At 52.4% G+C, this 57,671-nt stretch carries 47 protein-coding genes, 1 tRNA gene and 1 pseudogene (1 of these 49 running past the window's edge); 17 read left to right on the top strand and 32 right to left on the bottom strand.

Annotation, left to right across the window (positions count from 1 at the left end):
• The 3 genes and pseudogenes from EKM97_RS04355 to EKM97_RS04345 all read right to left on the bottom strand — a co-directional run.
• On the bottom strand, positions 1 to 942 hold the 5' portion of the coding sequence (locus tag EKM97_RS04355) for an ABC transporter substrate-binding protein/permease (RefSeq protein ID WP_318530769.1). It extends 522 nt beyond the left edge of the window; 942 of the gene's 1,464 nt are visible here — the first part of the coding sequence; it begins with the start codon at positions 940 to 942; its stop codon lies off the left edge, out of view.
• 2 nt (positions 943 to 944) lie between these two features.
• Positions 945 to 2,317: pseudogene (gene argH / locus EKM97_RS04350) on the bottom strand (argininosuccinate lyase).
• A 328-nt stretch (positions 2,318 to 2,645) separates the two neighbouring features.
• Positions 2,646 to 3,866 (bottom strand): argininosuccinate synthase, encoded by a 1,221-nt coding sequence (locus tag EKM97_RS04345; RefSeq protein ID WP_125571060.1) that lies wholly within the window; start codon positions 3,864 to 3,866, stop codon positions 2,646 to 2,648.
• 243 nt (positions 3,867 to 4,109) lie between these two features.
• On the opposite strand from EKM97_RS04345, the gene argF reads away from it, so the two are divergent.
• The 3 genes from argF to carB all read left to right on the top strand — a co-directional run bounded on the left by argF (position 4,110) and on the right by carB (position 10,026).
• Positions 4,110 to 5,135 (top strand): ornithine carbamoyltransferase, encoded by a 1,026-nt coding sequence (argF, locus tag EKM97_RS04340; protein ID WP_125571059.1) that lies wholly within the window; start codon positions 4,110 to 4,112, stop codon positions 5,133 to 5,135.
• 675 nt (positions 5,136 to 5,810) lie between these two features.
• Positions 5,811 to 6,893: a carbamoyl phosphate synthase small subunit gene (locus EKM97_RS04335; protein ID WP_125571058.1), complete on the top strand. Its 1,083-nt coding sequence runs from the start codon at positions 5,811 to 5,813 to the stop codon at positions 6,891 to 6,893.
• Positions 6,886 to 10,026: a carbamoyl-phosphate synthase large subunit gene (gene carB / locus EKM97_RS04330; RefSeq protein ID WP_125571057.1), complete on the top strand. Its 3,141-nt coding sequence runs from the start codon at positions 6,886 to 6,888 to the stop codon at positions 10,024 to 10,026. The genes EKM97_RS04335 and carB overlap by 8 nt, the downstream gene beginning before the upstream one ends.
• 642 nt (positions 10,027 to 10,668) lie before the next feature.
• Here carB and EKM97_RS04325 read toward each other — a convergent pair.
• Together EKM97_RS04325 and nrdF are read right to left on the bottom strand one after the other, a co-directional pair.
• Positions 10,669 to 11,163 (bottom strand): class Ib ribonucleoside-diphosphate reductase assembly flavoprotein NrdI, encoded by a 495-nt coding sequence (locus tag EKM97_RS04325; protein ID WP_125571056.1) that lies wholly within the window; start codon positions 11,161 to 11,163, stop codon positions 10,669 to 10,671.
• The gene (gene nrdF / locus EKM97_RS04320; protein WP_125571055.1) at positions 11,163 to 12,170 is read right to left on the bottom strand and encodes a class 1b ribonucleoside-diphosphate reductase subunit beta; all 1,008 of its coding nucleotides are present in this window, start codon (positions 12,168 to 12,170) and stop codon (positions 11,163 to 11,165) included. Before nrdF ends, EKM97_RS04325 begins: the two co-directional genes overlap by 1 nt.
• Before the next feature lie 289 nt (positions 12,171 to 12,459).
• Between nrdF and nrdH the strand changes: the two genes are divergently transcribed.
• Complete coding sequence (gene nrdH, locus EKM97_RS04315; protein WP_125571054.1) at positions 12,460 to 12,687, top strand: glutaredoxin-like protein NrdH; 228 nt, start codon at positions 12,460 to 12,462, stop codon at positions 12,685 to 12,687.
• A gap of 96 nt (positions 12,688 to 12,783) precedes the next feature.
• On the top strand, positions 12,784 to 14,955 hold the full coding sequence (nrdE, locus tag EKM97_RS04310) for a class 1b ribonucleoside-diphosphate reductase subunit alpha (protein WP_125571053.1): 2,172 nt from the start codon (positions 12,784 to 12,786) through the stop codon (positions 14,953 to 14,955).
• Positions 14,956 to 15,081: 126 nt separating this feature from the next.
• Here the strand turns inward: nrdE and EKM97_RS04305 are convergent, their stop codons facing one another.
• From EKM97_RS04305 to EKM97_RS04230, 16 genes are all read right to left on the bottom strand, one after another.
• A complete protein-coding gene (locus EKM97_RS04305; protein ID WP_125571052.1) occupies positions 15,082 to 16,392 on the bottom strand; it encodes a hypothetical protein in 1,311 nt (436 codons plus the stop codon).
• A gap of 106 nt (positions 16,393 to 16,498) precedes the next feature.
• A complete protein-coding gene (locus tag EKM97_RS04300; protein ID WP_125571051.1) occupies positions 16,499 to 17,440 on the bottom strand; it encodes a hypothetical protein in 942 nt (313 codons plus the stop codon).
• A gap of 15 nt (positions 17,441 to 17,455) precedes the next feature.
• On the bottom strand, positions 17,456 to 18,754 hold the full coding sequence (locus EKM97_RS04295) for a hypothetical protein (protein ID WP_125571050.1): 1,299 nt from the start codon (positions 18,752 to 18,754) through the stop codon (positions 17,456 to 17,458).
• Positions 18,755 to 18,785: 31 nt separating this feature from the next.
• Positions 18,786 to 19,349: a hypothetical protein gene (locus tag EKM97_RS04290; RefSeq protein ID WP_125571049.1), complete on the bottom strand. Its 564-nt coding sequence runs from the start codon at positions 19,347 to 19,349 to the stop codon at positions 18,786 to 18,788.
• A gap of 17 nt (positions 19,350 to 19,366) precedes the next feature.
• Entirely contained in the window at positions 19,367 to 19,681 is a 315-nt protein-coding gene (locus EKM97_RS04285; RefSeq protein WP_125571048.1) for a hypothetical protein, read from the bottom strand.
• A 33-nt stretch (positions 19,682 to 19,714) separates the two neighbouring features.
• Positions 19,715 to 20,866 carry a hypothetical protein gene (locus EKM97_RS04280; RefSeq protein WP_125571047.1) on the bottom strand — a complete coding sequence of 384 codons (1,152 nt, stop codon included), beginning with the start codon at positions 20,864 to 20,866 and terminating at the stop codon, positions 19,715 to 19,717.
• Positions 20,867 to 20,878: 12 nt separating this feature from the next.
• Positions 20,879 to 22,054 carry a hypothetical protein gene (locus EKM97_RS04275; protein WP_125571046.1) on the bottom strand — a complete coding sequence of 392 codons (1,176 nt, stop codon included), beginning with the start codon at positions 22,052 to 22,054 and terminating at the stop codon, positions 20,879 to 20,881.
• A 385-nt stretch (positions 22,055 to 22,439) separates the two neighbouring features.
• The gene (locus EKM97_RS04270) at positions 22,440 to 23,336 is read right to left on the bottom strand and encodes a helix-turn-helix domain-containing protein (protein WP_125571045.1); all 897 of its coding nucleotides are present in this window, start codon (positions 23,334 to 23,336) and stop codon (positions 22,440 to 22,442) included.
• Positions 23,333 to 24,205 carry a helix-turn-helix domain-containing protein gene (locus EKM97_RS04265; RefSeq protein WP_125571044.1) on the bottom strand — a complete coding sequence of 291 codons (873 nt, stop codon included), beginning with the start codon at positions 24,203 to 24,205 and terminating at the stop codon, positions 23,333 to 23,335. Before EKM97_RS04265 ends, EKM97_RS04270 begins: the two co-directional genes overlap by 4 nt.
• 527 nt (positions 24,206 to 24,732) lie before the next feature.
• Positions 24,733 to 25,191: a hypothetical protein gene (locus tag EKM97_RS04260; RefSeq protein WP_125571043.1), complete on the bottom strand. Its 459-nt coding sequence runs from the start codon at positions 25,189 to 25,191 to the stop codon at positions 24,733 to 24,735.
• Positions 25,192 to 25,385: 194 nt separating this feature from the next.
• Positions 25,386 to 31,145 (bottom strand): mucin-binding protein, encoded by a 5,760-nt coding sequence (locus EKM97_RS04255; protein WP_125571062.1) that lies wholly within the window; start codon positions 31,143 to 31,145, stop codon positions 25,386 to 25,388.
• A 420-nt stretch (positions 31,146 to 31,565) separates the two neighbouring features.
• Entirely contained in the window at positions 31,566 to 32,453 is an 888-nt protein-coding gene (locus tag EKM97_RS04250) for a helix-turn-helix domain-containing protein (protein WP_125571042.1), read from the bottom strand.
• A gap of 11 nt (positions 32,454 to 32,464) precedes the next feature.
• Positions 32,465 to 33,316, bottom strand: coding sequence for a helix-turn-helix domain-containing protein (locus EKM97_RS04245; RefSeq protein WP_125571041.1), 852 nt, complete (start codon positions 33,314 to 33,316; stop codon positions 32,465 to 32,467).
• 418 nt (positions 33,317 to 33,734) lie between these two features.
• Entirely contained in the window at positions 33,735 to 34,928 is a 1,194-nt protein-coding gene (locus EKM97_RS04240) for an SAM-dependent methyltransferase (RefSeq protein ID WP_125571040.1), read from the bottom strand.
• 224 nt (positions 34,929 to 35,152) lie between these two features.
• Entirely contained in the window at positions 35,153 to 35,629 is a 477-nt protein-coding gene (locus tag EKM97_RS04235; RefSeq protein WP_125571039.1) for a GNAT family N-acetyltransferase, read from the bottom strand.
• Between the two features lie 5 nt (positions 35,630 to 35,634).
• Positions 35,635 to 36,126 (bottom strand): GNAT family N-acetyltransferase, encoded by a 492-nt coding sequence (locus EKM97_RS04230; protein ID WP_125571038.1) that lies wholly within the window; start codon positions 36,124 to 36,126, stop codon positions 35,635 to 35,637.
• Between the two features lie 493 nt (positions 36,127 to 36,619).
• Between EKM97_RS04230 and EKM97_RS04225 the strand changes: the two genes are divergently transcribed.
• From EKM97_RS04225 to EKM97_RS04210, 4 genes are all read left to right on the top strand, one after another.
• Positions 36,620 to 37,369, top strand: a complete 750-nt coding sequence (locus tag EKM97_RS04225; protein WP_125571037.1) for a DeoR/GlpR family DNA-binding transcription regulator — start codon at positions 36,620 to 36,622, stop codon at positions 37,367 to 37,369.
• Complete coding sequence (pfkB, locus tag EKM97_RS04220; protein ID WP_125571036.1) at positions 37,366 to 38,280, top strand: 1-phosphofructokinase; 915 nt, start codon at positions 37,366 to 37,368, stop codon at positions 38,278 to 38,280. The genes EKM97_RS04225 and pfkB overlap by 4 nt, the downstream gene beginning before the upstream one ends.
• 11 nt (positions 38,281 to 38,291) lie before the next feature.
• The gene (locus EKM97_RS04215; RefSeq protein WP_125571035.1) at positions 38,292 to 40,241 is read left to right on the top strand and encodes a PTS fructose transporter subunit IIABC; all 1,950 of its coding nucleotides are present in this window, start codon (positions 38,292 to 38,294) and stop codon (positions 40,239 to 40,241) included.
• Positions 40,242 to 40,908: 667 nt separating this feature from the next.
• Positions 40,909 to 41,454: a DUF1697 domain-containing protein gene (locus tag EKM97_RS04210; RefSeq protein WP_125571034.1), complete on the top strand. Its 546-nt coding sequence runs from the start codon at positions 40,909 to 40,911 to the stop codon at positions 41,452 to 41,454.
• A gap of 66 nt (positions 41,455 to 41,520) precedes the next feature.
• On the opposite strand, the gene EKM97_RS04205 is transcribed toward EKM97_RS04210, so the two are convergent.
• From EKM97_RS04205 to EKM97_RS04185, 6 genes are all read right to left on the bottom strand, one after another.
• Positions 41,521 to 41,889: a hypothetical protein gene (locus tag EKM97_RS04205; RefSeq protein WP_125571033.1), complete on the bottom strand. Its 369-nt coding sequence runs from the start codon at positions 41,887 to 41,889 to the stop codon at positions 41,521 to 41,523.
• Positions 41,890 to 41,891: 2 nt separating this feature from the next.
• On the bottom strand, positions 41,892 to 42,164 hold the full coding sequence (locus EKM97_RS04200) for a type II toxin-antitoxin system RelB/DinJ family antitoxin (protein WP_125571032.1): 273 nt from the start codon (positions 42,162 to 42,164) through the stop codon (positions 41,892 to 41,894).
• Positions 42,165 to 42,276: 112 nt separating this feature from the next.
• Positions 42,277 to 43,641 (bottom strand): amino acid permease, encoded by a 1,365-nt coding sequence (locus EKM97_RS04195; RefSeq protein ID WP_125571031.1) that lies wholly within the window; start codon positions 43,639 to 43,641, stop codon positions 42,277 to 42,279.
• 169 nt (positions 43,642 to 43,810) lie between these two features.
• Entirely contained in the window at positions 43,811 to 44,971 is a 1,161-nt protein-coding gene (locus tag EKM97_RS04190; protein WP_125571030.1) for an MFS transporter, read from the bottom strand.
• A 243-nt stretch (positions 44,972 to 45,214) separates the two neighbouring features.
• Positions 45,215 to 45,361, bottom strand: a complete 147-nt coding sequence (locus tag EKM97_RS11920) for a hypothetical protein (protein WP_164507430.1) — start codon at positions 45,359 to 45,361, stop codon at positions 45,215 to 45,217.
• Positions 45,362 to 45,621: 260 nt separating this feature from the next.
• Positions 45,622 to 45,707 (bottom strand) — tRNA-Leu (locus EKM97_RS04185).
• Positions 45,708 to 45,903: 196 nt separating this feature from the next.
• Between EKM97_RS04185 and EKM97_RS04180 the strand changes: the two genes are divergently transcribed.
• From EKM97_RS04180 to EKM97_RS04165, 4 genes are all read left to right on the top strand, one after another.
• The gene (locus tag EKM97_RS04180) at positions 45,904 to 46,554 is read left to right on the top strand and encodes an ABC transporter ATP-binding protein (protein WP_125571029.1); all 651 of its coding nucleotides are present in this window, start codon (positions 45,904 to 45,906) and stop codon (positions 46,552 to 46,554) included.
• Positions 46,547 to 47,308: an ABC transporter permease gene (locus EKM97_RS04175; RefSeq protein ID WP_125571028.1), complete on the top strand. Its 762-nt coding sequence runs from the start codon at positions 46,547 to 46,549 to the stop codon at positions 47,306 to 47,308. The genes EKM97_RS04180 and EKM97_RS04175 overlap by 8 nt, the downstream gene beginning before the upstream one ends.
• A gap of 128 nt (positions 47,309 to 47,436) precedes the next feature.
• Positions 47,437 to 48,621, top strand: a complete 1,185-nt coding sequence (locus tag EKM97_RS04170) for a GGDEF domain-containing protein (protein ID WP_125571027.1) — start codon at positions 47,437 to 47,439, stop codon at positions 48,619 to 48,621.
• A gap of 153 nt (positions 48,622 to 48,774) precedes the next feature.
• Complete coding sequence (locus EKM97_RS04165) at positions 48,775 to 49,902, top strand: baeRF6 domain-containing protein (RefSeq protein WP_125571026.1); 1,128 nt, start codon at positions 48,775 to 48,777, stop codon at positions 49,900 to 49,902.
• Positions 49,903 to 49,966: 64 nt separating this feature from the next.
• Here the strand turns inward: EKM97_RS04165 and EKM97_RS04160 are convergent, their stop codons facing one another.
• Positions 49,967 to 50,890, bottom strand: a complete 924-nt coding sequence (locus EKM97_RS04160) for a LysR family transcriptional regulator (RefSeq protein ID WP_125571025.1) — start codon at positions 50,888 to 50,890, stop codon at positions 49,967 to 49,969.
• Between the two features lie 121 nt (positions 50,891 to 51,011).
• Between EKM97_RS04160 and EKM97_RS04155 the strand changes: the two genes are divergently transcribed.
• Positions 51,012 to 52,175, top strand: coding sequence for a cobalamin-independent methionine synthase II family protein (locus EKM97_RS04155; protein WP_125571024.1), 1,164 nt, complete (start codon positions 51,012 to 51,014; stop codon positions 52,173 to 52,175).
• Between the two features lie 60 nt (positions 52,176 to 52,235).
• On the opposite strand, the gene EKM97_RS04150 is transcribed toward EKM97_RS04155, so the two are convergent.
• The 4 genes from EKM97_RS04150 to EKM97_RS04135 all read right to left on the bottom strand — a co-directional run bounded on the left by EKM97_RS04150 (position 52,236) and on the right by EKM97_RS04135 (position 54,865).
• Positions 52,236 to 52,544 carry a Txe/YoeB family addiction module toxin gene (locus EKM97_RS04150; RefSeq protein ID WP_125571023.1) on the bottom strand — a complete coding sequence of 103 codons (309 nt, stop codon included), beginning with the start codon at positions 52,542 to 52,544 and terminating at the stop codon, positions 52,236 to 52,238.
• Positions 52,537 to 52,797, bottom strand: a complete 261-nt coding sequence (locus tag EKM97_RS04145; RefSeq protein ID WP_125571022.1) for a type II toxin-antitoxin system Phd/YefM family antitoxin — start codon at positions 52,795 to 52,797, stop codon at positions 52,537 to 52,539. The genes EKM97_RS04150 and EKM97_RS04145 overlap by 8 nt, the downstream gene beginning before the upstream one ends.
• 158 nt (positions 52,798 to 52,955) lie before the next feature.
• On the bottom strand, positions 52,956 to 53,561 hold the full coding sequence (locus EKM97_RS04140; protein WP_125571021.1) for a histidine phosphatase family protein: 606 nt from the start codon (positions 53,559 to 53,561) through the stop codon (positions 52,956 to 52,958).
• Positions 53,562 to 53,638: 77 nt separating this feature from the next.
• Positions 53,639 to 54,865, bottom strand: a complete 1,227-nt coding sequence (locus EKM97_RS04135) for a hypothetical protein (RefSeq protein ID WP_125571020.1) — start codon at positions 54,863 to 54,865, stop codon at positions 53,639 to 53,641.
• Positions 54,866 to 55,071: 206 nt separating this feature from the next.
• On the opposite strand from EKM97_RS04135, the gene EKM97_RS04130 reads away from it, so the two are divergent.
• The 3 genes from EKM97_RS04130 to EKM97_RS04120 are packed head-to-tail and all read left to right on the top strand — an operon-like array spanning position 55,072 to position 57,596.
• A complete protein-coding gene (locus EKM97_RS04130) occupies positions 55,072 to 55,815 on the top strand; it encodes a metal ABC transporter ATP-binding protein (protein WP_125571019.1) in 744 nt (247 codons plus the stop codon).
• The gene (locus tag EKM97_RS04125) at positions 55,808 to 56,662 is read left to right on the top strand and encodes a metal ABC transporter permease (protein ID WP_125571018.1); all 855 of its coding nucleotides are present in this window, start codon (positions 55,808 to 55,810) and stop codon (positions 56,660 to 56,662) included. Before EKM97_RS04130 ends, EKM97_RS04125 begins: the two co-directional genes overlap by 8 nt.
• A complete protein-coding gene (locus EKM97_RS04120; protein ID WP_125571017.1) occupies positions 56,655 to 57,596 on the top strand; it encodes a metal ABC transporter solute-binding protein, Zn/Mn family in 942 nt (313 codons plus the stop codon). The genes EKM97_RS04125 and EKM97_RS04120 overlap by 8 nt, the downstream gene beginning before the upstream one ends.
• Positions 57,597 to 57,671: the final 75 nt, after the last annotated feature.

The following is a 57,671-nucleotide window of genomic DNA, read 5'->3' as shown; positions in this document are numbered from 1 at the left end:
CGACCGCTTCATGAGGGCCAGGATTGTCCCGAGCACAAAACCCAGCGCCACCCCGATGACCGCCAGGCCGAGAGTGTATTCCGTCCCCTTTACGAAGTACGGTGCGTACTCCTGGAAGAAGCTCTTTTTGACCGTCATCTGTTTGATGGCGGCATTACGCCACTTGGTGATTGGGGCACCAATGACTTCTGTCTTCAGAATGTGGTTAATTTTGGCCTTCAGTACCGGCGAGTTCTTCGGCATCACGACGGCAGATTCGCCGCCGCCACCCGGAATTTTGGCTGGGGCAATGGCGAAGGCACTGTCCTGCATGATGTAGGACTTCGCAGTGGTCGTTGGTACCACAATCCCATCCAGCTTGCCCTGACTGAGTTGCGCGGCTTCATCTGTGACCTTCTTAAGTGAGGTCACCGTCGCGCCGTGCAGGTACTTCTTGGCCTGGTCTTCTTGAATGGTTGTGATTTGGGCACCAATCTTCGCGCCCTTGAAATCATTCAGCGTCTTAAACTTATTCTTGTCGGCCTTCTTGACCAGCACGACGTTCGGGTCGTTGAAGTATGGGGTGGAAAAGTCGACCCGCTTGGCCCGTTCCGGTGTTGGCGTAATCCCGGAGACAACCATGTCGACCTTGCCGGACTCCAATGCGGCCAGCAATGCATCATTGCTCATTTCCACCAACTTGAGTTTGACGCCCAAGCGCTTGGCGATCAGCTTGTCCATCGTCACGTCAAAACCGGTGATAATGTCCTTGCCGCCCACCGTGCTGTGGAATTCGTATGGTGCGTAGTCTGGCGACAGTCCCAGACGGAGGACGCCGGACTTTTGAATTTTGGTCAGCGCCGGGTCGGTCTTAGCCGCCGCGTGCGTCTGCTGCGTGTTCCCGCTAATACTAAGGCCGGCGCAAAGCGCCAGCCCCAGGACAATCTTCGTCATTAGTTTCATACTTAATCCTCATTCAGCAGTTTCTTTCCCTGAGCAATCTGCGCCTTGACCTGGGAGAAGGCAGTCCCCCGAAACTCGTGCGGCGTTCAACCGCAACGCGCGGATCGAGGTCGTGGTAGACGTCTTCTTCAATCAGATCACTGGCCGCCTGCAGTTCACTGAGCGGCATGTCTTGCAGCGCCGTGTGCTCCTGGATACCCTTGAGCACCAGCTGGCCGACCACCGAGTGCGCTTGCCGGAACGGTAGCCCCTTGCTGGCGAGGTAATCGGCCAGTTCGGTGGCGTTACTGAAGTCATTTTGTACGGCGGCCGCCATGTGGTCGTCCTTCACGTGGAGTGTTTGCAGCATCCCCGTCATCACGTGCAGGCTGCCCATGATGGTGGTCGTGGCGTCAAACACGCCTTCCTTGTCTTCCTGCATGTCCTTGTTGTAGGCCAGTGGCAGACCCTTCATCACCGTGAGCAGGCTCATCAGGTCGCCGTATACTCGGCCGACCTTCCCGCGAATCAGCTCCGCGTAATCCGCGTTCTTCTTCTGCGGCATGATGGACGAGCCCGTCGAGTATGCATCGTCCAGTTCCACGTACTGGTACTCGTAGGACGCCCAGATGATGAGTTCCTCGGACAAACGGGACAGGTGCATCATCAGCATGCTGCTGTTGGTCAGGTATTCAATAGCAAAATCACGATCGGACACGGCGTCCAGTGAGTTGCTGTACACGGCCTGGAACCCGAGCAAGTCGGCCGTCTGCTGACGGTCAATCGGAAAAGTCGTCCCGGCTAACGCCGCGGCACCGAGCGGCGACACGCTGGCGTGCTTAATGTTGAATTCGAAGCGCTCCTTGTCACGCTGCAACATGTTGAAGTAAGCCATGAAGTAGTGCCCCAGTGAAATTGGCTGGGCGTGCTGGAGGTGCGTGGTACCCGGCAAAATAGTATCGGTATGCGCCTCGGCTAACTGAATCAGGACGCCCTGCAGCTTATCGATGGCGGTGATCACCTCAGGCAAACGGTGCGTCACCCACAGGTGAAAGTCAGTTGCCACCTGGTCATTTCGGGAACGGGCCGTGTGCAACTTGCCGGCGACCGGGCCAATTTTGGCCGTCAGGATGGCCTCGATGTTCATGTGAATATCTTCGTTAGCGATGGTGAACTCATCCAGGGTTCCGTCCTGCAATTCTTGCGCGATTTCCTGGAGGCCAGCCTTAATCTGATTCACATCCCCCTGCGGCAAAATGCCGGTGCTGCCCAGCATGGTGACGTGCGCGATGGAACCTTCAATATCCTCGGCGGCCATTGCCTGGTCAAAATCAATGGAGGCGCCAAACTCCTGTGCAAACTCCGGGCTCACCGCGGTGAAGCGGCCTCCCCACATTTTTTAACGGCCATGGTGTGGCCTCCTTTCTTGTATGTAGGCTGCGAAAAAGAGCGGTTAGGACCGGTCATATAAGGTGCTGCAACTGAAAATCCCGCACTTAGGATTTTTAGTTGCAGTGCCTTATATGTTGAGGCCCTGCTCTTTTTCGCGCGACTGGATAGGCTGCGAAAGTGGGCGGTTAGACTCCGCTACGTAAGGGAATACCGGCTAAAATCCCGCTTTAAGGATTTTTGTCGGGATTGCCTTACGTATCAGGAGTCTGCCTACTTTCGCGCGACTGCGCAGCTGCCTGTCCAGTCTTTAAGCGGTGCGTGGTTGCGGGTTTCTACTTATTAGTAGCGGGTTTCTTAGCGGTCTTACCGTTCACCTGGGAGTAAACGGTGGTTGGCAGGCTCCACAGCTTGATGAAACCAGCTGCGGCTTCCTGGTCAAAGGAGTCGGCGGCGGTGTAGGTCGCTAGCTTCTCGTCGTAGAGAGAATTAGCACTCTGCCGCGCCACAGCGACGGCGCTACCCTTGAACATCTTGATTTTCACAATCCCGTTGACAACCTGCTGGGATTCGTCAATGAAGGCGTTCAGCGCGTCGCACAGTGGGGAGAACCAGAGGCCGTTGTAGATCATGTTGGTCAGTTGCTGTTCGACAATTGGCTTGAAGTGCGCGAGGTCACGTTCAAAAGTCAGGTCCTCGAGGTCCTTGTGGGCGGTCATGATGACTGCGGCACCTGGTGCCTCGTAGATTTCCCGGCTCTTGATGCCGACCAAACGGTTTTCGATGTGGTCAATCCGGCCAATGCCGTGCTTCCCGGCCATGTCGTTGAGCTTCAGGATCAACTTGTACAGTGGCAATTCCTCGCCGTTAATAGCAACGGGCAGCCCCTTAACAAAAGTCAGGTCGACGAATTCGGCTTCATCAGGTGCGTCTTCCGGTGCCACGGTCAATTCGTATGCATCGGCGGGTGCCTGGTTCCAAGGATTTTCAAGAATCCCGGCTTCGTTGGCACGACCCCAAAGGTTCTGGTCAATGGAGTATGGGGACTTCAGGCCGATTGGCACGGGCACGTTGTGCTCCTTGGCGTATTCGATTTCTTCTTCACGGGACCAGTGGAAGTCACGGATTGGCGCTTCAATCGCCATGTCGGGATCCAGAGCATGAATGGCGGCTTCAAAACGAACCTGGTCATTCCCCTTCCCGGTTGAGCCGTGCGCAATGGCAACCGCGCCGTTCTCATGGGCAATGTCGACGAGCTTCTTGATGATCAGCGGGCGGGACAGCGCGGAGACCAATGGGTACTCTCCTTCATATAGAAGGTTCCCTTTGATGACGGGTGCCACATAGTCAGCAGCGAACTCTTCCATGCCGTCAATGGCGTAGCTTTCGATGGCGCCAACGGTGAGTGCCTTTTCCTTAATAAAGTCGATGTCCTTGTCGACTTCACCAACGTTGAGTGTCACGGCGATCACTTCGTAGCCCTTATCGATGAGCCACGGAATCGCAACGGATGTGTCCAAGCCGCCTGAGTAAGCCAATACAATTTTCTTCGTCATAAGTCATTACCTCCGAGTAATTGAATTAATTCAGTTTGTTTATGCATTCATATTCGCTTTTGAAAAAGCTGGTGTCTGTATACTAGCATCTGTTTTCGGAAAAATAAACACCTAAATTCATTTTTTTCGTGAAAAAGTGCAAATTTCTGCATTTAACGTATTTTATTTGCATATAGTTGCAGATGGCGTATACTGCATGTATTGAATAAAAATGAATTAACAACCGAAACGGAGGTTCCTTCTATGAACACACACTTCCAGGGCAAATCCCTATTAAAAGAAATCGACTACACCCCTAGCGAGCTCTACACGCTCATTAAACTGGCTGAGCATCTCAAGTATCTAAAGAAGCACAACATCGAGCACCATTACTTGCAGGGCAAAAACATCGCGCTGCTCTTTGCAAAAACTTCAACCCGGACGCGTTCCGCCTTCACGGTTGCGGCCACCGACCTGGGGGCCCACCCCGAATTCCTCGGCGCCAGCGACATCCAGTTTGGCAAGAAGGAATCGCTCGCGGACACCGCCAAAATTCTGGGTTCTATGTATGATGGCATCGAGTATCGCGGTTTCGATCAGGACATCGTGGACGGCCTGGCCAAGTACTCTGGCGTTCCCGTCTGGAACGGTCTGACCGATGACTGGCACCCAACCCAGATGCTGGCAGACTTCATGACAATTGATGAAGTCTTCGGTCACATTAAGGACATCACGCTTACCTATTTAGGGGACGCGCGTAACAACGTCGCCAACTCCCTGCTGGTGACCGGCGCCATGCTCGGTGTGAACGTCCACCTGGTGGGTCCCAAGAGTCTCCAGCCAACGCAAAAGGTCCAGGACATCGCCGCCGGCTACGCCAAAGAATCCGGCGCCAAGCTACTGATCACTGACGACCTCAAGGCTGGCGTTCAGGGTAGCGACGTCCTTTACACCGACATCTGGGCATCCATGGGTGAAGAAGATAAGTGGGCTGAACGTATCAAGTTGCTGCAGCCTTACCAGCTCAACATGGCAGCCGTGAAGGCGACCGGCAACCCGAACACCATCGTGATGCACGACTTGCCGGCCTACCACGACCTCAACACCAAGTTGGCACAGAACATCCATGCTAAGTTCGGGCTAAGTGAGATGGAGATTACTGAGGAAGTCTTCAACGCACCGTTCGCCAAGCAGTTCCAAGAAGGCGAAAACCGGATGCACAGCATCAAAGCCATCCTCGCCGCCTCCCTCGGCAATTTGTTCATTCCAGCTTTGGTTGATCCAGAATAATTCGGTTAAAAAATTCCGGACGAAAGTCCGGTAACGGGGTGGTTTAGTTCCGCGCGGGGTGGTGACTTGCCGGGGACCGCTTCAGACCTTTGGTCTTCCGCTGGCAGATTTGCCGAAACCCACGTCAAATCTGCGCTCCCGATAAAAATGCCGTGGTACACGGCAAAACCCGCCGCATACCACAACATTTTTCTTTTCGGCAAGGTGGGCCACATCGCTACACCAAACCGCCCCGTTACCTTAGAGCACTCACATGATTGAGCAGAAAGACAACATGAACAAACTCCCATTATAAATTTGCAGATAGTCAATACTTTGTTCATATTTCGGCTTGCACGAGAAAACAATACCCACCAGTATTACTGCGAGCTACTTGTTCCTCTTGACAGCGTGAGTACGCAAAGGAGCGAGTGGCAAATGGTGAAGCGGGCGGCGGAGATGCTGGCGAAAAGAAAATGAGTTATGCATGGCTGGCGGGTTTTGCCGGGTGTGCACTACTCATTTTCTCGGGAGTGGGATTTTGACGCTGGGTTTGCGGCAAAATCGCCAGTGAAAGCCCAAAGCGCTTGAACGGTCCCCGCCAGCATCTCTGCCGAACGCGTAACCATTTGCCGCTCGCTCCGGCCGACCTCAAACTAAAACCAAAATTCACATTAAGAAACGGAAGTAGATTTTATGCAACGTTACCTTGTATTGGCGAATGGCTCCGTCTACGCTGGGACCGCGTTCGGATCACAGAAAGCGGCCGCCGGCGAGCTCGTCTTCACAACCGGAATGACTGGCTACCAGGAAGCCATCACTGACGCCTCATACCATGACCAAATCCTCACCTTCACTTACCCACTCATCGGTAACTACGGCGTGAACCCAGACGACTACGAGTCTGGTCATCCCCAACCCGCCGCCATTGTCGTGCACGAGCTTGCCCGCCGTCCCAGTAACTGGCGCGAAAGCATGAGTCTGGGTGATTGGGCCGCCATGTGCGAATTACCCGGGATTAGCGGCGTGGACACCCGCGCCCTGACTAAGGAAATTCGTGACGCCGGGGTCATGCAAGCCGCGCTCGTTGACGAGGTAACGCCAGCAATCATCGCGCAAGTTGCCAGTGCCCAGTATGGCCAGCAGCAAGTTGCCGCCGTCACCAGTCAGGCACCAGCGGCCTCTGCCGCCGCCGAACTGCGCGTCGGGGTGCTCGACTTTGGCTACAAGGACTCCATTTTGCGGGAGCTACATGCACGGGGCATGCAGACGGTACTGTTCCCTGCCACCACTGACGCCCAGACCATTCTGGACGCGGGTCTGGACGGAATGATGCTCAGTAACGGTCCCGGCAACCCTGAAGAACTCGCGGACGTATTGCCCGTGATTCGGGAACTGCAGGCGCAATTGCCACTGATGGCCATCTGCCTGGGACACCAGCTGTTCGCGCTGGCCAACGGTGCGCAGACCTACAAGCTAAAGTTTGGCCACCGCGGGTTTAACCACGCGGTGCGTAGCCTGGCTGATGGCAGCATTGGTTTCACCAGTCAGAACCACGGCTTCGCAGTCGCCAAGGATTCCCTGGCTGGTACCGGGCTGACCGTCACCCACGAAGAAATCAACGACGGCACGGTTGAAGGGCTCAAGCTAGTCGGCCACAACGCCTTTTCAGTGCAGTTCCACCCGGACGCCGCGCCTGGTCCGCACGATTACGCCGGCCTGTTCGACCAGTTCAAACGCAACATTCTCGCCGCAAAGGAGGCCCCTGCCCATGCCTAAACGCACGGATATTCACAAAATTCTCATTATTGGCTCCGGCCCCATCATCATCGGCCAAGCCGCGGAGTTCGACTACTCCGGCTCCCAGGCGGCCATCTCCCTGCGCGAAGAAGGCTACCAGGTTGTCCTGGTCAACTCCAACCCGGCCACCATCATGACCGACGCCGAAATGGCGGACAAAGTCTACATTGAGCCGCTCACCCTGCCTGCGCTCAAACCGATTCTGCAAAAGGAACGGCCCGACGCCATTTTGCCAACTCTGGGCGGCCAGACTGGGCTGAACATGGCGCGTGAGCTCAGTGAATCTGGCATTCTGGACGAACTGAACATCGAACTGCTGGGCACCAAAATGGCGGCCATCGACCAAGCCGAGGATCGCGAACAGTTCAAAGAACTGATGGAGCAGCTCGGCGAACCCGTGCCTGAATCCACCATCGCCACCACCGTGCAGGAAACTGTCGACTTCGCTACGCAAATTGGCTACCCCGTCATCGTCCGGCCCGCCTACACCATGGGCGGCACCGGGGGCGGTTTTGCCAACAACGAGCAGGAGCTACGCACCATTGCCGCGGGCGGGCTGGAACTGTCGCCCGTGACCCAGGTACTCATCGAGCGCTCCATCGCCGGCTTCAAGGAAATCGAGTTCGAAGTGATGCGCGACGCCCACGACGATGCGCTCATCGTGGCCTCAATGGAGAATTTTGACCCCGTTGGCGTGCACACCGGCGACTCAATTGTCGTCGCGCCCGTGCAGACGCTGGCCGACAAGGAGTACCAGATGCTGCGGGACGCGGCGCTGAAGATTATCCGCGCGCTCAAGATTGAGGGCGGCTGCAACATCCAGATGGCACTGGATCCGCAGAGCTTCAAGTACTACATCATTGAAGTGAACCCGCGGGTGTCCCGCTCCTCCGCCCTCGCCAGCAAGGCCACCGGTTACCCAATTGCCAAGATGGCCGCCAAAATCGCGGTGGGCCTAAACCTCGACGAAATCACCAATCCCGTCACCGGGACGACCCTCGCCGAGTTCGAACCGGCGCTGGACTATGTGGTCGTCAAAATTCCGCGCTGGCCCTTTGATAAGTTCGCTAGCGCCGACCGGACGCTGGGCACGCAGATGAAAGCGACCGGGGAAGTCATGGCGATTGGCCGCACCTTTGAAGAGGCCATGAACAAGGCGGTTCGTTCACTCGAAATTGGTACCCCAGGGCTAGCCAGCAAGCGTTACGGCACCATCAGTTCTGGCGCCCTGATGAGCGCCATCAAGCCCGGCGTGGCCACCGACGAGCGTCTCTTCCAGGTGACGGAACTGCTGCGGCGCGGCATCAGCATTGAGGCCCTGAACACGGTAACCGGCATCGACGCGTTCTTCTTGGACAAGCTGCTGCACATCACCGAGCTGGAAGCCCAGCTCAAAATCGGCCCAGTGCCGACTGCCATTTTGCAAGCTGCCAAGAAGTACGGGCTCGGCGACCTGACGATTGCCCAGCTCAGCGGCAACAGCGAGCTGACGATTCGTAAGCAGCGCCAGGCGGCCGGCATCGCGCCGGTCTACAAAATGGTCGACACCGTCGCCGGTGAGTTCGCCAGCAAGACGCCCTACTTCTACTCCACTTACGAGCAGGTCACCGAGAGCACGAAGCTGACTAAGCCGTCTGTACTGGTGCTGGGTAGCGGACCGATTCGCATCGGTCAGGGTGTCGAATTCGACTACGCCACCGTGCACGCCGCCGAGAGCATCCGCAAGGCCGGTTACGCGGCCATTATCATCAACTCCAACCCGGAGACGGTTTCCACCGACTTCTCGGTGTCCGACAAGTTGTACTTCGAGCCGCTGACTTTTGAAGACGTCATGAACGTCATTGAACTCGAACAGCCGGTCGGCGTGGTCGTTCAGTTTGGCGGCCAAACCGCCATCAACCTGGCAGCCCCACTGGCAGCGGCGGGTGTCAAAATTCTGGGCACGAAACTTGAAGACATTGACCGGGCCGAGGACCGGGAAGGCTTCAACGCCGTCATGCAGCAACTCGGCCTGCCGCAACCCGTCGGCAAAACGGCGATGACCACGCCAGAAGCCATCGCGGCAGCCAATGAGATTGGCTACCCCGTCCTCATCCGCCCATCCTACGTTCTCGGCGGCCGGGCGATGGAAATCGTGCGCGACGAAGCTGAACTGCGCGATTACATCGACCGCGCGGTGTCCATTAGTAATGAGCACCCCGTTCTCATCGACTCCTACCTCACTGGGCAGGAAGCCGAAGTGGACGTCATCGCGGACGGCACAACCGCCGTCATCCCGGGCATTATGCAACACATCGAGCGCGACGGGGTGCACTCCGGTGACTCGATGGCGGTCTACCCGCCGCAAACGCTCAGCTCCAAGGTGCAAGCCGAGATGGCGCACGCCGCGACGGCGCTGGCCGGCGCACTGCACACCATTGGCATCATGAACGTGCAGTTCGTCATCCATAACGACACCGCCTACGTGATTGAAGTGAACCCACGGGCCTCGCGGACGGTGCCGTTCATCAGCAAGGTGACCGGAATCCCGATGACCCAGCTGGCAACCAGCGTAATGCTCGGCACGAAGCTCGCCGACCTTGGGTACAAGACCGGCCTCGTCGCCGCTAAGAACATGGTGCACGTCAAGGCGCCGGTCTTCTCCTTCACCAAGCTGCCGGGCGTAGACCCGCTGCTGTCGCCGGAGATGAAGTCGACCGGTGAAGTCATGGGTAGCGGCAAGACCTTCGGCGATGCCCTCGCCCGCGCCTTCGCCGGTGCCAAAATGCACATCCCAACCAGCGGCCAAGTGCTCTGCACCCTCGCTGACTCGGATCTGCAGGATGCAGATGACTTGCTGACGCAGCTCACCACCGCCGGCTACAGCGTGGCCTTGCCAGCCGCGCAGGCAACTGCGATTGGCAGGCCCGAGCTCGGCATCAGTGCTGCGGCCATGCTCACGGCTGTACCAACGGCCGCACTGGTCATCAGCACACTACCGGTTGAGGAAGCCGGCGCGACAGAACTCCGCCAGGCGGCGATTGCGGACAAAATTCCGCTGTTCACCTGCCTCGATACTGTCTACGCGATTCTGAAGGCGGTAGCAGAACACCCCGAAATGATTGCCAAGTAGCTGTGCCTTTTCAGCACATTGGCCATTAACCGAATCCCCCGCACGCGACCACCCCTTCGTTCGCGTGCGGGGGATTTCTGTTGTTGCTGTCCGTGTAAGCGTTGAAACTTTCAATCAATTCATCCGCAAGGATGATAATAGTGGTGAAAGTTTCAGGCTACGCTGGCGAGAATGGACATGTAATCTGAAAAAGTTACAGAGTGAAGAGTTCATCTGTCTTCTCAAACATCGTGAATACTGTTGCCGCAGCCTCTCTATGTACACGAGACAGTCATCTCCTAGTCACGATCGATGTGTAGCCGAGCGGTTAGTGCGGTATTTACTGCTTAGTAACGTGTTGGCCACGGAGGCGTGAGTGTGCTTGGGCGGAGCGGAGGGAACGGAGTCGGGCGACAAGATAATCTGCAGTGTATGCCCGGCGTGGGTCTTGCCGGGTGTACACTGCAGATTATCTCAGGAGCGCAAATTTGACGCCGGGTTTGCGGCAAATTTGCCAGCGGAAGACGGCAAGGCCGCCTGGAGCGGTCCCGCCCGACGTAGTTCACCGGAGCGCAGCCCAAGCGCACTCACGCCGGAGTTGCCGACTCCCACCGCCTAACGGCGGCGACAAAAAAGAGCCCCCTTGCGAGAGCTCTCAAAAAACTAGTGCACCAGTGCACGCTTAACGCCGCGCTTGGCAAAGTCGGCTGCGTACTTACGCATCGTGCTGTAAATTTTGGCTGCTTCCTCCGCGTTGCCGCGCAATTCGTACAGCCCAATCAGCGGAGAGTTGAAGCGGCGCGCGTAGTGCTTGGCGGTGAGGCCAAACTGCGCGTTGAAGTTGCGGTTGCCGCTGCCGATGACGCCCAACAGGTTGTCGTGATTGCCGTCGTCCAGCTCGTCGCGGAAGTCGAGGGTCAGAACTTCCTTGTAGCCGTTGTTGATGCCGTCGCCGCCATCCAGGTAAGTTGGCACCATGACAAAATACGGCTGGTCCATGATGGAAACGTCGCACTGCTCGTCGTATTCCACCGCGTGCAGCAATGGTGCAACGGCGTCCAAAGCATTTTGCTTCTTGGCTTCGGCTTCGAGCTTGCCAACGAATGAACGCGTGTTACCAGAGATGGACACGTAAAAGAGGTTAATTGCAGCCGTCATTACTTGTCACCTTCTTCAGGGTCATCGGCAATCCCGATGTTGTAGTCGTCGTCATTCATGGCTTCAACCTGACCAAGCAAGTAACCGTTCCCGACCTGGGAGAAGAAGTCGTGGTTGGAGGTTGTCGTGTTGATCCCGTTCATGATGATTGGGTTCACGTCGCTGGCGGTCGTTGGGAAGAGGCCTTCCTTACCCAAGTTCATCAGCGCCTTGTTGGCGTTGTACTGGACAAAAGTCATGACTTCGTTCGTCCAGCCGACCTGATCGTAGCACAGACCCGCGTACTTTTCTTCGTTGGCGTAGAGCTTGTAGAGCAAGTCGTAGGCCCAATCGTCTTGTGCCTGCTTCTCGGCGTCAGTCAGCTGGTTGTAGGCAACCTGGTACTTGTAGCCAATGTAGGTGCCGTGCACGGATTCGTCACGCAGAATCAACTTGATGATTTCGGCGACGTTGTTGAGCTTGTTGTTGCCCAGGTAGTACAGCGGCGTGTAGAAACCAGAGTAGAACAGGCAGGTTTCCAGGAAGACGTTGGCAACCTTCTTGTGCAGTGGGTCTGGATCGTTGCGGTAGATGTCGACAATCCACTGCGCCTTGTTCTGCAGGAAGTCTTCAGAATCGGACCACTGGAAAATCTCGTCGATTTCACTCTGCGTGTTCAAGGTGGAGAAAATCGTGGAGTAGGACTTGGCATGCACGGATTCCATGAACTGAATGTTGTTCAGCACGGCCTTTTCGTGCGGCGTAATGGCGCCGGTGGTCAGCGCGCGCATGCCGTCCTGGCTCTGCACGGTGTCCAGCAAGGTGAGACCGCCGAAGACGTGGCCAACAACCCACTGGTGGTCGCTGTCCAGCTCGCGCCAGTCGTCCATGTCGTTGGAAACCGGAATGCGGGTGTCCAACCAGAACTGTTCGGTCAGCTTTTCCCAAGTGGCCTTGTCGATGTCATCACTCACACGGTCCCAGTTGATGGCCTTATAGTTACCAATTTCGCTCAATTTGTCTGTCATGATAGGCGTTCCCCTCTTTTTGCAAAATAACAATTACATTCTCGATGCCGCTAATTATACCGTATCCAGACACAAGATATAGTGCTTGCGACAAATTTGTAACATGAATTTTTACCGCTAATCACCGCATTTTCACTGTATGATAGCGCATCGTCGTGCATAAACCGCGCGGGGGTGCGCTTTGAAATATTCATCTGCACAAACGCAATATATAGTCAAAAGATTGACCCGTAACACTAGATAAAGTATGATAATGACATCAGAACGAAAGCAAAGAAGGTTGAACATTATGAAGAACATTACCCTGTTTACGAAGAACGGCTGCCCCCAGTGCCGGATGACCCGCAACTACCTGAGCACCCACAACATCCCGTTCACCGAGCGCAATATTAATAACGAGCCAGAAGCCATTGACTACCTCAAGGCGCAGGGCTTCAAGGCCGTCCCTGTCGTCGAGGCTGACGGCATGACACCGTTCTCCGGCTTCCGTCCGGACGCACTCGCTAAACTCAACTAATAACTTCTAAAAAGCAGCGCACGAAGGAGCTGCGACACTGTCGCGGCTCCTTCGTTTTCGCTTCAAGATACTAACTAATAGAAAGTGGGAAACGCAATGGGCATCAAGGAAATCGATCCGGGTCAAGTCACATACTTCAAGCTGAACAACGAAATCAACATCCCCGTTAACGGCCAGATTCCGCTGGAAAAGGACAAGGAGGCCCTCGCCGCCTTCTTTAAGGAAAACGTTGAGCCCAACACGATGCGTTTTGCCTCATTAAAGGAACGGCTCGACTACCTGGTCGCCAACGACTACTACGAAGCCGAGTTCCTGAGCAAATACAGTGACGCCTTCAAGCAGGAATTGAGCGACTACCTGGCTGCGCAAGGCTTCCAGTTCCAGAGCTTCATGGCCGCCTACAAGTTCTACGCCCAGTACGCGCTCAAGACCAACGACGGCGAATCCTACCTTGAAGGCTTCCCAGAACGCGTCTTCGCCAACGCCCTCTTCTTCGCTGATGGCAGTGAAGACCTGGCCCGCACGCTCGCGGACGAAATGATCCACCAGCGCTACCAGCCGGCAACACCTAGTTTCCTGAACGCTGGTCGCGCCCGCCGTGGTGAGCTCGTGTCCTGTTTCCTGCTCCAGGTCGGCGACGACATGAACAGCATCGGCCGCGCGATTAACTCCGCGCTCGAACTCTCCCGTATCGGTGGTGGGGTCGGTATCACGCTGTCTAACCTGCGTGAAGGTGGCGCCCCCATCAAGGGTATCGAAGGCGCCGCTAGCGGCGTGCTCCCAGTCATGAAGCTGCTGGAAGACTCCTTCTCCTACTCCAACCAACTTGGCCAGCGTCAGGGTGCCGGTGTCGTTTACCTGAACGTCTTCCATCCCGACATCATCGCTTTCCTGGGTGCCAAGAAGGAAAACGCGGATGAAAAATACCGCCTGAAGACGCTCAGCCTTGGTGTCATCGTCCCCGACAAGTACTACGAACTCGTCCGCGAAGACGCCGACATGTACCTCTTCTCCCCGTACAGCGTTGAACGTGAATACGGCAAGCCATTCTCCTACATTGACATCACCAAGGAATACGACAAGCTGGTTGCCAACCCGAACATCCGCAAGACCAAGATTCGCGCCCGCGACCTGGAAACCGAGATCAGCAAGCTCCAGCAAGAATCCGGCTACCCTTACATCATGAACGTCGACACGGCCAACAACGCTAGCCCGATTGACGGCAAAATTATCATGAGTAACCTCTGCTCGGAAATCATGCAGGTGCAGACCCCTTCCCAGATTAACAACCGTCAGGAATACGACGTGCTCGGCACCGACGTTTCTTGTAACCTCGGCTCCACCAACATCCCCAACTTGATGAAGTCGCCGAACTTCGAGAAGAGTGTCGACGCCATGGTCCGCGCCCTGACCTACGTGACCGACAATAGCAAAATTGACGTGGTTCCATCCGTCCAGCACGGCAACGACCTCGCGCATTCCATCGGCCTCGGGGCCATGGGTCTGCACACTTACTTTGCTAAGCACCACATGGAATACGGTAGTCCTGAATCCCTGGACTTCACCAACATCTACTTCCTGCTGCTGAACTTCTACACGCTCAAGGCCTCCAACGCCATCGCGCGTGAACGCGGCCAGGTCTTCCACAATTTCGCCAAGAGCAAGTACGCGGACGGCAGCTACTTCGACCGTTACATTGAAAAGGACTGGCAGCCAAAGTACCCAGAAGTAGCGCAGCAGTTCGCTGGCATCCACATCCCCACCACAGAAGACTGGGTTGCCCTGCGCGATGACGTGGTGAAGTACGGTCTCTACCACCAGAACCGCATGGCCGTCGCTCCAAACGGCTCCATCAGTTACATCAACGACACCAGCTCTTCCCTGCACCCAATCGTGAACCGCATCGAGGACCGCCAGGAGAAGACCATCGGGACGATTTACTACCCAGCTAGTGGTCTGGCTAACGATACCCTGCCATACTACAAGAGTGCCTACGACACCGACATGCGTAAAGTCGTCGACGTTTACGCCGCCGCCCAGCAGCACGTCGATCAGGGTATGTCCATGACCTTCTTCATGCGCAGCACGATTCCAGAAGGTATCTACCCGTGGAAAGCTGGGCGAACAAACAAGATGACCACCCGCGATCTCAACATCCTGCGCAACTACGCACACGCTAAGGGCATCAAGTCCATCTACTACATCCGAACGTTTACGGATGATGCGGATGAAATTGGGGCAAATGCTTGCGAGAGTTGCTCGATTTAGGACAGTAAAAAAGCCTCCGAAAAGGAGGCTTTTTTATATACAGAAGTAATAGTTAAGCAAATTTATTCTAGCTTTGGTAAAAATTATGAGCTGTTAACTATCTCTGTCCACATCTAGGGTTGCATATCAGTTCAACATTTGTTGAACATCATTAGTCATTTCCTGATTAACACCACTCGTCATCGCCAATGTTCCATCGTAAACAGTTCCATCACTTGTAATTCCAATTGTTTCAGCGTGTGCGCCATTTGCAGGGTCACCACCTGGGGCATAACTGAAAGTTACGAGATATAGCATATTAACATCGGACCCATCAAGGTTTCCCAGTGGCTGATTGGTTTCAACAGAATAGGCACTCACATCATCCTTGGATTCACCTTTGGCTTGTTCCTGTTCTACAAACCTCATAAACGAATCTGCATTGGGAAAGATGTCCGTCACGGTCTTCTTTTTACTGTATTTAGACTGAATCGTCGCTACGCTCTGCTGATTGTCTGATTTACTTTCAGTCTTGTCTATTTTATAAGTGCCAAAATCCGGATTATCACAACTGAGTTTCACATCATTACCCACGTGTTCAACTGACACCACGACACTATTGCCAAAGGTATTACTACCAGTTGACGAGTAGGTCTTATTGCGTTCAGGATGATCAGTTCCAGTGGCGTCAATGTACAGCGGAGTTTTTGCAGTTGTTTTCAATTCCAACTGTTGCTTCTCAGTATTGAAAACAAACGTCCCTTCTGCATATTCAACATCAATTGTTCCCGTCTTTTTCGCAACGGGTTCACCCATCCACGAGAAATGATTACCGTTAAAATTAAGCACTGCTAAATATGGTTTCGCGTCAGTCTCTGTGTTCATGGCGTTAAAATACGAAGTACCCAAGAGGCCATATGAATCATTGTAATTATTTTGTTCAGTCTGGTAGAAATCAGCATAACTTTGAACATTACGCTTGCGTACTTTCATGGTCGTAGATTCAAGTTTTAGCTGAGAGCCGCTAACCATTAATTGCGCCATTTTTGCTTGCGAACCTGTCAGCTTCGTTTTATCTTCCTGCTTGCTGACGGTTAGCGGGGCTTTATCGTTATTGGTTTCACTTTCATTTGGGAACGTTGCTGTTGCAACTTTTTCAACCGAAAAACTTGCCTTGTTCTTTTGCTTGTTCAGCTTGTAAGTGCCGGTACGTAACTGAATATTTTTTTGAACATAGTCGCTTATTTTAGCTGTGAAGGTTCCATCTGAAGCCAAAGATACTTCATAAGCATTCCCTTTCTGCTTTCCTACGTAGGTTTTGTTCTGGATTGTTAAGGCTGTTTTACTGGTCTGAGAAGCCCCGTTTGAACTACTAGTTTTTCTGTTAGCTCCGCAAGCTGCCAAAAGCACAACCGAAGAGACAGTCAGGACTAGGCCAAGCACACTTTTTTTCTTCATGATTTTCTCCATTCGTATTAGTTAAGTTAGTAATATATACACAAGTAGCCGCATTTTTCTATCGTCATACTGACAACTACCACAAACACATCATCAGTTTGTGTGTCTAGTTCATTTTATTGTGATACTTCCGGTAAATACTGCTTAAGTCAGAGCTAAATGATTTTGAAGGAGTATACTGCAAAGCTTCCCCATACTTCTCCAAAAATATTCTCGGTCCAGACAGATAATTCCCTACGTGAAGTGTCATCTTTTTTGGAAATGGGGTCTGAGATTCTGTCATATCTGCCTTTGATTGAATATCATGATACATTTGCCCTCGAGTAGTAAAGATCAACTTAACAGTTTGTGTTTTGGCATTCACTTCGTATGTTCCACGTGCAAGTGCCAAATTGTGTATGGTGCTTTCGTCAGACAATTGTTGTACTTCATTTGCGAATACAAAACGACCATTCTTCAAATACAAATCGGTATTTGAAACCTTGTCATCGTTCGTCTCGGTATTTCCTTGAAAATCGTAGGAGTTTAAAGACCGCTCCACCTGATGCTTATAATCCTGTTGAACACTCTCCAACGTATTCTGCTTTTGCTTTGTGCTATGCGCGTGCTCTCCCTTTTCTAACCCCACTGGAATCATTCGTCCATTCTTAATTTTGAACTTCAATTCTGATGCACGATCACTCACGTTTTCAAAATTTGTGTAACCCGCCACCGCATTCTGATTGGAATTGTCCTTTTCAGCTGCCCAATTTGGCTTAAGCGTTACAACGTTGTTCTTTCGAACATAACGCCCTGAAATCAATGCCTCATTGGATTCACCATTGTTTGCATTGTCCTGTCCACTAGTAATCATTTTAACTTCTGCTTGATGGTTCTTTTTAAAAGCTACTCGCATCGAAATCTTAGCATTCTCACTATTGATGGATATATCGTACATAACCCCGTTATCTTGTACTTTAGAAACCAGTGTTTTGGTAAACTTACCGCAAGCCGTTAATTCAAACACTAAGAGCAACCCAAGAACCATTACATATTTTTTCAAATGCATTCTTACACCCCATACTTATTTTTCAGGCATCTGACAGTTCATACTATCTACTTTTTTAGTCTGCCAATGCTGATTGTCTGAATCGCTGTTTTCCTTATCCAAGGTAAACAAATAAATATCACCGTTGTCGGGATCATAACCGTAATCGACACCGACATCGTCAGAGTTATAGTCCTCGTTCTTTAAATACAATTTGTACACAACTCGGCCATTATCAGAAGTAAACATATATCGGAATTCAAAATCACCAAACACGATTTCGTTTTTCTTCGACATACGATCCTGGTAATCATCAAATGCAAGGTCTCGAAATTTATTGATTTTTTCATCATCACTAAGGTCGCTGAAATCGTGGTTTTCTTCCTTTACCGCTGGTGAATCGGGATTGTTATCATTCTCCGGATCGGTTCGCTTGGTTGCCCACATAGCAATTGCATCTGGATGCAACGCAAGTAACTGTTTACGCGTCATGCTACTGGACGGAGACGCTTTGAATGTTCCCATTTTCAATGATGAATTCTTCAGTGTGTAATTCCCATCCCCATTAAAATTCAACTCTATAGAGTCCTTAGCAATCGGAAACGCGGACTTACTAATGTAATCAACCTCATTCTGCTCGGTTCGATCAATTGCCCCGTGATAGGTTGGTGTCTTAGTACCAAACTTTAATTTCAATTTTCCGGTATCAGGATTAAAACTAGTCATTCCATCCGCATAAGCAATTGAACCACCGTCCAATTGATTGGTGTACTCGAGCGAAAATTTGCGACCACTAAACACAATCAAAGTTTCCTGGTAATCTTCCTTGTCAGCAACGAAGGGCGCACTCGCCAGTTTCTGATATACCTTTGAAAAAGCGACACTCTCCTTCTTATAAAATGTCGTCAAATCGTGGATCTGTTCATGTGCTGGATGCAGTTTTACGCCGTAATATTGAACATTTCGCCCTTTAACACGTAATAAACCACCATTATCCTTTAACTTATCCGATTTCGATATTCCCGATGGAACATCCTTGCTTACCTCAAGTTTGCTGTTAAATTCCGCAGACACTTCTTTTTTCTGATGCATTAAAATGGAGTCATTGTCTGATTGTGACTCAAATTTGCCTTCAACCATTGTGATGTTGGAATCGGAAGTTATCTTTCCGGTATAGGTGCCGTCGTTTCGAAAACTAAACGCATATCTGGTTCCATGATCAACCCCTTCAAACGACCCGGGTCGCGTCAATACACTTTTAGCGCTACAACCTGCTAAAACAAGGGTGACAATGGCACCCACTAGAATGAGGCCACGTCTCATTTTCCACTTCATATGATTTTCTCTCCAAAGTCATTACTGATTTTTATTGCTGTTCTATTTGTGCTTTGTACTTAGCGTATAAACTATTAACGTTGGACTGGAACTTCTTTTCTCGTACAAATTGGACATTATTGTGTTTTTCATCCCACAAAACATTGTTAACTTTCAACACTCGTGAGCGAGGAAAGGATATATCGGAATCACTATTAACAGTTCCTGGACTTTGCTCTGTAAAAACTAATTTAATCGTGCCATTTGAAAAATTAATTTGATAATTACCGCGACCAACCACAACCCATTTTCCATGTTCCCCGCCAGCACAAACAAATTTTCCATTCTTCAGATATAGCTTGCCTGGGCTGTCAGAAATCTCTATATCTTTAAATTGCCACCCATTTAAATGCTCAATCAACTTTTGTCTGTAGTACTGTTTAACATCAACACTGCTGTTATTCTGAACCGAGTCGGCTTTGCTTACGGCAAATTTTCCATTATTGCTAGACACCTGAACCAATTTGTCCTGGTCGAGTTTAAATTTTGCAGTAAATTTCGTCTTAGACGGGCCGCCAAAGTCTGCATATTTAGGAACAATCTTTCCGTTACGCATCGTGTAGATATGATCAGCTAGCCAGTTTGATTTATACGAAATAGTGTCATTTTTTTTACATATGTCCCAGAAGATAAGGTTTCATTCTTAAGTGCGTACTTTTTGCCTTTGATTTTAACTGAGGTTTCTACTTTTTCTCCAAGCTGCGCCTTTCCATCTTTTTTTAGGACCAGAACCAAGTCTTCATGCGCCTTTTGTCCTTTTTTTGCTTTCACGTTGGCACTCGCCCTATACATCACACCGTTACCTTTATCAGCACTTGGTTTACCGCAAGCTGTTAACCCCAATGTTAGAAATAAAGCCAACCCCACTATCCATTTTCGTAATTTCATATGAACTCCACCCTTTCCAATCCTGATTCACCGCTAAACAGACTCATGATTACGACCAACCAAGTTCACAATAATCCCAACTGCGTAAATTCCCATGATTGCGAACGGCAAGTACTGCATCAAAGTTGTCATGGTAGACAAATCATCAAGACTCATTCCGCTATCGTATGCTGTCCGTGCTGCATTGTATGCACTCGCGACGGGATGCGCATATACATAACTTGCAATACCGGCAAGGGCAACTCCCGCGAGGACCGCTAAAGCCTTGAGAACTGCACCAGTATTCGCCTTATGCATTAATGCCTTCACGAGGCCACCAACTACTGCCATAATGCCAATCCGAACACCTAGGAAACTCCAAATATAAAAATAACCGTCCTGACTTAGCGTTCCACTCGAAATGATTGATTTCAATTGCTCGACAGGATCACTAATCCCATCACCATATTGTTGAGACACGATGAACGAGACCACTCCAACGACCAGTCCTAGCCAAAGTTCCATATTGTTGGTAAAAAGAGGGCGCCGAACTGGTTTAACAACTCCCGCTGTCTGATCTGTAGGGGCTGGATTCGGTTGTTGTGGCACCTGCTGTGCGGCTTTCTCCACTCGTTTCTGATGCAATGAATTCATCACACCACTTGCTTCATTGGCTACACTATTCGTGGCATTGCTAATTCGTGCCATTTGCTTATCCTTTTGTTGCCGCCGCACTTCTGGATCTGCGAGAAATCTTTCCAAGCGTTCATCCCACGCAAACCGTGTCTTGTGTGTTGTCAGCGGATAAACATAGCAGAGCAACATGTAAACAACCATTAACCAAAATGCCCACCATCCCGGAAGAATCACCGCTAGCCATGCTACAGCAAACAGCATTAATGGATTGGCCTGGAAAAAGCGCAACACCATCACCCAATTTTTCTGCGTCGGGCGCAGAGCGCTGGCCACCGATGTTGCTGCACCTTGTGCTGCCAATTGTTCTTTCAGCTTTTTAATTTCCTCCTTGAGTGCCTCATCATTCGCCGCACTACCCTGTTCATGTAATGATTTACCTTGCTCTGTGCTAGCTGAATTCAAATCATTTGAGTCTGTCTGGAGGTCATCATCACCCAATTGATTATCCAATTGCTGCGCCTGCCTAATAATCTCATCGTCGGAAAATTTCTTATTATCATCTTCAGCCATTCTTCTATCTCCTTACTCTTGATTGAATCTACCGTAATAATTAATGCCATCACTTTGAATTCTGATGACGTAATAATCCAAACTATGCTTAAATAATTGCATTTGGAATTCGGTATCATCATCAAGCGTACATTCAAGTGTGTATGCTTCTCCATCATCAGCTTTTCCATCATCTGTCACACTATCGACAATGGCAGAGTATGCAGTTTCTCCGTCAGCTTTGTTAGAAATCCAACGCAAGTCGTCCCCATCCATTCGAAACTCGCTTGTCATTTTTCCTGAGGAGTTAGCCGTTGAAGCATCTTCCAAATATTCGCCGCTCAAACCGCTAATATCTAATTTCGGGCTTGCATTGTCTGCAGATTCTGATGATTCAGACTCTTCACTCACAGAGCTACTCTCAGAATTGCTATTGGCATCGTCTGCCTTCTCTACGGTGATTTTTGCTGTGACTTCCTTGAATTTGCTGCTCTTGGCAAACTTCTTTAATAACTTGGTCAGATCAAGTTTTTTACCATTGCTAGCAAAATAATCCATTGTAATTGCTTGCTGTGCGCTCACAACCCATGCAGTTGCACCCTTAATTGCCACAATTGGTCCCTGGTCAATATGTGTTAGTGACAAACTATATACTTTCATACCATCTGGATGGTCACTCACTAATTGTGGATTATCCGTGGCCACCTCTGGATCTTTAATTTCAACATATTCACCCGACGATTCATCATAGCCACCATCAAGAATCTCATTCCCTGTAACCATGTAATCGTCCATACCATCCGCAAGTAGAACCAGAGCCAATTTTTGTTCTTGCGACAAATCACTTACTGTCAACAAATTGCGTGCAGACTTCTTTGACTTAGCGTGAGATTTTACCTGTAAACTACTTATATCATTTGTCGAATTATGATCTGTCTGCCCTCTGGTTATAACAATGGCAATTCCAATCACAGTAATCAGTGACACGATTGCTACACTGATTAACAGCACACGTTTTCGACTTAAATGTCGTTTTGTCTTTCGACTTGTTGCCAGTTTATCCTGGTCACCATCAGTATCTTCATCCAGTGAAGCAGAAATGCCACTAGTCCTAAAACCAGATTTTTTAGCTGCTGCATACTCCGCTTTTTCTGGCATTCGTCCATTCTGCTCAACAAAATGTTTAACCCATTCCTCGTTTGGGGTCATCTTGATTCCTCCTCAAAACAATCCGCGCATATCATCAAGTGATAACTGGCAACACAACTGCTTATGCGCCCACTTCATCCATAAACGCCAATAACACAAGTACTTCAACATTTCCAAAAATCCATAAAAAAAGACCGACCGCCACTTCCCGCCGCTACGGGAAGTGAATTCGAGAGCCACACCCGCCGTTTTGCACTTCTGCAAAATTACAATTGGGTGCGTCCATCTCGATGATCGGCCGATCATTTTTTGAGATATTGGATACTGATTAGCTTAATTATCAGGCTATAAGTTAACTTAGTCAATAGTTTCAGTGCGAATTGGGATAACAAAACACACGCAAAAAAGCATGTCGCGAAGGCATGCTTTTTGCGTTGACTGGGAGCTATATCAAGGGGTCGTCCGCAAAGTCCTCTGCCGTCGCCCAGCCCTGCTCGATAGTGTATTGGACCATGCTGCGGTGGACGTCTGTGGGGAAGATGTAATGACTAGTTTTTAGCACAGCAACAAATTTGTCATGGCTCACCACAGTGCGTTCAGTCAAATCAACACAGAGCGCCCGCGATATTGCCATACTAAATTGCTGGTTCGCATTCTCGGGAATGTAAGTTTTCAAACGATACATTTCATCAACAATGCTTTGCATCAGAGTTAAGCGTCCCTCCAAGGCCGCCCGCTCCGCCACAGTTCCGCAAAAAGATATGACTCGTCGAATACGCTGTGGCGTGGCCTGCATATTCCCCGCTGGCTCAAGCATCCTAATCTGATGAAGCACCCACCGCCAACCAATTTGCACGGGAACGTATTCTGTGCAGACACTAAACAGAATGCCATCTATGCGGCTAAACTCAGACAGCTTACTTAGGTAGTCGTTTAAAGTACGTACGACGTCATCATGCATTATTCGCCGATGCTGTGCATGCACGTCCAATAATTCGCTCACAACTGTGATTGCTGTTTTCAATAAATCATTTCGTGCGTTTTCGACTTGCAACTGCTTCAAATTGCTTAACAAATCACGCGCCGCTTCTGTATGCCATTGTTCAGATGCTAGATACTCCCACCGATTGATGCTTGATTCACGCAATATGTTACGAGTAATTAAATCCTCGTAATCAAGTCCGAGCGGAATCGCCAGTTCTTTCACCACATCATCAGTCAGATCAATTTCACCATTTTCAAAACGGGACATACTGGACTGTGACCAGCGACCGCTCGTGGCTTGCAGTGTCAGTCCCCTGTTTTTACGCAAATGTTTAACCAAATCTCCCAACTCAGTCACAACAGCACAATCTCCTTTCCCGTTTGAATGGCTTTATCTATTCTTTCAAGAAAGTTCGCCATATCATTCAATTCCAATAATTTGGCCGCGCTCACTAAATCAGAAACCTGATTGGCTCTCAGTTCAGCATCACAAATCCGCTCTTGCATGAGAATGAAGTTAAGTACAATCGCATCCAAGCCATCAAAATAATCCACACGCAGTTTACTAAGATGATCTTCGCACAAGGCGTGCACTCCTGAGTAATGACGCATCACTAATATCAGGCAGCATTGTTCCAGTACCATTGCGAAGTAGTTCAGGTACCGACCACTTTGCTTGCTATTTTGGCGTATAGCTTTCGTCAAGCAAAGTACAAGTCGTTCGGTATCCAACAATTGGGCGCTAAGTCGCAGCAACCCATAGTCATAGAATATCCAGTCATCGTTACTTAAAAGTAAAGCTTCAATCTGTGACTGCATTTTTTCATCCAGTTTAATTACATTCCGGGTCTTAATCATCAAAGTAATTTGATTGAGCACGGCGGCAGTGATACTCAAAATTTTGCTACTTCGATCGGCGACGCGAATCCGGTAGCGATTAATAGCTTCGCCAATTCGCGGTGATTCAAAATTGAAACGCTCTAACACCAATTCATCAAATAGTTGCTTGAATGGGGAAATGAATTGGTCTGAGTGCACTTGTAAATCCCAATACCGGAGACCTTCGCGTGTCATGATTTCGTGCAGTCTATCAGCAGAAATCGTGTTTTTATTGTTCTCCATTCGAGACAGGGTCGAGGGCGCCTCAGGATATGCAGCTTTCAATGTAATGCCTCTCTCGCTACGAAACTGTTTCAAAAAAGCAGGCATGTCAAATGCATCAGACATTAGGATTCTCCCTTCTCATGTCAAGTAAACGAAATATATGCAGGTATTCATTTGGTATTCAGCGCCATGATGGCGGTATGCAGATTCAAGATTAAATTGAGGCGGCCAAGATATTCTTTATCACTGTTAGATGAATGTAATGTATCGCATGAGTAATAAATATTGAATGGTTTATTTCGAATAGATAAATATAATTAGTCTTGTTGATGGAAAAAGCCACTTCTCAAGTCCCTCTTGAGAAATGGCAAGGGTTATCGTGATGAAAGGAGGAAACTGCTATGCTCGATATGGAAGAGTTATATGGCTTGATGCCACACAACGGATAACGCCCCCCCTGTTCTTCACTAGTTCAAAGCGTACGCTTTCTCAAGAATTAGTGCAATATTTGAACCATCGTTACAAGTCCTTTCAGCTGGAAAGGGCTTGTTTTATTGCTGTTGTTTTCATCGGACATTGCCACAGTTCTCGGTGTTCGCAGAAATGCTAAGTTTTCGAATAAAACCGCGCTCATACACCGGATTTAGCAACTAAAAAGCGTCTGTATCTGTTTCCCTTTCCGTTTGCACAAAACGCACCAGTGCATAAATCGCCGCGTAGCACGCCATCCCCATCATCAGCAACTCCGACCAGTCTCCTTGTTGCCGGGCGAGATTCAGGTATTGCCCTAGCAAATACCCTGACATCCAGAACATGAACACACTCAACCCGCCGTATATCCCCATGAAGACCCAATCCGCACCGGCGACGTCTCGTGGTGTTGCACCATGACGCCGTCGTTCGGCTCGAAGCAACTGCACGGCACATCCCGCACCGACCAGCAGCAATGCACTCATTACCATTAGCGACACCCAGTCCATACCACTGCGCGGGCGGTGAACTAACTCCGCACCAAATCCACCTGATGAGAAAATGCTGACAGCGTATAGCGCAGCCCAAACTATCGTTGCGCGGTTGCTGCCGCCTTTTGACCGACCTTGCTTTTGCATGACTCGCGACTCCTCCTCCAAACAAAGTATCACCAACCCGTGATTGTGCTCATTTTACCGTTGCACGCCGCAACGGTAAAGATATGCTGGGCTCTGGTTAAACACCAAAAGAACACCCCGGCCAGTTTGGTCGGGGTGTTCTTGCGATACCGTAGTGCCCTTATGCAGCGCCAGGCCATCAGTATACCTATTGATTAGTCGTCTTCGTGCTTACGCTTGCGCGCGAGTCCGAACATGCTCAGCACACCGGCAAGACCCACGCCGAGAATGGCGAGCATATTGCCGTTGTCATCCCCAGTTTGGGGTAGGACGTTCTGCTTGGCCGCTGCTTGCTGAATAGCGCTTGCTGCGTTGCCGGTGCCACCAGTTGCGGGTAGTTGCTGACTGGCATTACTTGCGGTCGCCGTCCCCGTCTGGGTTGCAGCTGTGGTACTTCCAGCGTGACTGCCACTGGTCGTGCCATCACCGTAAGTGTCCGGCAGAACGTGCGGTTGATCACCGTCGTCGCCAGTTGTGTCGCTACCATCATTGTTGTCAGTTGGTGTCCCACCGTTGTTTTCTGCAGAAGACCCACCGTTATCGCCGGTCGACGTACCGCCGCCATCGGTATCCGGCAGCGTGCCAGTGGTTGTGCCGCCATTGTTACCTGTGGTTGAACCACCGTTATCGCCGGTAGTCGCGCCACCATTGTTGCCAGTTGTGCTGCCACCGTTATTGCCAGTAGTTGAACCGCCATCATCGCCGGTGGTCGTGCCGCCATTGTTGCCAGTTGTGCTGCCACCATTATTGCCGGTGGTCGAGCCACCACCGTTATCGGTGCTTGTCGGCGCCAGCAGGACAACCGTGAAGCTCTGGTTCTGCGTGCTGTCGTCATCGAACTTGGCGCCAACCGCGCCGTCACTCTGAACGGTGTAGCCCTGGTCTTCCAGCGCCGTCAGCGTTGCTTCATAACTGCTTGCGGCAATGGTACTACCAGAAGGCCCGCTAACCGTCGTTGAGCCGAGACTCTTGCCCTCGGTCGTGACAAAATTAATCGTTGCACTCTGCGTGTCAGCCGTGTACGTCACGGTAACCGCGTCAGCGTTCACTGGCGCTGCCGTTGTGGCTGCCGGCTGCACACCCGCTACCGTCGCCTGATCTGGCGTGTACCCAGCTACCGTTGGACTGACCACTGCTGCGTAATCACCCACCGGTGTTGCCACGGTTGCACCAGTGACTTGGTCAGTCGAAACGTTCCAGGTCAGCGTCTGCGTCTGGTCAGCAGGTGCAGTGGTGCCACCGTCGGCAATGACGTAGTTAATGGTGCGCGTCGTGGTCGTTGTTGTGTGCGCCACAGCGTGCGTCAGGTGAATGGTAATTCCTTTGGCGCCGGCACTCAGCGTGTAAGCAACCGTCGCATCCTGCCCCTTAGCCAGTTCATAGTTGCTTGGCACAACGGCGGTGTAAGTACCGGTGCTGTCTTGTGCACCGGTGATGATGCTTGCCGTGGTGTCAGGCACAGTCACCGTCTTGCCATTATCGGCATCGTCAACGTAGGTCACGTCGATGGTAACCGGCGCAGTCATCACAATCGTGAAGGTTTGCGGCGTCGTGTCATCAGAATCGAATTTTGCACCCGTTGCGCCGTTAGTCTGCACCGTGTAGTTCTTCGCCTCAAGCGCAGCGAGTTCTGTCTGGTAACTGCTTGCGAGCACGTCGCTACCGGAAGGTCCGGAAATTGCGACGCTCGCAAGGCTGGCGCCGTCGCTCGTTTCAAAATTGACCGTCGCGTTCTGTGTGTCGGCCGTGTAGGTCACGGTGACGTTGGCAGCGTTGGTTGGTGCCGTTGTTGTTGGGCCAACTGCTACCTGTGCAACAGTCGCCTGACTCGCGGTGTAACCAGCAATTGTGGGGCTAGTCTGTTCGTAGTAAGCATCCTGAGCCGTGTAGTACGTTTCTCCGGATACCTTAACAGTCATCGTGTTCCAATCAACAGTCTGCGTAACGGTTGGCGCTGCAAGACTGCCATCTGCATATACGTAGTTTATAATTCGCGTCGTGGAGGTCGTCCCGTAATCAACAGTGCGGTTGAGTTTAATATCTAAAGTGTACTTGTTAGAGTCTACGGCAAGAGTATATGTCGGTGTAGCACTCTGATCTTTTGCCAACATGTACCCAGCTGGTACAACGACCGTATACTTACCTGTAGTTCCCGGCTTACCAGTGATTTTAGATTGTGCTGAGCCAGGTATCTTCACCGTTGCGCCGGTATCATCAACATAATGAACCTCGAGCGTAACAGAGCTAGCTTCAAGTTCAAATTGTACATAGTCACCATCATCAGCATTGGTGACCGTGGCTCCAGCAACCGGTGCGCCGTCATTTTTGCTGTCGACGTAAGTTGGAGGGGTCGAAACGAGGCTGTAACCGGTCGGAATATCGGCAGTATCAGCCACGCTCAGCACAAAGGAGCGCAATTCTGGCACGGTATCCGTATTATCCAGCAGTGTCTGATCAAGGTCGGTGAAGTCGATGTACTGGTCATTACCATCATCATCGACATAATGTGCCCGCGCCTTGATGGTGGAAGAACCGGTAATTTCAAGAGTTGCCGCATCAGTGGCACTATCAACCGCAACTTTCGCAGACCCCAGGTAGAGGCCGGTTTCAAGCTTGCCGGTCTTCTGACCTTGATCGACCATGTCTTCAACCGTGCCGTTGAAGACAATCCGGCCAGTTGAAACCTGTGCCGGGAGTGAATCCAGTTTAATGAGAATGGAGCGGACTGTTGACCAATCAGTAATCTGATCAGCAGTCACGTAACCGGTCAGGTCCGCAGCAGTACTACTTGCAACGAGGTCGTTGCGAGATGTTGAGTACAGTACCGTCCCAGAAAGCACGGCGGTCTTACCACTCGTGGTCGTGAAGGTATCTGGTAGGGTCACTGGCCCTGTGAGGTCGAAGGTGTACTGTGAGCCACGCTTATCACCCGTTTCTGGCAGGTTCACAACGAGCGCTGCTGAGCCTGCATCCCCAGCCGTGTTGACAATGTTGGCGTCAAATGAAAGTTGCGCGGTACTGTTCTTGTCCGCGGTCGCATTTTGCACTGGCGCGGCGTCGTCACCTTGTGCTTGGGTGAACTGGCTGGTCGTCGTGGCTTGGAGAATGGTCCATTTCCAGTTGCCACCGCCCAGCATCATCTGGACCGCATCAGCATGACCACCCGTCAGGGACGCGTCCTTGACAAGCGTCGTTTGGGCTAACTGGGTGTTTGGCGAGTAAATGTACAGGTCGTACGGATACTCACCTGACATCGCGTCAGCGTTATTGATGACCTTGACCACGTTGTTGTCGCCCGTCCCGGTACTCATATCGACGGATTCACCAGTGCCAGTGTAATCAATCGTAACAATAATGCGTCCATCATCTGAAGGGTCCTGGGTAACCTTAGCATCTTGCGTCCCCGTGACGCTTTCAACGGTGACAGCACTTGGAAGCACGTAGTAAAGAATTGGTTCGTAAATTTTGCTGGTGGTCATGTTTGCAATACTGGTACTACCAAGCAAAGCAAAGTAGCCGCCCTCTTCACCAGCATTTTCATTGCCTTGGTAAACGTAGGCAGTTGCAACCGAAACTGGTGTGGTGACGGTCTGGGTAACGGATTGCGTTACGGGGTCGGTATCTGGAGTCGTGATTGTCGCAGTTGCCGTAAAGGCATCCCCGTTCTTCACGGCACTGCCGTCGTCGTACGTACTCGAGAGCGTCCCGATGACCTCAAAGAAGCTGCCATCAACTGTCTTATTGGTAGTGCTACTAATATTCAGCGTGTTCGTCAGGTTCGGTGTCCCCGTCGTTGACCAGCCAGACAGCTCATTCGGGGCAAAAGTAATGCTGCGAATAGCGCCATTAGTGCTGGTAACAGTACTCCCAGCCGCGACAGTTCCGCTTTCAGTACTGCCATCGGCGAGGATCATCGTGTACGTGTAGCTGGTAGTATCTGGCAGGTAGGTCGTGGCAGACGATGCCGTTTCTGGAACTTGAACGGCGGTGGCATTAAAACCATCCGGAATCGTCAGCGTGATGCTGGCGCCATCTGTGGCTGCCCCCTGGTACTGGAACGCTGCGGTTAGCAGGTACTGGTAACTCACGTCATCACTGAGCACGAGCTGAGTTGGCTGTGCGCTGCTGTTCCCGCGCAGAGTAATACTGGACGAAGCAGTTTTGACACTCGTATCGTCTGATCCAGCAAGTGTGACGCTCCAAGGGGTGTCGTTGCTGACGGTGTAGGTGTTCGTGCCATCATCATCCCACTTTTGCACCATCGTGGCCACGCCGCTAGCAGTCAACGTCTGCGCACTAGCCGTCTGGGTATCAGCAAAAGTACCCACAAGTTTATAGCCACTTGTTTTAGAACTACCTTCGCTTCCTTGGTTACCATCTCCCTTTGGCACAATGATGGTGATATCACCACCTGCGCCACCGACTTGTGTGATTGTAGTTGTATCACCTGTGTCAAATGAATTAATCGACATTGTCGCCGCTTCGTCAAGGGTAAACCCAGCCGGAACCGGTATTGTAATGGTTGTGCCGTAGTTCACGGCAGCGTTAACTAGCGTGCTAGGATACTCGGCGCTGTCCAGAACACCACTGACTTCTTTTACTGCAAAATTGTAAATATATTCAGAGCCAGGAACAACTGTAGTACCTGTTCCGTTACCCACCTGAACCTGTGTCACCGCACTAGGGGTAGCACTCGGTTTTACAGAAGTTTCAAAAGATGCTGTATCAACCACTGTCCCGTTTTTGGCAATCCACACCTCCTCATTCATATCACCGATTGTGTTCAGGGGCGTGACTTGGGCATTGTAATTCGTCCGCAAGTGATACTGAATCGTTAGATTGGTAGTACCAGCGACATCTTCCTTGAAAGTATCCGTAACGGTAGAAGTTCCATCAGCATTCTTGGTAAGTGTCGTCGTTCCTTGAGCAGACGGAAGTGTACCGTACTTACCCTGGAATTCAAGCACACCATTATCCTTGGGAATTGTCACAGTGTACACATCCCCAGCAACCGCATTAGTGATGTTGTAAGTGATGGTAAACACCTGTTGCAGGTTGCCATTTTCATCTTTTGTAGTGTAACCATAGCCCACTTTTGTAGCCGAAACTCCAATCGTGGCAGTAGATGCACTCTCCCCCGCGGCCGCCGTTACCTGCTGCGCCTGCCCAGTGCTGACGTATGTCGCGGCTGCAGCGGTTTTGGCAGCGTTCAGCTGGTCAGCAGTCGCTGCACCCAGATTAGTCACCTGAGTATCCGTACTTGCTGCGTTGGTGCTTGTGCTCTCAGCAGCGACGGAACTAGTGCTGGAATCAGCGCTCTGGGTTTCGGTAGCATCACTCTGGCTTGTCGCCGCAGAGCTATCCGCAGTCGCCTGCGCTGCACTTGTGCTAGCCGCATTAGTAGACTGATCAGCAGCAGAGCTTGCCGCGCTGGTGTCACTTGCTTTGGCATCATCCGTTGCTGCATCAGACTGCGCTGCTGTACTCTGATTTTGCGAAGTCAAGTCCGCAGCAGCAGTGTTCGACTTGGCCGCATCACTTGTCTGCGCACCAGTCGAATCAGTAGCAGCCTGCTTATCGGCAGCGCTGTTCGCGGTACTGGCAGTGCTGTCAGCCGCACCATCTGCAGATGCACTAACAGCCGTGCTACTCTTCAGTAGCACGGCATTATTATCGCTATTTTGGGCAGCCGAACTCGCGGCGGTCGTCTGACTGGTCTGGGTATTCGCCGCACTACTGCTCGTATCAGTAGCGGCGTGAACAGCGTCAGGCTTGGCGGCAAACATCATGCTGCCGGCAAACAAAAGGGAAATCCCGGCAACAACCCAGTGCTTCCCGGACTTGAACATCTTGTAGTGACGCTTTTCAGTATAGGTATCATGAAACAGGTGCGTGTTCTTCGTTTGAAATTGCATGGTGTGGCCCTCCTATGTAGGCACACTCCCGCAAATTCAATTCCCCCCGAGGGAACTTATAACTTGATTATATTTCTTTATCGTTTAAATTCAAATAGTTTCGGATAATTTTGTAAAATGACATTTTTCTGTCACAGCGAAAGAACAATGCTTGTACAAGCACCTGTACATTAGTATCGCATCCCCATCGTTATACATTTTTCACATCATATGATAACAATCGTAATTTAATCTATTCAATTTCATCTGCGGAAATTTAAATTTGTTTACGTTGGAAATCCGAAAGGATAAAGTAATAATCTTAATAAGTATCCTTAGAAACTCGCAAATCTGGCTAAAAAAGGCACGACGTTTTCAAAAACGTCGTGCTTTTCTAAGTGGCGACAGTTCAAGTTCGTCATCTAATCATGACCCACATCGTTACATCATGGCATTGAAATCTGCTGCACTCGCCCATCCCTGTTTAATGGTAGCCCGCACCATACTCTCATGACTTTTAGCAGAAAAAATGATGCGTCCAGTCCGCGTCACTTCAATTAAACGACGGTGTGTTGTTGCAGATTTGGTAGTTAGGTCAGCAAATAAAGCTTCCAACAGTTGTAAATTATAACGTTGAAACGCATTTTCCGGTATCAATGCGTCCAGTTTCCATAGAACATCCAAGATACCGCGCATCAGCTTGAAATTCTGCTCAATCGCCGCACGTTCCGCAACATTGGCACCAAAAGAAATTAAGCGGCGCGTTAGCTGCGGCGGTGCGGAGGCAACATTGGCCATTTCAATCTGCCGCGACACCCAATGCCATCCTGTCTCCGCGGGAACATATTCAGTGCATACGCTAAAAAGGATTCCCTCAAGTCGGCCAAACTCGCTTAGGTTTGCTAAATATTTGTCTAGCTCATTAATCACCGACTTTTTCATATTCTGTGACCCAACATAGTGAATCCGTAGCAATTCCTCAATGACGGCACTTGCCACTTTCAAAAACCCATTTCTCGCACCTGGGACTGCCAGTTTGTTCAACTGGTTCAGAATCACCTGCGCGTGATCTGCGGACCACATCTCCGATGCTAGATACTGCCAATCATTTAAGTCCTCATCAGAAACAATGTGTCGCACAATTAGGTCTTCATAATCCAGTCCCAATGGAACTTGAAGTTGGGCCGCCACGTCATCGGCTAAATCAATTTCACCGCGTTCAAAGCGTGACATCGTTGCAGTCGTCCATTGCCCGCGAATTTCTTCTAATGTTAAACCGCGATCATGGCGCAAATGCTTAACCAATTTATTAAGTGGCTGACTCAACATCCCCGCCTCCTCTATCCGTAGATTAACTCAATGTAGCTTCTAAAGTAGTTGTCCATTTCTACTAACCCTAGAGTCTTCAGCATCCCGCTCATTTCACTCAAGCGAGTTTCTACCTCCGCGCGAGTGTCGCCATTAAACATAATATTCAAAAAGTGAATTGTAAATCCGTCTTCGCCATCAAAACGATTGACCAATTCGTCTGACAATTGTGGTGCACACAACGTCTGTACCTCCGCGTCACGTCGACATAAGAGCACCAAACTCACCTGTTCAACCAGCCGCAGATAATAATCACCATACTCGCTACCGCTAATGTCCTGCTGAACGATGGCACGTTTGAAACAACGCTTCAGAACATCAGTAGGCATATAGTTGGCCGCTAGTCGCAATAAACAGTAGTCATAAATAATCCAATCTCGGCTGGCGAATAATACGCGCTGTATGTCTTGCTGAATCTCAATGTCCAAGGCGGTCGTGACGCCTGTCTTTCTAGCCTTCATTACGGCGTCCAGTACCGCCATATTCAATTCTTGCAACCGTCCGGTAGCCGAGACCGTTCGGGTTTTATACTGGCGTACCGCGGCATCCACGCGTTCAGACTGCATGTTAAATCGCTCAAGATAAAGCAAATCCGCGACCTGTTTAAAAGGCGATAAATACTGATCAGAGTGTTGCTGCATATCCCAATAGCGAATACCTTCACGCTGCATCACCGCGCGCAGACGTTCACCTGAAATACGCGATTGACCATTCTCAAATCGCGACAAAGTTGACGGACTATCTGGGGAAGCAGCCCGCAAGCTAATACGGCGCTGTTCTCGATATTTTTTAAAAAAAGCGCCGATTGCGAATGATTTTTCCACGTTTTTCCTCCTGAACAAAGAAACCAAGTTGGTTAAAAATACCTGCGAACAACAAACAACTGTCAGATTAGTAGTTTTGATTATGTACAAAAAATATTTTGAAACTTATCGAGTTAGATGCTGGTGCAATTATGGGGTGTCATGTGAAGATGAGACTGTGCTAAGGCACAAACGGCTCAAGACCCACACGGATCGCACTCCGCGAAGTCTTGAGCCGACATTAAAAATAGGAGGTACAAGAATATGTCAGAGTTACTCGAGTTATTGTTGGGCGTCACCGGTCATAACGGCTAGCCTAGCACCTCCACATCGTACGATATTATCATACGATGCACAGTGTCACGTCGCAAGGTCTTCATGGAAAACGAGGTGGTCATAAAAAAACACCGGCCAAATTTGACCGGTGCTTTTTTAGCACTTATTTCGCATCTGCGTACATGTAATCGCGCGTCATTGGCAGTTCCTTACCCGAAGCACCCTTGGTGAGCAGGTACTGGATGACATCGATGTTGCCAGATTCAAACGATGAGGCGCAGGCCTGCAGATACAGGTCCCACATGCGAGTGAATTCCACGCCCTGCATGTCTTCAATCTGGTCTCGGACGGCGTTGAAGTTGTCGTCCCACATCTCGGTCGTGCGCTGGTAGTGGCGACGCAGTGGTTCCAGGTCATTGATCTGGAGCCCGGCGTCCACGATGTGCTGCGTGTTTTCAACTAAGCCTGGTACGTAGCCACCTGGGAAGATGTACTTGGTGAGCCATGCGTTGGTGGCACCACCTTGCTGGCGGGTAATCCCGTGGATGAGGGCAACCCCGTCATCCTTCATCAGGCGGGCAACGTCCTTGAAGTACAGGCCGAGGTTTTCCTGACCAACATGTTCGAACATGCCGACGGAGGTCACGTAGTCAAAAGGTTCGTGCTTGAGTTCCCGGTAGTCGACCAGGTGGACTTCAGCGACATCGCCGAGGCCTTCTTCGTCAATGCGGTGCTGAACGAACTTCAGCTGTTCCTCAGACAAGGTAATACCAACCACGTGCAGGCCGTATTCCTTGGCCGCCGTCAGCATCAGTGTGCCCCAACCGCAACCAATATCGAGGAAGGAACGACCCGGCTGCGGGTTGAGCTTCTTCAGAATGTGGTGGACCTTGTTAATTTGGGCCTGTTCGAGCGTGTCGTCATCGTGTTCGAAGTAGGCACAGGAGTAGGTCATCGTTTTGTCGAGCCAGAGGTTGTAGAAGTTATTCCCAACGTCATAGTGACTCTGAACGTCCTTCTTGCTGGCCTTTTCGCTGTGGGACTGCTTAGGAATCACGTGCATGAACTTGTTATTGCGCATGAATGAATCTGCGGATTCGTAAGCAGCGGTCAAAACCGTCTGCAGGGGCCGTGCGCTTGGCCCGGTGACGTCAATGTCGCCAGCCATGTACGCTTCGCCGAGTGCGAGTGAGGCATTCTTGGCGATTTCCTTAAGCGGAATCGATTTGCGGAAAGTAATGGTGGCCTGGACGGCGCCCTCTCCGTAAGTGTCGGAGCTGCCATCCCAGTAATTCACGGTAATGGGGATGTTGAACGAGTTCGCGAACATCTGCTTGTAAAGTGTCTTCTCTAACATCAAATGGGCCTCCAATTCGTAATACTACCAGTGTAGACCTATTCCAATTTTTATGTAAGCGCCAATCGGCAAAACGTGACAACTGTCGCATTTTTCCGTTTCAAGGCCACACAACAGCGTCATTGCTGATGAAAATATTTATTGTGACTTATATCCATTGAAAATATGATGCAAAATTGCACAAAAATAGCCACCCGTACCACTACGAGTAGCCTTCAGTTGCTTTAACGCAATTCGGCAGTTAACAGCACCATATCCCGCAATGGCAGTCCATTGCTGATGATGGGCGGCTGGTAAGCGGCAAAGAAATCGCGCCGCACACCACTGTAGCGAAAACCATTTTTTTGGTAGAAGAGCTGGTTTTGCACGTCGGCGTCACCGGTGCCCACGAGCATTTGGCGATAATGGGGTGCCGCCCAGGTCTGCAAGTGCCGAATCATGGTGCTGCCGACGCCGCATCCACGCATGTTCGGTGCAACGGCAATGTTTTTGAGTTCAACGGTGTCGGCATCCGTTCCGGCCATCAACAACGCCACGGCGCAGAGCGCATCATCGGCAGCACGGCGGAGACTGAACAAGCGGCCCGTGTTTTCGTACGTGCCCAGAATTGCTGGATCGCTGTCGCCTTCTAGCAGAAGCGCGTGAAATGCCTGCCGGTTTGAATCTGTTTCTTCTATAAAGTGTAGTACGGCATTCGTCATCCCGATTACCCCAATTCGCTGACCATGTTGTACCAGGTCTCGCCGGCATGCGCAGAATCCGCCACGCCTTCGTTCACATAGCCATGTGCTTCGTAGAATGGCACTAGCCGTTTCAGGCAAGTGAGCGTGATTCCGCGGCGGCCCTGTGCACGCGCACGGTCGGCAAAAGCCGCGAGCAACTGGCCACCAATGCCCTGCCCCTGTGCGTCGGGCGCAACCGCCAAGCTGAGCACACTTAGGTACTGAGCGTTGGCGTCATTAGCTGTCAGGTGCGCGAACAACTCATCATAGAGGTAACGTTCATTAATCGCGGGACCAACGATATAACCGCACACCTGATCAGCTTCTGTCGCGACGATGAAAGTATCCGGAATGCGCGCAATGCGTTCGCGCATGCTATCTTCAGTTGCGGCTTCGTCGGGGGTAAAGCCCGCGTTTTCAATCGTCATGATGGTCGGCAAATCGGCGACCTGCGCGTTGCGGAATTCGAGTGCCATAGTGTTGCTCCTTTGGATTACTTTGCTTGTTACTTTAGACCTGTTAATGAAGTGAAGCAAGCACGAAAGGCTGGTAAGCACTCACCGGATAGCGCAGGCAATGGTCACAAGCCCCATGACGTGAGTGCACGGCGGGGCTGGAACAGAGGGACGGAGCGACTGGCGACGAAGCGGCGCAAAGCAAATGAGCAGTGCATGCCTGACGGGTTTTGTCAGGTGTGCACCGCTAATTTGCTCGGGAGCGCGCATTTTGCCGCGGTTTGGGCGGCAAAATCGCCAGTGAGTGACCGAAGGGCACGAACGGTCCCCGCCGCGGAGTAGCCAGTCGCGGAGTCCCTCTGTTCCAGCCCGGCCTTTTCCCCGCCAACACGCCACAAAATGACCGGTCCTGACGTCTTTTTGACGTTTATCGAAAATAATTGCAACTTTTTGACCGTTTTTGCTTGCTTGTAAGCGGTTATCCTGTATAATAGCCCTTGTGAGGTGATAGAAAGTGCTTACAGAAGAACGAAAGCGAAAGATTTTGACCGAGCTCGACAAAAAGAGCGTGGTCCAACTCCGTAAGCTGACGGATATGCTCGACGCATCCGAGTCGACCATCCGCCGCGACCTCGGGGAATTGGAAAAGGAAGGCTTGCTCCGGCGGGTCCACGGTGGTGCCGAGAAGACCGCCAGCCTGACCGCCGAAGCCGGCGTCCAGGAAAAGGCCACGGTGCACACCGCCGCCAAGATGGCGATTGCCCGTGCGGCCGCCGACATGGTGAACAACGGCGCCCTCATCTTTCTGGATGCCGGCACCAGCACCGGCGCGATGATTCCGCTGCTGCGCGGCAAGGACATCACGGTCGTGACCACTGGGGTTGACAACGCGTCGATGCTTGCTGACTACGGCATCAAAACAATTCTGCTGGGTGGCAGCGTTAAGCCGCTAACCAAGGCGGTTATCGGTGCCGAAGCGGTCCGGTCACTGGGCCAGTACCGCTTCAACATCGCCTTTCTCGGCACCAACGGGGTGCATGCCGAATACGGCTGCACGACACCTGATCCCGAGGAAGCCGCGACCAAGCGTGTCGCTGCCGGCCAGAGTGCCCAGGCAGTTGTGCTCGCCGACTCTAGCAAGTTCGGCGCGGTCTCTTTTGCCCAAGTTCTGCCGATTCAGGACGCACTGATCATCACCGATGACAGACGGGAGCTCGATGATTCCTTCACGAAGCTCAGTAACATCAAGGAGGCACAATTTTGATTTACTCAGTCACCATTAATCCAGCAATTGATTACGTGATTGGCCTGCCCAAGCTCGAACTGGGATTGGTTAATCGCCTCGATAGCGCCATCAAGCTCCCCGGGGGTAAAGGCATCAACGTGTCCCGCATCCTCAAGGAACTGAGCATCCCCACCACCGCGTGGGGCTTCACCGGCGGCTTCACCGGCAACTTCATCAACCAGAGCCTCGAAAAACTCGGTCTCGGCTGCGACTTCACCCCGATTGCGGGTGACACGCGCATCAACGTCAAGCTCAAGGCGGAAGATGAAACCGAACTGAACGCCCCTGGCCCCCAGATTGCGGATGCCGAAATCGCCGCTTTCCGGGCAAAATTCAGCAAGCTTCAGGCCGGTGACGTGGTCGTCATGGCCGGCAGTATTCCAGCCGGTTTGCCAGAAAGCTTCTACCGCGACTTGATTCCGCTCATCCACGAGCGCGGTGCTGAGTTCGTTATCGACACCACTGGCCAGGCATTGCTCGACACCCTGCCGCTCAAGCCGCTGGTTGTCAAACCTAATCACCACGAACTGGCTGAATTGTTCGGCGACGCGGAGTATGACAGTTTCCAAGCAACCGCTGCGGCGGGTCGCAAACTCTTGGACCTTGGTGCTAAGCACGTGCTCATCTCCATGGCCGGCGCGGGCGCCTTGCTCGTGACCAAGGACAAGGCTTGGCACGGCACGGTCCCAAAGGGGAACGTGAAGAACTCCGTTGGTGCGGGGGATTCGATGCTCGCCGGGTTCACCGGGACTTTTGCCCAGACTCAGGACGAACTGGCCAGCTTCAAGAAAGCCATCGCCTGCGGGAGCGCCACGGCCTTCTCCACCGACCTGGCCACCGCCGCCAAAATTGCCGAAGTTGAAGCCACCATTACCATTGAAGAGATTTAGGGAGGAACAACATGGACATTCGTGAACTTTTGCGGAAAGACATCATGATCATGGACCTGCAGGCCACCGATAAGGCCGGGGTCATTGACGAAATGGTCGCCAAGTACGCAGCCAGCGGCATCATCACTGACGCCGCCCTCTACAAGCAGGACATTTTGAAGCGGGAAGCGGAATCCACCACCGGGATTGGTGATGGCATTGCGATGCCGCACGCCAAGGACAAAGCGGTCACCACCGCCGCCGTCCTCTTCGCCAAGAGCAACGCCGGCGTGGACTACGACTCCCTGGACGGCCAGCCCGCCCACTTGTTCTTCATGATTGCAGCGCCTGAGGGTGCGGACAACACGCACTTGGCCGCCCTCTCCGCCCTGTCTTCCCTGCTCATCAACCCTGACCTGGTGGCCCAGCTCAACCAGGCCGAAACACCTGATGATGTGCAGCGCCTCTTCGCCGCCGCCCAGAAAGCTAAAGACGAAAAGGATGCCGCTGACGAAGCCAAGGAAAAGGCCGCTGAAGCCGCAGCAACGCAAGCAGCCACTGCACAGCAGACTGACACCAAGCCTTACATCGTCGCTGTTACCGCCTGCCCAACTGGGATTGCGCACACCTACATGGCCGAAGCTGCCCTGAAGGAAACTGCCGAGAAGATGGGCGTCGACATTAAGGTTGAAACCAACGGTTCTGAAGGGGTCAAGCACCAGCTGACCGCAAACGACATCAACCGCGCCGTCGGAGTCATCATTGCCGCCGACAAGAAGGTTGAAATGAACCGTTTCTCTGGCAAGCACCTGATTAACCACCCCGTTATCGACGGAATTAAGAAGCCACAAGAACTCATTCAGGACACCCTGGATGAAAAGGGCGGCATTTACGCCGGCACCGGCGCAAGCAGTGATGCCGCTGAAGAAGAGTCAACCGGCACGCTCTGGAACCGCATCTACAAGGACTTGATGAACGGTGTGTCCAACATGCTGCCATTCGTTGTCGGTGGTGGGATTATCATGGCCCTCTCCTTCATCTTCGAACAGTATGCGGGTCCCAAGTCCATGCTCTTCACCTTCACCAACGGCCTCGGGAACTACGCCTTCAGCTTCCTGGTACCAGTCCTCGCCGCTTACATCGCGATGAGTATTGGTGATCGTCCTGCACTGATGCCTGGGTTTGTCGGTGGTTACATGGCCACCCTCGCCCAAGCTTCCGTGGTTAAGGCAAGCAACCCGTCCGGATTCCTTGGTGGTCTGGTTGCCGGGTTCATCGCCGGGTGGATGGTCGTTTACCTGAAGAAGGCCTTCAAGGGTCTACCGAAGTCACTCGACGGTCTGAAGACGATTCTGCTCTACCCAGTTGTCGGCCTCGCCATTATCGGGCTCATCATGTTCTTCGCCGTCAACCCAATTTTCGCCGCAATCAATGGTGCCCTGATCCACTTCCTGGAAAGCATGGGTACTGGTAACGCCATCCTGGTTGGGATTATCCTCGCCGCGATGATGAGTATCGACATGGGTGGTCCTTTCAACAAGGCGGCTTACACCTTCGCTATTGGGATTTACTCCGCATCTGGTTACACCGATGGTCGCTGGATGGCCGCTGTCATGGTTGGTGGGATGATTCCACCACTGGCAATCGCCATCGCCTCCACCTTCTTCCCTGCAAAATTCACCGCGCAGGAACGGCAGTCCGGACTTTCTAACTACGTTCTTGGTTTGACCTTCATCACTGAAGGTGCGATTCCATTTGCCGCAACCGACCCCGTGCACGTTATCGGGAGTTCCGTTATCGGGAGTGCAATCGCTGGTGGTTTGACCCAGCTGTTCAAGGTTAACGTCCCTGCTCCCCACGGTGGAATTGTGGCGCTGGCCCTGACCAACCAAAAGGTCGGCTTCCTCGTTTCCCTGCTCGTCGGCGCCATCGTCGCTGGTCTGATTCTTGGGATCTGGCGGCCAAAGGCTAAGCAAGATTAGAGTGGGCCGCAATGCGGTTAGCTTCTGAGCACTAACGTAAAAAGGTCTTAACTCCCCGCAATTGGGAGTTAAGACCTTTTTGGGTTAGGCGGAGGAAGCTGCATTGCGGTCCACGTTTCAATGCTGGGAGAGTAGTGCTTTTGCACGTACTCTCCTACATCCGAAGCGAAGCGTAGGTGGCCGACTCCTCACCGTAACTCAGATTGGTCAGGAGTCGGCCGGCGTCGAAGCACTCTATATATCGGAAGCCACTATCCAATCACAATTCTTTTGTGGTCATCGGCTCTACTCCGGGAATGGGGCGGATTGGCTCTGCTCGCTGGGGACTGCGTGGCGGGGACCGCTTCAGCCGGTCCTACGGTGTCCGTCTCACTACGCGCTAAAGCGCGAGGTCGACTGGCCCTGCCGTCTTCCGCTGGCAGAATTGCCGCAAGACCAGCGTCAATTCTGCGCTCCCGACATCAGCATGTGCAGCCTCGGCGAAAAACCACGCCGAGTCTCCAAATGCTAATGTTTTCGCCACTTCGTCCCCGCTCGCGCCGCCAATCCGCCCCATTCCCTCAGTGCAAACTCCATCAGTGTGCGCAATCTCTACTGGAGTATGCAGGATAGCACAATGTCTACACAAGCGGTATACTGTTTCCACTAAACTACTCGGAGGCTATTCATGGACTACTTACTACTCCTGCGCGGTGTCAACGTTGGCGGCAGTCACCGCGTTGTCATGGCTGACCTGCGCGCACAGTTCACTGCCGCTGGTGCGGCCAACGTACGCAGCTATATCAACAGCGGCAACCTTTTGTTCAGCTATGAGGGCGCGGATCCCGCCGCTTTTGCAACTCAGATTCTAGCTGCGAACTACGACTTCCCGATTGCGAGCGTTGTGCTGAGCGCGCCAGAAGTGGCCGCAAGCTTGGCCGCTGTCCCCGACTGGTGGGGACAAGACGCGAACTTCCGCCACAACGCTCTCTTCAAGTTGCCCGGTTACGAAGACGCGTTCGATGAGCTCATCCGCAGCAAGGCCACCGCTTACGACCGCATCGCCTTCGCTCCCGACGTCATCTTCTGGAGTTCGCCGCAGAAGGTCAACTACTCCCGCGCGCTGTACGCCAAGATGTTGCCAGAACCCTACTATCCGCTCGTCTCCATTCGTAATCGCAACACGACTCTGAAATTGGGCAAAATGTTGACGAAAATGGCTTCGATGGAATAGTCGCACTCACTACACATTACTCAATAAGCAAACAAAAAAAGAACGAGTTTCTTCGTTCTTTTTGTTTTACTTTGGTTTATGAACATGAACATACCCATCATCTGATTTTAAGGTCTGATAAAAATGCTTCAAGCCCTTAATGTCCACGTTTGTCAGTTTCCCGACTAGTTTAGTCACAGTGAGCGCTCGCGTATCAATTTTGAAGGCAGTATCCACCCAAGTAGGTTGATCAAGACCCGCCGCTCGCCAATCGGTAATTCGGTAAAATACCCGCTTCAAGTAATCTGGTTTGTTAGCAAATTTGGAAGTCAATTTCAGCGCAATTGACGGTCGCCCGCTCATCTTGAATATCAACACTGGGCGTGCTTTGCCTTGGTTTTGATCCTTGAATTTGACGAAAGCTAAATAAATACTGCCATTCTGCGGCTTAATCATCACTATTCCTCATCTAAGTACTTACGAATTTCTTCAGGATCTGTGAGTGTGGGCGCATCCGATTCGTAAACCGTTTTAGCCAAACTCATTTCATTTTTTTCACGCTCAGTCAGACCCAACCGGAATGGAATTTCACCTTCAGCGACAGCCCGTTTGTACAAAGCGGTAATTACCGTAGTCGGCGTGAGGCCCAAGCGGTCAAACAATTCGTTTGCGTCATCGCTTAGTTGGCGATCAATTTTTATTTGCACACGTTTCTTTGTGTCTGCGGTCATGGCTCATTCCTCCTTGAATTCACTACCATAATACTACCATCAGCAGCCTGATGCACCATAATTTGTGGACAAAAAAGCTCTCGTCACAATCATGACGAGAGCTTTTTACTTCTCACTGTTCATGTTGCACTTCATGCCGGCTGTGCCAGCGCTGCAATCCATACACCAGTGCAATCCAAATCACCGCGGTGATTGTCGCAATGGCAGTAGATTGGCTGAACATCATGATGACCACCACCATGGCCAGGAAGGCCAATACCAGGTAGTCCGCAAGTGGGAAGAATGGCGCGCGGAAGGCACTCCCCTTGGGGTTCAGCTTGCGGTAGCGCAGATGCGCCAGAATGATCATCACCCACACGAAGAGAAAACTGATGGTCGCCACACTGGAAACCAGTGCGAACACTGACGACGGCAGGAACATGTTCAGGAGTACCGCAATCGCGATGACCGCTGCCGACACCATGATGGCGCGCGCCGGCACCTGTGTCCGCGACAATTTAGACAAGCCATGCAGCGTCTTGTTCTTACTCGTAATCGTCTGCGAGAAGAGCATCCGGCCGGTGCTGAACAGACCGGAGTTGCAGGCGGACGCCGCCGCCGTCAGCACCACGAAGTTGATCACATCGCTGGCGCCGGGCAGGCCGACTTGCTGGAACACCTGCACGAAGGGACTGTTGCTGGGGCTGACCACGTACCAAGGGTTAATGCACATGATGACCAGCAGCGCGCCAATGTAGAACAAAATCACGCGAACGGGCAACTTGTTAATCGCGTCCGGAATCGACTTGGCGGGATCGTCGGTCTCGCCGGCAGTCATCCCCACCATCTCGATACCAGTGAAGGCAAAGACGACCATCTGGAAGGACAGCAGAAAGCCGCCCGCACCTTTTGGAAACAGTCCGCCGAATTGCCAGAGGTTCGCCACGCTCACGTGACCGTACGGTGTTGCGCGGTGCATGACCAGCAGCACAATCCCGACGGCAATCAGCGCAATAATCGCGACCACCTTAATCAGCGCAAACCAGAACTCCGCCTCCCCGAACAGGCCGACCGAGATGAGGTTCATCAGCAGTAAGACGACCAGCACCACCAGACCCGGCAACCACTGCGGCAATGCGGGCCACCAGTTGCGGACATAGACCCCGATGGCGGTCACCTCCGCCATCGCTAAGCTCAGCCAACAGACCCAATAAGTCCACCCGGTGACCACCGCCCAGTTCTTGCCGAGGTACTTGCCGATACTATCAACGAACGAGCGCTGATTCAGATCCGAAATCAGGAGCTCACCCAGCGCGCGCATAATCAGGAAGCACACGATTCCGGTGATTAGGTAGGCAAAAATGATCGCCGGTCCCGCTTTATGGATGGATTCACCCGCGCCCAGGAACAAACCGGTCCCAATGGTGCCCCCGATTGCCATGAGCTGGATATGCCTACTCTTCAGATTGCGTGCCAACTGCGGTTCTGTGCTTGCCATGCGTAGCTCCTTTATCAAAGTAATGTTAAAAGTATACTCAAGTGTCCGCAGTCTGTAAACAGTTGCCTACCTAATGCGGCTATTTGCAGAAAAGTTGATGAGCGTTTCTTAGTGAATTGCTGAGTGGACGCGAAGACCGCGTTATTTTGCGTGTCCTGGCCATTCAAAATTACTCGCGGATATCCAAACGGCGCAGTGTCGGGACGATGCCCGCAAGTAGCACCACGCCCAGTCCCGCAAAGGCCAGATTGAAGCCAATGGCGGTGATGATCCAGCCCATCAGTGGGAACAGTGCAATCATAATGAGCGAGAACAGTAAACTGGCAACGCTGAGGAGCGTGGCCCGCTGGCCGCTGGGCACCAGTGCGTTGTAGTAGATGTTAAACAGTGGGTAAAGCAAGGCGGTGATCCCCGCGATCAGCAGGTACATTGCCAGCATCCCCGGCAACCAGTGCGCATAACTCAGCAGCAAACAGGCGGTCATCACAAAACAGATACCGCGCACCAACTGACTTTTGCTAAAGCGCCGCTGCAGGAATGGCGTCAGCTGCACGGCGACGACGTTGACCACCGCCCCCGTCAGCATGAGCCCGGACACCAGTGCCCCGCTGAAGTGGCGCGCGGTCATGACGTGCTGGAAGTAATAATAGTAGGCAGTCGCAATCGCGCTCATCGCCGCGTCGACCAACATTAGCTTGCCCAGCAGTGGCGTGGCCCGCAGCACTTGCAGACTAGTTGTGATGATGGCGCGAACGGTCTGCCGCTGTTCGCGCGGCCGCTTGCCAACGTCAACCGCTGCTAGCAAAGCGAAGCCCATCAGTAGCGCAAGGCCAACGCTAATCCAGTAAGTCCAGGCAAAATGCCAGTGGACCATCGCGCCGGCCAGCACAACGCCCAAAGTGCTCGTGATTTCGGTGATACTGGCGACGCGAGCGGTCGCTTGTGCATAACTGGCTTCGCGCGTCGCCAGTGGCAGCGATTCGTACACGAAGGCTTCCAGCGTCCCCGACTGCAGGTTGTAGCTGAAGGCACTAATAATGAAGCTGGCGGCAAACCACCAGAAGGAGTTGCCCAGCAGCATCAGTACACTGCTGAAGGCAGCGGCCAGCCGACTGGCAATCAGCACCCGTTTGTAGCCGAAGCGGTCGGCGAGCACCCCGCTAGGGACTTCAAAACAGAAACTGGCGACGTGGAAGATACTTTCACACAATCCGATGAGGACCAGCGGCAAACCGCGCTGGCCGAGGTACACGACCCAGAGACTGGTGATGCCGAAATAAGCGGTGGCACTGTATAAGTAGGCCAACCCAATGTTATGATTTTTACGCATAATTTTGACTTTCCGTGCGCACACAAAAAGGGATGGCAAGCGCCATCCCTTTCGGTTTAGCTTCTGTTGCCGCGCACAATTCTCAGTTAATCATCATTTTTGAGCGCACTACGCCCCTGAGCCGCGAAAATAAAGATAATCGCGTTCTTGTGGTTGATCCAACTGAGTTGCGCGTTAATCATCAGAAACCTCCGTCGTAAGTTGTTGTCAGCAATATACCATTAGCGGATACTGCCTGTACACCTACTTACGCTTGGTCACATCCAGGCGGTACTGAATCAGCAGGCCGCGACGAGATTCTTGTTCCTTCTTCACGTCACGGGTGTTCAGCTGCACGGTGGTGCTATCCAAGTGCAATTTGCCATTCTTCATTCTAAAACGTAATTCCACGGGGAATACTTCCTTTGTTATTGCGATATTCGTTTCTTCGCCGCACATGGCGGCGCGCGTCCAAGCCTTGCTTACTAAGCTAAACCCGAACAATCCTCTTCGAGTTTAACAGTGAAAATTTTCATTGTCAAAGATATAACGTTTTCAGTTATGTAGTAAGAGCACCTGATGGTACGACAATTTGCAGTGCTGAAACAAGTCGATCGCTGAATGACCGCCAGAACACAAAAAAAGACAGGCTTCTCAGCCTGTCTCGTTAGTGCGGGTGAAAGGACTTGAACCTTCACGGCCGTAATTGGCCACAAGATCCTTAATCTTGCGCGTCTACCAGTTCCGCCACACCCGCATCACTGGTATGTTGTGCCTCAAGCACAAGAAATATCATACCGAGAATTCGCCGCGATGTCAACGCAAAATCGCAAGAATTTTGTATTTCCCCCGCGAACCGCGGACCGGACAAGATCAGCACGCCACTTTTACCCGCAAGGATGGCTTTCCGGTCAAGACTCAGCTACACTATGGCATAGAGGAGGAGATAACACATGGCGAACATTTTTGAGCTCACAAACGTCGGCTTTACGGCGGACGGCAAGCCTATTCTCACGGACATTAACCTGACCGTCACGGCGGGCGAATACATTACAATTTCTGGCCCGTCTGGTTCAGGTAAAAGCACGCTACTTCGGCTACTGGCAACCATGCTGACACCAACGTCTGGGACAATCCTGTACGATGGCCAGCCGCAAAACACGCTGCCCAAGCCCGAATACCGGCAAGCAGTATCCTACTGCTTCCAGCAACCGAGTTTGTTTGGCGAAACCGTGCGCGATAACCTCGCCTTCCCCTTCGAGCTGCGCGGGCAAGCTTTCGATGAGCAGCGAGCACTAGCCGCGCTCAATTCGGTGGAACTGCCTGATGCGATGCTGACTGCCAAAATCACGGCCCTATCCGGTGGTGAAAAACAGCGGGTGGCCTTGATTCGGAACTTGCTTTTCCTCCCCCAGGTTCTGCTGTTGGATGAGGTCACAACCGGACTGGATGCCGAAACGAAGGCCACGGTGCACGCCCTGATTGAGCGCCACCACCAGGCGGGCATGACCATTCTGGCCGTCACCCACGACGAGACGGAAATCGCCGCCGCTAGCAAGCTGCTCACCATTAAAGAAGGAAAGTTGGTGGCCAATCATGAATAACCTCATTGTTAGTCCGACCGCGCTCGCCTTCGCGGTGATCCTGGTGGTCATCGCGCTGGGCATCAACCTGCATGAAAAAATTGGGCTCGAACGCGACATGATTGTCGGGGTCATCCGCGCTGTCATCCAGTTAACCGTGGTCGGCTACGTGCTCACCTACATCATCAAGGTCGACCGTGTGTGGCTCACCGGCCTCATGGTCGCCATCATCATCCTGAATGCCGCCTACAACGCCTACAAGCGCGCGGCGGGTATCCCGCACGCTTACGCCATTAGCTTACTGGCGATTTCGGTCGGCACCCTGGTGACCATCCTGCTGCTGGTTCTCGCCCGCGCGGTGAAGTTCACGCCGAGCCAGATCGTACCGATTTCGGGGATGATCGCCTCGAACGTCATGGTTGCCATTGGCCTAGCCTACCGCAACATGAACGCCGGCTTCCACGACCAACGCCAGGGCGTCCTCGAACGTCTCGCCCTCGGTGCCTCGCTGAAGCAAGCCTCCGCCCACATCGTGCGTGCGGCAATCCGCACGGGAATGGCCCCAACGATTGATTCAGCCAAAACGATGGGGATTGTGAGCCTGCCAGGGATGATGTCCGGACTGATTTTTGCCGGCGTTAACCCGTCCAAGGCCATCATGTACCAGATCATGGTCACCTTCATGCTGCTCGCTGCTACCAGTATTGGGAGCGTCATTGCCTGCTACCTGGCGTACCCGCAGTTCTACAACAACGATATGCAACTGGTAAGGTAAATATGTACAAAATTAAGGTGCAAGCTCAACTCTGAGCTTGCACTTTTTTTAACGCCACAAAACATGCGGCAGCAGCTGTCGCTATCCCCGCCCAAAAGCGCTAGAATCAGTTTTAGGGGGAACTGCATATGTCAAACTTGATGATTCTTCAGTCATTCCTGCTTGCGCTCGTTATGAACATCATCATCAGCTTCGGCGCGACCTCGGTCTTATACCAAATTAACGACCGTACCTCGAGCCCTTTTTTGGTGCGCCACAAGGAGCTGCTCATTCAAGTCACCGGCGTTGCTTACGTGCTGTTCTTGTTTCTGGCTTTTCGCTTTCACTTTCAACTGGATCCGCAGATGACTGGCTACGGCGCTCACTGGACCTTTCTGAACATGATTCTAATTGCGGTGTACGTAATGGCGCTCTATGCGGGTAACCTCATCCAGGCCGGTGTGTGGGCACTGATCATGGCCTACTATTATTTCGGGTATCGCATTACTAGCAGTCCCATCGGCGTCATTGGGTACTTCCTTTTTGTCGGTCTGCTGCTGTATTTTGTCACGCACCGGCGCTACTTCCTGTCGGCACGAGCGCCGTACTACCTGGGCATGCTGCTTTTTTGCACCATTGGGATTGTGGTAGTCTACAGCATGGCGCCCCGGCAATTAGACCTCTGGTTCTGGGTTCGCCAAATCGGGGCGCTACTCACCATCGGCGTTGCGACCGGTGAATACAGCAACCTGATGACCGTGATGGATCGGCATTACGCGGCTGCCAAGCACGGCGCCACCCATGACGAACTCACCGGTTTAGCCAATTACGCCGAATTCAGCGCGGACGCGGTGCGCCGCTACGAGCAACTCCACCAGTCAGGCGCGCGCTACACCTTCCTCGAAATCGACCTCGATCATTTTAAGCAAATTAACGATACTTACGGCCACCCAGCCGGCAACACTGTGCTGCAGGCCGTCGCGCGTGTTTTGCAAAATTTTGCCCACAACATGCCCGGTGTCAGCAATGCCTACCGGCTCGGCGGCGAAGAATTCGGCCTATTGTTCGACGACGAAATGACGCCCGAAGAGATGCACCGGCTCGGTGAGGCCCTCCTGCAACGCCTGGATGCCGTGCGCATCCCCAGCATCAGTCCCGACCTGCGTCTGACCGCCTCAATTGGCTGTGCCGCCGCCGGAGACGTGCGCAAGAAGCTGTTTGGTGTGTATGCGGTGGCCGACCAGAACCTTTACCTCGCCAAACAAGCCGGGCGAAACCGCGTCTGTGCGGCGGGGCGGGTCTATGAGCGCGACGTTGTGCCTACTTTATCTTGAACCGAAATCGTATCAACACCCCAGTCATTTGCATGGCTGGGGTGTTTTTGATCATCTTAAATAAAACGCATACATTATTTTTAATGAATCGTTTGAATTAGATATGTTCAAGCTGATATGCTTGTTAATAAGGTAAGAAAGGAGATTAATCCCATGATGACAATGACTGAACTGACCGCAATGCCTACGACCGCCACCACGAATCCGGTCGTGACCCTCTACTTGCCACTGAGCACCACGCACGACCTGAGCAAAATGCAGCTCAAGTTCAAGGGTCTGCTCAAAGAAGCCGCGCAGACTTTTGCCAGCGACTGGCCAGACCAAGACTGGACCGCTTACGCAGCGCAATTCGCCGACGCTTTTTCCCCGTCACGGCGCATCACCGCTGAACCGGCGGCAAGCGTGTGCCTGGTGAGCGATGGGCAGCAGCTGCAGGTATTTGCACTCGAGCTGACCGTGCCCGCCAGCGTGTCAGTCGGCGAGCAGGCCAACATCTTGCCCCTGCTGCTGGACCGTCAGCAACAGCACAGTTTCGACTTGCTGACGCTGCAGCAAGATCAGATTGGCCTCTACCGCTACGACCGGCACGAGCTCAGCACGGTGCACCTGCCGGCCGACGCCCCGCGCACGCTCAAAGAAACACTGGGTAGTGAAATTCGCGGCGGCAGTCTGAATTCCGTGAGCCAAGGTCCCGGCAAGGTGAGTTACCACGGCCACAGCGATAAGGCAGCCGAAGATGCCATCGACACCCAGCGCTTCTTCCAAGCGGTCGACAGTTACATTGCCACCCACTATTCCAACCCCGGCGGCCGCCCACTGGTGCTCATGGGATTGGCCCCGACGCTGGGCACCTTCCGGCAGCTCAGTCGCAACCCGATGCTGGACGATGACCAGATTGTCCTCAGTCCCAGTGGCCTCAGTCGCGGCGACCTGCGCACAGCCGCTGTTGAACTCTGCCAGCGTGTTGATTTGCGCAATGACCAGCAGGCGCTCGCCAACTTAGACGCGGCACGCAGTAGTAGTCGTGCCACCAGCGAACTGGGCGCAATTGCGGACTTGCTGCCAGGCGGGATTGAACAGCTCGTGATTGCAGAGAATGCAAACATCCCCGGGCGTTTGCACGATGGGGTTATCGACACCAGTTCGCCAGCAGCGCGGCGACAAAATTTGGTGAATGCCATTGCCAGTCAGGTGCTCACGGATGGCGGGCAGGTGCACATTTTGAGTAGTGAAGACGCACCGGCAGTGATGACGGCGGTTAGTCGGTATCCGCTACATTAGACGAAACTAACAGAACGCCCCAGATAGCGGCATTATTGTGCTGACCACCTGGGACGTTCTATTTTTATTCCTCAATTTCAAACCCATACCCGCGAATATGCTCCTTCAACATATCCAAGTACCGCTCCGCCGTGTCGCTCAGCTCCATCTTCTTGTGGCGCAAGTAGCCCAGCGTCATCGAATCATCAACGTCCAGCGGAATGGCGACAATCTTCTCGTCGTTCAGCTCACTACTAATAATCCCCGAACTAATCGTGTAGCCATCCAGCCCGACCATCAGGTTGAAGATGGTCGCACGATCGCTAATCTGGATGTGCTTCTTGTGGTGCAGGGTACTGAGGATTTCCTCAGAGAAATAGAAGGAGTTCGTATCCCCCTGCTCGTATGACAGGTAGGGATAATCCGTCAGATCATCAAGGGTGATGCGCTTTTTCTTGGTCAGCGGGTTATCACGGCCCACAAAAACGTGCGGCTGGGCTTGGAACAGCGGCACGAACTCGAGATCCTTTTCCGCAATCAGCCGCAACATCACCGTACGGTTGAACTTATTCAAGTAGATGACGCCGAGCTCGCTTTTGAGCGACTGGATGTCATCGAGTACGTTCTGGGTCTGCGTTTCGCGCAGCGTGAACTGGTACTCGTCGCCGCCGATTTCCTTCACGAGTTCAACGAAGGCGTGCACCACGAAGGCGTAATGTTGCGCCGACACACTGAACACGCGCTTACGAACAGTGCCCTGGCCAAAATGCTCGTTGAGCAAGTTCACCTGGTCAAGCACCCCGCGCGAGTAGTTGATGAACTCCCGCCCCGCATCAGTCAGCGTAATACCGCCCCGACTACGGTAGAACAGCTGCACGCCGTACTCCTTTTCCAGCTCCTTCATCGCCTGCGACAGCGACGGTTGACTGATAAACAGTTGCTTGGCCGCTTCGTTGATGGAGCCAGTCTCGGCAATTTTTTCAAGGTACTCCAGTTGTTGAATCCGCATTTTGCACGTCCTCCGTGTTATAGTCGCTACCTATTATAGCATCTAGTAATCAAGAATTATCTATTTTGTCAGAATTCGCTTAGAATAATCTCAACAACAAACGACACGGAGGAACCAACTTATGACCAATTCACGTTTTCAGATTGTGGGCTCACTATTGCGCCCAGCTAACTTGCTCAGCTACAAGGACCAGATTGAACATCGCGACGACATTCAGTACCCCTTCTACGACGCCTTTCCTGGCTACCAGGAAACTGAGGCGGCAGACATTAAGCAGGTCATTGCTGAAGAGAAGGCGCACGGCATCGATGTCCTGACCGATGGCGAATACAGCAAGTCAATGTGGCACCTGGACTTCCTCTGGGGCTTCACCGGCATCGAGCGCTACATTGCGGACCACGGTTACACTTTTGAAGATCACGACGGCGGTAACTTCGAAACGCGCAAGGACATCGGCATCCGCATCACCGCCCCACTGTCCGGCAAGAACCACCACTTCATCGACATCTTCAAGCAGCTCAAAGCCGAAGCTGGCGACACGGCAGTCAAGACCACGGTCTGGGGTGCGGCCCACGCCTTCACCGAACTGTCCGTTTTCAACCACCTCTACGGCGAAGACCAGGTGTACAAGACCGCTGAAAATCTCAAGGCCGGCCTCATCAACGCCTACAAGGAATTCCTAAGCGACTACAAGGCCGCTGGCGGTGAAATCATCCAGTTTGACGATTGCCTCTGGGAACTGTTTGCGGATGACAACGACAAGAGCTTCTTCGCTGAAGGTAACGGCGGCATCGAAGACCTCGCCGACGAGTTCGTCGCCGTCAACAACGCGGTTGCCGATTACGGTCACGAGCTCGGCCTAAAGGTCTGGACCCACAACTGCCGCGGCAACTACGCCAGCCGCCACGCAGCCGGTGGTTCCTACGCCGCCATCGCGCAAAAGTTCCTGCACGACCAGCACTACGACCGCTTCTTCCTTGAATGGGACGACGACCGTGCCGGCGACATCACCGCCCTTCAGGCGCTGCAGGACCGGCCAAACGTTGAGGTCGTGCTCGGGGTGCTCTCCAGCAAGACTAAGACGCTTGATGACGAAGCCCGCGCCCTGCGCCTGCTCGATAAAGCCAGCGCGATTTTGGGCAAGGACCGGCTCTACCTGTCCCACCAATGCGGTTTTGCCTCCTGCGACGGCGGTAATGAACTCACCGCTGCTGAGCAGTGGGCCAAAATTGACCAGGGCCAGCGGCTTGCTGCTGAATACTGGGCAGGCGTGACGGCTGAATAAATTAAGCATTAGTGACACACAAAGGGCGAGCCTCCATGGAGGCCCGCCCTTTGTGTGTCACTAATTTCTTTCTGTCTTTGTTTTTCCAGTAAATAGTAACCGGCCATCATAGTGTCCCCAGCAAGAATAAATCACTACTAGTTTTTCTTCAGGATTAATCTTGTACACGACGCGGTGTTGCACGTTCAGCCGTCTTGAGTAGAAACCTGCGGCAGGCGGTGTTAATTTCTCAAATTTTTGACTTGGATCATACGAATCAGATTCAAGAACTGCTTTGATCTCAAAGAACTTACTACGCAGCGGACTTTTCAAAAGTTTTCGCAGCCCTGTTTTCGCACTGGGTTGAATGCGAACTGTCCACTCACTCATTGTCTAATTCCCGAATCATTTCGTCTAAATCAACCGCTTCTTCGCCTTCACGGTTAAGCGCGTCTTGAATCTGCCCATTCAGCAACAATGCCATGGTTTCTTGTTGCGCGTCGTAATCGCGTTTGCTCATCAGTACCGCACTCTTTGAATCATCCGCTCCCGCAATGATGATTGGTGTCGCATTACGATTAGTACTTTGAATTAGTTTGAACAAATTTGCGCGTGCATTTGTAGGGGTTGTAATTTCTGTCATGAATTTCCCTCCAATTCTATGCTTACTCGACAACAACATCGATGAACTTAATGGAAATGTCTCATCATCACGCTGATTATAGCGTACATGATGACGTACATCAATTATGTGCATTTATACACAAAAGGCGACGTCTTCACGTCGCCTTCTAGCTACTTTTATACCAGCCGTTCATTAAAGTGCATGATTCGTGCCCGGAAGTTATCCTTGTGGTCCAGGTGCATCTCGTTGAACGCCACGTTGTACACCGCGGTGAAGTTGTACACGTCCGACAATGTGGCGGCCGCAAACAGTGCGCGAATTGTCAGGCCATGCGCCACCACCAGCACCGAATCCTTGGGGTGCTTGGCTTCAATGTCCTTGAGGAAAGCGTTACTGCGGCGGATGAGGTCTGGGTAGCTTTCCGCATTCGGCGCGTACTTGGAGTAGTTACCGTTAAACATCCCCGAGTAGTCAAAAGCATCCGGGTGCGCAACGCGAATTGGGTCCGCTGAAGTGCCGTCCCAATCCCCGAAGTCCATTTCCATTAGCCGCGGATCCAGCTGAATATCGGCGCGGTGGTTGGTCAAAATCGCGGCGGTCTGCCGAGTGCGTAGCATTGGGCTCACGTAGACGGCGTCAAAACGGTCCCAATCGTAGGCCTGACGGACCTTCTGGGCGTACTCGATGCCCTTATCTGACAGTGACACGTCATTACTCTGTCCAGAAATCAAGTCTGCACTGTTGGAAACACTAATACTATGCCGAACGATAACTAAATCCATAGTGAATAATTCTCCTTTTGGTAAGCGCTTAATAATAGTCTATTATACGTATTCACCGCCAGAGAGTCCAATGCGAGTTACCCCAGTCTGCCGCTCCCCACTTCGTACAAAGTGCGCTCTTGCAGGCGCTGGAGCGTGTACTGCCAATCCAAGCTGAATTTAGCGTCGGTGTCTGCACCGCTTTGCTGGACGCGGGCGAACTGGGTGGCGACGCGCTTGGCCAATTCTTCCTGGTAACGCGCAATCTGGGTCGTCCGCAAATTATGCTTGCGGCGCTGGTTCGCCGCGTTCTGGAGCAGAATTTTACGCATCTGGGTGCGGCCGGCCCTGGTGCCCGCTGCCGCCCAGTTGTGCTCAAGTAAGCGGATGAGCAGTGCCTGCTCGCGGCGCACCCACGCGGCCGTCCGCCGAACTGTACTGTGCAAAATGCGCGTAGTATCCGCACTGAGTGTTTTCTGCCGCAGATGCGCCAACACTGCCGTCAATTGCGGATGACTGCTGTGCACATCAATGCCGCAATCCGCCGCTAGCGCGAGCAAAAACAAGTCGCGTTCCGGCGTCCGCTGCAAGTGACGGCGCAGGTCGGACACGCTGCAAGCACAAAAACGGGCGATTAGCCGCAGCGCGTCACCTGGTAATGCGGTTTTTGCGGGAGTAGCCACCGTTGCTGCCGGCGCCGTTGCCGACGTCTGTTTCACGGGCGCGGCGACTGGCTTAGCCGCTTTGTTCTGCACTCGCAGTAGCCGCTGCTCAAAACGCTGCTGATCTAGGTGAAACAAGGGAAAATTCGCCCGCGCAAAGTCCGCCAACTTGGCCGCAAACGCCCCGTCATCGCTGAAGGCACCGAGCGCCCGCCCGCGTGTGTAGCGTTCTGCCGGAAAGCGGCGCCCCCACTTGTAGTAGGTCAGCACCTCATCCATGTACATCTGAATCGTGTTGACCCGTTTGCGCACCTCACTGGCTACCGCCGCAGGAATTCCCAGCTCCTGTACAAAATGCGTGACGCCCAGATAGATGCGCTGGTGCGGCGCGGCGACTGCTTCAAGCACATACTGATTCTTCACGATGCGCCCGCACTGACAGTGGTAATGCGGAAATTGACGCAAATCACGGGGCTTTTGCTCCCAGTGGTAGTCAATGTTCACCCCCACGAACCGCCAGCGCGCACCGCGCGCGTAAATGTCATTGAAGAGCTGCGACTTGCTCGCGTAGAGCGTATATTTGGCCAAAACTGCGAGTTGGTCATCAGTCAGTTGCGCCCAGATGGCGGCGCGGGATTGAGCGGTGAGCGTGAAAACTTCCATGAATCAGGATCCTTTCCAGAAAATATGCTCTAACAGTGTAGCGCAAAAGCAACTTGCAAACAAGCGTTCGTAGCTAAAAACGATCTACCTAATCATTAGTCATTGATGGTTTTAGGCATTCCTAAAAATAAGCTTGCTTTTCCAGTACAAACCCAGTAGCCTAATAGTAGAGCATAAGTTAGACGCACCTAAAAGGAGGGATCATTTTGCTTGAGATTCGTAATCTCTCGGTGGGATACTCCGCCGCGCCAATTTTTACTGATTTATCAGTAACATTTGCGAACGGCAGAATCACCGGGATTATCGGCCCCAACGGTGCCGGTAAATCAACCATGATCAAGGGCGCTCTGGGCCTGATCAAGACGCAGCGCGGCACCGCCACGTTCTGCGGACAGGCGCTCAGCAAACAACGCGGGAATATTGCCTACGTTGAGCAGCACAATGATCTGGACCTGAGTTTTCCCATTAATGTTTTCGACTTCGTCCTCAGCGGAACCTACGCCCAGCTTGGCCTGTTCAAGAGCCCCGGAAAGCGCGAGCACCAGCGCGCTTTAGCGGCCCTTGAACGTGTGAACTTGAGCGCATTCCGCAATCGGCAGATTGGCGGCTTATCCGGTGGGCAATTGCAGCGGGTCTTCGTGGCCCGTGCCATTGCCCAGGATGCTGACCTGGTCATTCTTGATGAACCTTTTGTCGGGATCGACATGCATAGTGAACAGCAAATTATGACCGTTTTGCACGAGTGGCGCGACGCCGGCAAGACCGTGATTGTCGTCCACCACGACCTGAACAAAGTGTCCGCGTACTTCGACGATTTGGTCATCTTGAACCACGGACTGATGGCTAGTGGTCCCGTTGCCGCAACCTACACCGCGGCCAACATTGAGCGGACGTTCAGCTCGGACCTCTCTGCTTTGCTGTTTACAAAAGGCGGTGATCAATATGCATAGTATTGCCACTTTCATTGCGGCGCTCAGCAAGTACGACTTCTTGCAAAGTGCCCTCATCACCTCAACCATGGTCGGCATCATGAGCGGCCTGATTGGGAGCTTCATCATTCTACGCGGCATGTCGCTCATGGGTGACGCCATTTCCCACGCGGTACTGCCCGGTGTGGCGGTCGCCTATATTCTCGGAATCAACATTCTGATTGGTGCCTCCGTGTTCGGCATCCTGGCCGCGCTGATTATTGGTTTCGTGTCGACACACAGTAAACTCAAGAACGACACGGCCATCGGCGTAGTCTTCAGCGCATTCTACGCCCTGGGGTTTATCCTCATCTCGCTAGCTGGTAGCGCAACGAACCTGCACCATATTCTGTTCGGGAACGTCCTCGCCGTCAGCAATGGCGACATGATTACCACGGTCATCGTGCTGTGCATCGCGGTGCTGTTTGTGGTCATCTTCTATAAAGAGCTGCTCATCAGCTCCTTTGACCCGACTTTTGCCCAGACGTACGGACTGAACACGCAGCTGATGCACTACAGCCTGATGCTCGTGCTCACCCTCGTTACGGTCTCCGCGCTGCAAACCGTCGGCATCATCTTGGTAGTGGCGATGCTGATTACACCCGCCGCTACCGCGTTCATGTGGACCAACCGCATGAGCACCATGTTGACACTGGCCGCTGGCTTTGGCGTGTTGGCATCCACGGTCGGGCTCTACCTCAGTTACACCTTCAACTGGGCGTCCGGTCCGGCCATCGTGATTGTGGCTGCGGGGATGTTCCTGATTTCCTTCCTCCTCGCGCCCAAACAAGGCCTGCTGATCAAGCGGCGGGAGGCCAAGCATGCTTAAACGTCTCAGCATGACTATCATCGCCCTCGCGTTCACGGTTTGGGGCGTGGTCGCCTTCACGCAGCGTACGCCTGAAACTGTCGACGGCAGCGCGAGTGGCAAACTGCGCGTGGTCACGACCAACTCGATTCTGGAAGACATGGTGGCCCAGGTCGGCGGCGACCGCATCGAACTCTACAGTATCGTTAAACGCGGCGTCGACCCGCATGAATACGACCCGCAGCCGCGCGACATCACCGAAACCGGTCAGGCCGACCTGATTTTCCACAACGGTCTGAATCTGGAGACTGGGGGCAGCGGCTGGTTTAAGAAGCTGATCAATTCCGCTCATAAAATCTGGGGCGATGATGTGGTCGCCGCTAGTACCGGTGTGACCCCGCTGCATCTCAGCACCAACAAAAATGAGCAGGATCCCCACGCCTGGCTGAGCCTTGCCAACGGTGCGCAGTACGTCCGCACGATCACCAAGGCCTTGGTGCGCAAGGACCCGGCTAACGCGGCCTACTACGAGCGCCGCAGCGCCGACTATATTGAGAAGCTCACCCGGCTGCACAAGCGCACCCAGCAGCAATTTGCAGCGGTGCCGAAAAACGCGCGGGTGCTGGTTACCAGCGAAGGGGCGTTCAAGTACTTCGGCAAGGCCTACGCCGTCACGCCCGTTTACATCTGGGAACTGAACACCGAAGCCCAGGGCACGCCCGAACAAATGCAGACCGTGCTCCGCAAAATTCGCAGCAGCGACGTGCAGGCGTTGTTCGTCGAAACCTCCGTCTCGCCTAAATCCATGGAGAAAGTCAGCCACGAAACCGGCTTGCCAATTAAAGACAAAATTTTCACTGACTCCCTCGCCCCACGCGGGCAAACCGGAGACACCTACTACGCCATGATGCAGTGGAACATCAAGCAGATGCTGGTGGGGATGAAAATTAAGTAGTGGCTGGTGAATAATTTGTCCAAGCTATCTGTAACAGTTCCTTAACCCGTTATCGTTGTATAATAGATGCATAGG

Source organism: Lacticaseibacillus songhuajiangensis, assembly GCF_003946025.1.
GTDB lineage: Bacteria > Bacillota > Bacilli > Lactobacillales > Lactobacillaceae > Lacticaseibacillus > Lacticaseibacillus songhuajiangensis.
Note: the sequence above shows the minus strand (reverse complement) of the source record. Positions and strands in the feature narration are given on the sequence as shown.

Coding starts and splice junctions, on each gene's coding strand:
- EKM97_RS04210 (WP_125571034.1), top strand. CDS start 40,909: ATGGACTACTTACTACTCCTGCGCGGTGTCAACGTTGGCGGCAGTCAC.
- EKM97_RS04305 (WP_125571052.1), bottom strand. CDS start 16,392: ATGAAGAAAAAAAGTGTGCTTGGCCTAGTCCTGACTGTCTCTTCGGTT.
- carB (WP_125571057.1), top strand. CDS start 6,886: ATGCCTAAACGCACGGATATTCACAAAATTCTCATTATTGGCTCCGGC.
- EKM97_RS04260 (WP_125571043.1), bottom strand. CDS start 25,191: ATGCAAAAGCAAGGTCGGTCAAAAGGCGGCAGCAACCGCGCAACGATA.
- EKM97_RS04155 (WP_125571024.1), top strand. CDS start 51,012: ATGACCAATTCACGTTTTCAGATTGTGGGCTCACTATTGCGCCCAGCT.
- EKM97_RS04265 (WP_125571044.1), bottom strand. CDS start 24,205: ATGTCTGATGCATTTGACATGCCTGCTTTTTTGAAACAGTTTCGTAGC.
- EKM97_RS04195 (WP_125571031.1), bottom strand. CDS start 43,641: ATGGCAAGCACAGAACCGCAGTTGGCACGCAATCTGAAGAGTAGGCAT.
- EKM97_RS04175 (WP_125571028.1), top strand. CDS start 46,547: ATGAATAACCTCATTGTTAGTCCGACCGCGCTCGCCTTCGCGGTGATC.
- EKM97_RS04165 (WP_125571026.1), top strand. CDS start 48,775: ATGATGACAATGACTGAACTGACCGCAATGCCTACGACCGCCACCACG.
- EKM97_RS04170 (WP_125571027.1), top strand. CDS start 47,437: ATGTCAAACTTGATGATTCTTCAGTCATTCCTGCTTGCGCTCGTTATG.
- EKM97_RS04345 (WP_125571060.1), bottom strand. CDS start 3,866: ATGACGAAGAAAATTGTATTGGCTTACTCAGGCGGCTTGGACACATCC.
- nrdH (WP_125571054.1), top strand. CDS start 12,460: ATGAAGAACATTACCCTGTTTACGAAGAACGGCTGCCCCCAGTGCCGG.
- EKM97_RS04135 (WP_125571020.1), bottom strand. CDS start 54,865: ATGGAAGTTTTCACGCTCACCGCTCAATCCCGCGCCGCCATCTGGGCG.
- EKM97_RS04125 (WP_125571018.1), top strand. CDS start 55,808: ATGCATAGTATTGCCACTTTCATTGCGGCGCTCAGCAAGTACGACTTC.
- EKM97_RS04290 (WP_125571049.1), bottom strand. CDS start 19,349: ATGCGTAACGGAAAGATTGTTCCTAAATATGCAGACTTTGGCGGCCCG.
- EKM97_RS04150 (WP_125571023.1), bottom strand. CDS start 52,544: ATGAGTGAGTGGACAGTTCGCATTCAACCCAGTGCGAAAACAGGGCTG.
- EKM97_RS04240 (WP_125571040.1), bottom strand. CDS start 34,928: ATGTTAGAGAAGACACTTTACAAGCAGATGTTCGCGAACTCGTTCAAC.
- nrdF (WP_125571055.1), bottom strand. CDS start 12,170: ATGACAGACAAATTGAGCGAAATTGGTAACTATAAGGCCATCAACTGG.
- EKM97_RS04200 (WP_125571032.1), bottom strand. CDS start 42,164: ATGACCGCAGACACAAAGAAACGTGTGCAAATAAAAATTGATCGCCAA.
- EKM97_RS04190 (WP_125571030.1), bottom strand. CDS start 44,971: ATGCGTAAAAATCATAACATTGGGTTGGCCTACTTATACAGTGCCACC.
- EKM97_RS04280 (WP_125571047.1), bottom strand. CDS start 20,866: ATGGCTGAAGATGATAATAAGAAATTTTCCGACGATGAGATTATTAGG.
- EKM97_RS04285 (WP_125571048.1), bottom strand. CDS start 19,681: ATGAAATTACGAAAATGGATAGTGGGGTTGGCTTTATTTCTAACATTG.
- EKM97_RS04335 (WP_125571058.1), top strand. CDS start 5,811: ATGCAACGTTACCTTGTATTGGCGAATGGCTCCGTCTACGCTGGGACC.
- EKM97_RS04250 (WP_125571042.1), bottom strand. CDS start 32,453: ATGTTGAGTCAGCCACTTAATAAATTGGTTAAGCATTTGCGCCATGAT.
- EKM97_RS04295 (WP_125571050.1), bottom strand. CDS start 18,754: ATGAAGTGGAAAATGAGACGTGGCCTCATTCTAGTGGGTGCCATTGTC.
- EKM97_RS04205 (WP_125571033.1), bottom strand. CDS start 41,889: ATGATTAAGCCGCAGAATGGCAGTATTTATTTAGCTTTCGTCAAATTC.
- EKM97_RS04120 (WP_125571017.1), top strand. CDS start 56,655: ATGCTTAAACGTCTCAGCATGACTATCATCGCCCTCGCGTTCACGGTT.
- EKM97_RS04230 (WP_125571038.1), bottom strand. CDS start 36,126: ATGGCACTCGAATTCCGCAACGCGCAGGTCGCCGATTTGCCGACCATC.
- EKM97_RS04275 (WP_125571046.1), bottom strand. CDS start 22,054: ATGACCCCAAACGAGGAATGGGTTAAACATTTTGTTGAGCAGAATGGA.
- EKM97_RS04215 (WP_125571035.1), top strand. CDS start 38,292: ATGGACATTCGTGAACTTTTGCGGAAAGACATCATGATCATGGACCTG.
- EKM97_RS04160 (WP_125571025.1), bottom strand. CDS start 50,890: ATGCGGATTCAACAACTGGAGTACCTTGAAAAAATTGCCGAGACTGGC.
- EKM97_RS04300 (WP_125571051.1), bottom strand. CDS start 17,440: ATGCATTTGAAAAAATATGTAATGGTTCTTGGGTTGCTCTTAGTGTTT.
- EKM97_RS04325 (WP_125571056.1), bottom strand. CDS start 11,163: ATGACGGCTGCAATTAACCTCTTTTACGTGTCCATCTCTGGTAACACG.
- argF (WP_125571059.1), top strand. CDS start 4,110: ATGAACACACACTTCCAGGGCAAATCCCTATTAAAAGAAATCGACTAC.
- EKM97_RS04235 (WP_125571039.1), bottom strand. CDS start 35,629: ATGACGAATGCCGTACTACACTTTATAGAAGAAACAGATTCAAACCGG.
- nrdE (WP_125571053.1), top strand. CDS start 12,784: ATGGGCATCAAGGAAATCGATCCGGGTCAAGTCACATACTTCAAGCTG.
- EKM97_RS04140 (WP_125571021.1), bottom strand. CDS start 53,561: ATGGATTTAGTTATCGTTCGGCATAGTATTAGTGTTTCCAACAGTGCA.
- EKM97_RS04180 (WP_125571029.1), top strand. CDS start 45,904: ATGGCGAACATTTTTGAGCTCACAAACGTCGGCTTTACGGCGGACGGC.
- EKM97_RS04255 (WP_125571062.1), bottom strand. CDS start 31,145: ATGCAATTTCAAACGAAGAACACGCACCTGTTTCATGATACCTATACT.
- EKM97_RS04145 (WP_125571022.1), bottom strand. CDS start 52,797: ATGACAGAAATTACAACCCCTACAAATGCACGCGCAAATTTGTTCAAA.